A 57671-nucleotide genomic window follows, 5' to 3' on the forward strand; every position below is an offset into this window, starting at 1 on the left:
TATGCCCGCTATTGCACAGCCGATTATTCGTAAAGTGACGGGATCTAATGATATAGCTCTTGGCCATTTCTGTACAATCGGTTACTTATTTGAAGCAGGCGTTGCCTATGTGGTCGGTGAACGAGGTGAAAACAAACGTTCAATTGAAGAGATGAAATTGCCTAAATCATTTGAATTTTTGCAAGATACTTATTTGTCGGTCATGGTGGTAATGATACCACTTTATATTATTACCGTTCTTTTTGCTGGTGAAGAATATGCTTCAACATTGTCTGGTGGACAACATTATGTGATGTATGCCTTTACGCAAGCGATTATTTTTGTAGTAGGCATCTATGTGTTATTAGCTGGTGTTAGGTTATTGCTCGGAGAAATTGTGCCCGCATTTAGAGGCATTGCGATGAAGGTTGTTCCTAATGCCATACCAGCACTTGATTGTCCTGTGTTCTTCCCTTATAGCCCTAATGCGGTAATTTTAGGGTTTATTACCACGTCAATTGGTACGGTGATTGCGATGTTAACCTTGCCAGTTTTTGGATTAGCCATGATTTTACCAGGCATGCTAACTAACTTTTTTGCAGGCGGTACTGCTGGCATATTTGGTAATGCGGTAGGAGGTCGTCGTGGGGCTCTTATTGGTGGCATTGCGCATGGATTTTTTATTACTTTGTTACCAGCGTTGCTTGTGACTATCTTTAACCAAATGGGCTTTATTAATGCAACAGCCACCGATGTCGATACGGTTACGGCGGCATTGCTCTATGCATGGATTTTAAGTCCGTTATTAAAGAATTTTTAGTTTAGGAGATTGCTATGTTTAACTTTTTCAAAAAAAGTCACCCTAAAACAGAATCCAAACAGAAATCAGAAATAAAAGTCACTCTGACATCATCGCAAATAGAGCAAATTGAACAAGATATTAACCAGTTATTACAACAAATTGACCAAACTGATGATGCGGTAATTTTAGCCACATTATGCGAAAAAGCTGGACTGCTATATTGTCAATTAGATCGTGCCGATTTTGCAATTGAATATTTAGAAAAGAGTTTACAACATAAAAAATCAATTGGAGAGGGGTATAAAGCATTAATGAATTTGTACAACCATAAACGTGCCGATGCCGCACAAAATGGTTCAATAGACGATATTGATTTTTGGATGAATAAGATCGATTCCATGCGCAACATTGCCAAACAAGTTACAGTTCAACGAGATTAAAGGAAATTATTATGTATACCACACTAAAAGATGTCACATTATTAGCTCAAAAACTCAATTTCACCGTGGGTGCGTTCAACACGCATAATTTAGAAATGTTGCCCGATATGCTACGCGCAGCAAAAGAAGTTGGTGCGCCAATTATTATACAAACTAGTGTTGATACTGCACGTTATATTGGTTTTAAAGTGCTCGTTAATGCGGTAAAAGCCATCGCTGATGAAGAAATTGTTGATGCTGTGTTACATTTAGATCATGCTAAAAGTTTTGATGATATTAAAGAAGCGATCGATAGTGGCTTTACCTCGGTGATGTTTGATGGTTCTTCTTTACCATTTAAAGAAAATATTTTAAAAACCCGTGCGGTAGTTGAGTATGCACATGCGCGTGGCGTATCGGTCGAAGGTGAGTTGGGTACAATTGGGGGAACTGAAGAGGGCATTCATGTCGATCCTAATGATCGAATCTATACTAAACCAAATGATGCTTTAGAGTTTGTTAAAGCAACGGGTATTGATGCCTTGGCTGTTGCCATTGGTACTAATCATGGGCAGTTTAAATCAAAAACAGAGGTGAATATTCCTTTATTGAAAGAGATTCACGCTATGGTAGATATTCCACTGGTGATTCATGGCGGTACAGGCGTTAAAGAAGAAGATTATCCTGAGCTGATTAATAACGGTATTCGTAAATTTAATGTAGGCACTGAATTATTAGTAACTTGGACCCAAGTTGCCAAAGATAAGTTTGCTGATACTGAAGTGAATAAATCGTTACGACACAATATTATTCCAGCTAATCAATCGGTTAAGGAAATTGTTAAACACAAAATGAGTTTGTTTCTTAACGTTAATAACCGAATTAATTAAGGTACGTAAGTATGCAGAAATATTTAATTTTACTGGCAGGCTGTCCATGTACAGGAAAAACCTATCTAGTTAATCAATTGCAACAGCAATTTAAAGATAGCTTTGTTATAACTCCTGATGAAGCTAAAATTTTATATGCTGAATCAATCGGTTTTAACTGTAAGGCTGAAAAAGAAGCGTTAGAACACAAAGTTTGGCAGTTTTATTATGGTGTTTTACAACTGTATATGGATGCAGGTAAAAGAGTGATTATTTCTGAATACCCATTTAGTGATAAACAAAAAAAGCAACTGAGTGAATTTGCTGAACAATATCACTATCAAGTGATAACCATTCGCTTAGTTGCTGATTTTGATGTGATATGGCAACGTCGTTATCAGCGTGATCGTTCACCTGAGCGCCATTTATGCCATATTATGCAACATTATCATTATGGCGATAGGTTAGAAAATCGAAATCTTGCTGATGATTTAATTACTAAGGAGCAATTTTATCAAGTCTGCCAAACACGACAATATGATCAATTTGTTTTAGGTAAATTGCTCGAAGTTGATGTAACGGACTTTACTAAAGTGGATTACTCATTATTATTCAATGAGTTGAAGCAAATAATTAAGTTATAAATAGCACTATTATAAAAATGATAATGCCGGCTAAGTTTAGTCGGCATTATGCAGAGGGTTAATTGTTCGCTCACGCTACAATGTATTGGCTAAATAAGTAATTTATACTCGTGAGTACTGCCTAATATTTTATCTATGGGAAGCATTTATCATTGTTTGAAAATACATCTCTTATATATTTTTTCAATCCAAAAAATCGAGTAGTGACAGCACAATAAAATGGCTGGGTATATGATAAAATTAAGGGTAACGGCTGATGATATACACAGATCTGCAATAATTACGTCAATATCTAGAACTAATGTATTGTGATCTCCCATAATGAATGGGCGGACAATCCATGAGATAAAGTTTATTAAAACACCAATAACTATCCCACAAAAGACTAAACCTGACGGTCGTTTTATTTTATCTAGCATAAAGACGGAAATAAGAATAAAACAGAAATAACACAAGCAATACAATATTAAAAAATGAGATTCTGGTGTACTATGTTTTCGGATAAACTGATAACACCATTGGTAACTTAACAATCCTCCAACACAATTAAACAATAATATAATAATTAGCTTAATGATTTTCATTGACTAGCCTTTTTTTATCTTCAATTTCTTTAACTGCTTTATTTAAAACAGTATATGTACAATATAAACCATCAAAAGCAATTGTTCATTATTATTTTTAGTTGTAGCAGATTATTTAATAGGGATAAATTTAATACTTTAGTTTATGCAGTTATATTGCTTAATATGTAGGAACTACTCGCATTGTTTACAGTAATTTAAGAAACAACTGTAATAAATATACATAAAAAAACAAAACTAATGTCCTATCATAAGCAAGCGATATAACGCTGACACCATAAAGAAAAATAACCGTTACTAATTAGGTCAAACACTCTATGGTCATTCGCGAGAGCATTTATAATATGCTAAACAAGCCTGATGAAAGCTGTTTGTGCCTTTAACCAGTAAGAACCAATGTTATAAAACCATCAGCTAGGGTATTAAACGTTTATTTAAAATCGAAAAAGCCATTAAAAATAAATTAAGGCGGCAAGCTAAAGGCGATAACAAAACCTCTCTAAGCGAAATACGACAGGCTGATACCTAAAGTTTGCCGTTACTTAAAAATCAAACAAAGCAGCAAACTAGAAAATACCCTCTATTTTTATCTATTTGATTTTTAATGTTTTATACATAAACGTAGTACACCCCTGAAACTTTTTAACAAAAAACATACTATATTGATTTATTTATATAAAATGTGTAATAACCGGTATATCAAGCAAAAATCACCTGCCTATAAACTAATGGAAAAGCCGAAAGCGTGATACGAACTTTGAATTGAAATGCGGCATAAGCAGCCAATATTTAGCGATGCAAAAGAGTGAAAATAAACGCTTAAACGCTTTATTCATTTTTATCATACCGTTAAACCGCATAAAGCGATTTCAGGAAAAACGCCTTATGATTTTTAGCGGATTATTTTAATCATAAAGTGTAAATAACTTGGCGTTTACTTACACTTAATATGACCATTTTGATAGCTGTTGACTAATTTAATTTATAAGCTATGGTAATACCGTGTAGCCTAGTGAGTGAAAGCTTTCCTGTGAATTTTTGTCATTATTGATGTGTATTTTTAATCGGTAATTACAATAGATAGTTATAATAAGTCGTTACAGCCAACATTCTAAAATGCCGACGAAGTTAGTCGGCATTGTTATTTTTAGTGCTAATTTTTTATTAGGTCTATATTAATGCCTAATCCTTTGGCAATTCCTGAACCATAATCAGGATGCACTTTGTAGAAGTGTTTGAGCTGCCTGATTTGAATGTCTTGATTGACGTTTTTCATCGAGCCAACGATATTATCAATAAGCAGTTGTTTTTGATCAGGCTGCATTAAATTAAATAATGCGCGTGGTTGTGAGTAATAGTCGTCATCAACACGATGATCATGCCTGCCCATTGTGCCAGCTGGTACATGCATTGGCGGTTCGGCATATTGTGGTTGTTGTTTTGGTGCGCTATCGACGCTATTAGGCTCATAGTTAGGCGCGTTATCAGGAGTATAAAAACGCATTGCACCATCACGTTGATAATTATGCACAGGACATTTTGGCGCATTGATTGGTAATTGTTGATAATTAGTTCCTATACGATAACGATGTGCATCGGCATAAGCAAAAATTCGACCTTGAAGCATTTTATCAGGTGATAAGCCCGTACCAGGAACCACATTACTTGGTTCAAAGGCAGATTGTTCAACTTCGGCAAAATAGTTTTCAGGATTACGGTTTAGTTCCATTACACCGACTTCAATTAATGGATATTGTTTTTGTGACCAAACTTTAGTAACATCAAACGGGTTTTCAGGATGGTTATTAGCTTGCTCTTCAGTCATGACTTGCATATAAAGTCGCCACTTAGGATAGTCGCCACGTTCAATGGCTTTAAATAGATCTTCTTGTGCAGAATCTGGATTAGTTCCATCAATTTCAGTTGCTTTTTTAGGATGAATATTTTTGATACCTTGTTCGGTTCTAAAATGCCATTTTACCCAAGTGCGAACGCCATCTTTATTAATTAAGCTATAAGTATGGCTACCATAGCCGTGCATATGACGATAACCATCAGGAATACCACGATCAGAAAATAAAATAGTGACTTGGTGAAGTGATTCTGGCGATAAAGACCAAAAATCCCACATCATTTGTGGATCTTTTAAATTAGTTTTAGGGTCACGCTTTTGAGTGTGAATAAAATCAGGAAATTTGAGTGGATCACGAATAAAAAATACAGGGGTATTGTTGCCGACGATATCCCAGTTGCCTTGGTCTGTGTAAAATTTTACTGAAAATCCACGGGGATCACGCGCTGTATCTGACGAACCTCGTTCACCGCCTACTAACGAAAAACGAGCAAAAATTGGAGTTTGTTTGCCCACATTGGCAAATAAACTAGCGTAAGAATATTTTGTAATATCATTAGTGACAGTAAAGGTACCATGTGCACCAGAACCTTTAGCATGAACACGACGTTCTGGAATATTTTCACGGTTAAAATGAGCGAGTTTTTCGATAAGTTGAAAATCATCTATCAACACAGGACCACGGGGACCTGCTGTTCGGGAGTTTTGGTTATCGGCTATTGGTGCGCCGTTATTAGTGGTTAGTTCTTTTTTTTCTGACATTGCAACACTCCTTTATTTTATATTAAAAAAGCTTTTAAATATGAAAGACTCAATTACTTTTGAATGTTATGTATTAGAAATTAGAACGCTAGTGCATAGTAACAGTAATTCATAGTAACAAAGTTATATTCGATTCGAAAAATGTGTTTAACGTTAAGAATAAAATCAGTTTTATTACTAATAATATTAATCTAGATTATTTGTACGCTGCTACTTATTATAAAGTTTGGCTATTTTAACTTATTATTAATAAACTTAAGCGTAAATAATTTCGGGTAGTTTGATATCCCAAGGTTTGTTGTCAATATGTTGTACCTTTTGACAAGCAAAAGCAAGCCCAATAGGTAAGATTTTTTTTGTTTGGTAATTTGCAAGTAATCGGTCATAAAATCCACCGCCCATTCCCATTCGGTAGCCACGTTGATCAAAAGCAACTAGTGGCGTAAAAACAATGTCGAGTTGATGATAAGGAAGTACATTTAATACATTTAACTTTGGTTCAAATATGCCAAATTTATTTTTAATCAGTTGGGTTTGACTCGTGTATTTTAAAAAAAGTAAATGTGTCGAAGAAAAAGGGTGAATAATGGGCAAATAGACAGATTTATTTTGTTGCCATAAAAACTCTATAATAGGCCTAGTTTCGACTTCACCATCAAATGATAAAAATATGGCAATATTTTTTGCGGTTTTAATGGCTTGATGGTGAAAAATTTGTTGATATATCGTTAGTTGAGCAATATTGCGGTCTGCTAGGGATAGTTGTCGCCTTTTTTGACGAATTGTTTGCCTGATGTTCATGCCATTTTTACCTTTTAGAAAAAGGTTGAAAGGAAACTCCAAGATGTCGTTAGGGTCGTAACCCTTGAACCCGAGGTTCAAGGTGAACATTGTGTTTTAATTTTTAGGTTTCCTTACAAGTAAGGCATACTCACCAATTAAAAATCACTCCGTTCTTAAGATAAGATTATCGGCTCAGGGGACTAACCCATATCGCGAGCATCTCAGAGGTGATTATTATGATACAAAATTTATCAGATCATACAATACCATTTGTATTAAATTTACAATTTAAATATTAGTTGTTGGTATTTAGTGCAGAATCGAGTAATTGCTGTAGCATTTTTAATCGATCGCTAAATTCATTGCTTTTTTGTCTTTCTTTTGTGAGTTCGTAAGAAATATTCAGTGCCGCAGTAATAATAAGTTGATCACTATTAACCTGAGGGGATTTTTCTCGTAAATTTGTTAAGCGCTCATCTAAATCTTTTGCAGCACTATTAAGTGCTTCGACTTCATCAACAGGACAATTGAACTTTAGTGTTCGTCCAAAAATTTGAATAGTGACAGCTTGAGTTTCCATATTTAACCTATTGATTCATAAAATTATTAATTTTATCGATAATGTGTTTGTGATCTAGCCCTATTTCTTGTCTTATCTCACTTTGAGATCCTTGAGGAATAAACCTATCAGGGAGTCCAATATTTAAAACATCACATTTTATTTTTTTCGATAACAGATATTCACCGACGCCGCTACCAGCACCACCTTTAATACTGTTTTCTTCAATGGTGACAAGTATATTATGAGTTTGGCTTATGTGCAAAAGGACTTTTTCATCAAGTGGCTTAACAAAACGCATATCGATGACTGTAGCATCAATTTGCTCAGCAGCTTGTAAAGTTTCTGAAAGCAAAGCGCCAAAATTTAGTAAAGCGATATTTTTTCCTTGCCGACATAATTTAGATTGCCCTAATGGAATGGCAGTTAATGGCATAAGCTGTGCGCCACTGCCTTCACCACGAGGATAACGCACTGCAGCAGGTCCATGATGTAAATAGCCTGTGTAGAGCATTTGACGGCATTCGTTTTCATCGCTTGGGGTCATGATAACCATATTGGGTACGCAGCGTAAATAACTTAAGTCAAATGCGCCTTGGTGGGTTTCGCCGTCGGCGCCAACAATACCTGCACGATCGATGGCAAACAAGACAGGTAAGTTTTGAATAGCAATATCATGAATTACTTGATCATAAGCGCGTTGCAAAAAAGTTGAGTAAATAGCAACAACAGGTTTTAGCTCACTAATAGCAAACCCTGCGGCAAGGGTTACCGCATGTTGTTCGGCTATTGCAACATCAAAAAATTGGTCAGGATAACGATTAGCAAACTCAGTCATGCCCGATCCCTCACTCATTGCCGGCGTTATTGCCATTAAACGTTTATCATTTTGCGCTATTTCGCATAACCAATCCCCGAATACTTGCGAATATGTTGGGGCAACTTTTTGGGTAGTAGGTAATATGCCATCATTGGGATTAAATTTTGGAACACCATGCCATAACGTTGGGTCTTTTTCAGCAGGCGCATAGCCTTTGCCTTTTTGGGTAATAACATGTAGCAACTGTGGGCCTTTTAATTGTCGAACCCTTTGCAGGGTTGCAACTAAAGCATCAATATCGTGCCCATCAACAGGACCAATATAATTAAAACCAAGTTCTTCAAATAAAATAGCTGGGGTGACTAAGCCTTTTAGGTGCTCTTCTGTTTTTTTTATGAGTTCTTTTAATGGTGGAATATTTGCTAGCACACGCTTGCCACTTTCACGAAAAGAGGTATAAGCTTTACTTGCTAATATTTGAGCTAGATGTTGTTTAAGTGCACCAGTATTTGCTGAAATTGACATATCATTGTCATTTACAATCAATAGCATATCGGGTTTAACATGACCAGCATGATTCATTGCTTCAAATGCCATACCGGCAGTTAATGCACCATCACCAATAATGGCCGCCACTTTTTGCCCTGATCGTTTTTTTTGTTCGCTAATTGCAATCCCTAATGCAGCACTGATCGAAGTTGAAGAATGACCAGTGGTAAGCACGTCATATTCGCTCTCATTACGATGAGGAAACGGGTGCAAACCGCCTTTTTGGCGAATAGTGAGCATTTGATCTCGACGGCCTGTTAATATTTTGTGCGGATAAGCTTGGTGCCCTACATCCCAAATGATTTTATCAAACGGCGTGTGATAAACATAATGCAAGGCTGTTGTTAATTCAACCACACCTAATCCCGATGCTAAATGTCCACTTGATTGACTAACGCACACTAGTAAATATTGCCTAAGCTCTTGACAAATAGCCGATAACTGTGACTGAGGAAACTGCCTTAAGTCCTTGGGTGAGTTTATCTGTTTTAACAAAGGATAATTATCTAAATTCATTATGTAATGTTATTTTTTAATTAGCTGTTAGCTATTTCGATTAATAATAAAACCAGCCAGTTCTTGTAATGGCTGACTATTATAAGGGATTTGTTTTAGGCTATCGATAGCTTGCTGATAAAGTTGTTCGGTGAGTTTTATTGCGTTATCAAGTCCAATTAATGCTGGATATGTGCTCTTTTCATGGACAAGGTCTGACCCTTTTGGTTTGCCCATAATAGATTGCTCACCAATGATATCTAAAATATCGTCTTGAATTTGAAATGCTAGCCCAATTGCTTCGGCGTAATGATCAAGCATTAGGCAATAAGGTTTTGCGATTTCACCACATGCGAAAGCGCCTAAACGGATGGACGCTTTGATTAATGCTCCAGTTTTATAACAATGTATTTTTTGCAAATGTCCAATATCAATTTGTTGATGTGTCGCTTGTAAATCTAGTGATTGCCCAAGGCACATACCAGTAACACCACTAGCATGAGCAAGCTCGGTTATCATATTAATTTTAGCCTCTGCATCAATGAACTTACTTTTTGCCAACAACGAAAAGGCTAAACTTTGCAAAGCATCGCCAGCGAGTATTGCTTGCGCTTCACCAAATTGGATGTGGCAAGTTGGTTTGCCTCGGCGTAAATCGTCATTATCCATGGCAGGTAGGTCATCATGAATTAATGAGTAAGTATGAATAGATTCGATAGCTGCTGCGGCTTCGTCTAATTTAGAAAGTGGGCAATTAAACATTTGTCCTGTTAAATAGACTAAAATAGGTCGAATTCGTTTTCCACCAGCTAGCAAGCTGTACTCCATTGCTTGTTGAAGTTTGGATGCCTCAATTTGTGAAATGCAGGCAGTCAAAAACGAATCAATTCGTTGTTGTAATGGTTTTAAACTATTCATTATCATCAATTAAGAATTCTGACAGTTCGGCGTCACTATTTTCAGATAATAAGATCTGAATACGTTGCTCGGCTTGTTGTAACTGTTTTTGTCCTGTTTTTGCTAATTTAATTCCTTTTTCAAACTCACTTAGTGCTTCATCTAATGGAAGATCACCATTTTCTAGTTGAGCTACGATAGTTTCAAGTTGCTTAAGTGTCTCTTCGAAACTTGGTTCTTTGTCTTGTTTTTTGGCCATATTCAGTTCCTCTTTATATTCGATGAGTATACACTTATTTCAAATAATCGTGAATCAAGGCTTTTACTTATTTACTACAATATAATACCACAATGCAATTTGCTAATTGACTTATTGATTCTCATCTTTTTTGCTAGTTGACTCTTCCATTGAAAGTGCGGCGATATCTGGATTAATCGGTTTTTTAACTTCGATACCCATTTCACGGAATCGTTCAATTTGTCCAATAACGTTGCCTCGGCCTTTTGATAATTTATTCATGGAGTTTAGATAAGTTTGTTGTGCTTTGTCTAAACAACTGCCTAGGTTTTCCATATCCTCAACAAAGCCACGCATTTTGTCGTATAGTTTGCTTGCTCTATCAGCAATTAGTTCGGCATTACGATTTTGATACTCAAAGCGCCATAAATTGTGGATAGTTCGTAATGCAACTAACAAGGTGGTTGGGCTGACTATCATAATGTTATTTTTCAATGCATCGTTAATTAATGCGGGATCATTATCGATTGCACTTAAAAATGCTGGCTCGACAGGAATAAACATCAAAATATAATCTAATGAATTAATGCCAATAAGTTTATGATAATCTTTTTGACTAAGCTGTTTTAAATGAGTGCGGACCGCAGCTAAATGTTCAGTTATTGCTTTTGCTTTGACGATTTCGTCATCACTGTTAAAATATCGCTCATAGGCGACTAAGGTGACTTTGGAGTCAATAACCACATCACCACCTTGCGGTAAGTGAACAATGACATCAGGTTGCAACCGTTGATTACTTTCGTTAGTTAAATTGACTTGTGTTTCGTACTCATAACCTGACCGTAATCCAGAATTATCTAAAATTTGGCTTAAGATAAATTCGCCCCAGTTTCCTTGGGTTTTGTTATTGCCTTTTAATGCATTGGTTAGATTCGTTGCCTCTTTGCTCATTTGTGCATTAAGCTGTTGCAAATTGCGAATTTCATGGGTCAATGTGTGGCGCTCTTTAGCCTCTTGCCCAAAACTATCTTGAACTTGCTTTTTGAAGCCTTCTAACTGTTCTTTAAGTGGTGAAAGTAAAAAATCAAGGCTCTGTTTATTTTGTTGCTCAATCTTTTTACCACTGTGTTCAAAAATGCGATTAGCTAGGTTTTCAAATTGAGTGGTAAGTCGTTGTTCACTTTGTTCTAGTATAGTTTGACGTTCTTGTGTTGCACTTAATGTTTCTTCTAAGCGTGTTTTGAGTTCGCTAATTTTGACATTTTGCGCCAAATTTTGTTGTCGATACAGTGCTAACTCATGCTCTAACTGTTTTACTTGTGTTGTTAGAGCTTGGCTTTCTTCCTTTTTTTGCAACAATTGCAGATCAAACAGTTGGTGTAAATTATTAATCGTTAGTTGAGACTTTATAATTAACACCAATAAAATTAAGGCAATAATGCCAATAATAATGGCAAACCACCCACTTAGTCCTAAAGTGCTAAACATGATTAAGCCCTTTCAAAAGTAAATGAAATGACATCATCTAAGTTGTTGCTCTCTAGGGCGAGCATAATTAAACGATCTAATCCTACAGCAACGCCAGCACAATCTGGTAGTCCTGCTTCCATTGCGGCTAGTAACTCAATATCAATATTTTGTGTAGGTAGATTTTGGTTAGCACGATCTAAATTATTTTGTTCAAAACGCATACGTTGTTCTTGTGGATTAGTGAGTTCTTTAAAACCATTGGCAAGTTCAACACCTTTATAATAAAACTCAAAACGGCTAGCAACACGATGATCTTCTGAGCTGATAGCGGCTAATGCGGCTTGTGATGCTGGAAAGTTAAATACTGCCACAGGTTTATCTTTGCCTATATAAGGTTCAACGCCAAAAGTGAATAAACATTGGAGTAATCCATCTTTATCATAACTATCTGTATTAATCTCAATATCGAGTTGTTTTGCTGCATTGATTAAAGTTGCATGATCCGCTTCTAAAGGATCGATATTAAGGTGACGTTGAAATGCCTTTTGATAAGAAATTCGTTCAGCTGGTTCACAATCTAGAATGGTTTGTAATAAGTCATCTACCTCATTGATCATTTGCATCATATCAAATTGAATACGATACCATTCAAGCATAGTAAATTCGGGGTTATGATAACGGCTAGCTTCTTCATGATTGCGGAAGCATTTGCATATTTGATAAATAGGACCACTACCAGCAGCTAGTAAACGTTTCATATGGTATTCAGGGCTAGTAATTAATGACATTTTTTGCCCTTGTTGTTCGCCAAGTTCCCCAGGTTTTAAATATGTCGTGTGGAAAGAGCTTAAATATACGTCTGTTACAGCATATTGGCTTAAGGTCGGCGTTTCAACTTCTAATATACAGCGATCAGCAAAAAATTGCCGTACTTGAGAAGTAATTTTTGCGCGCTTAAGTAAATTATTAATAGATGCAGAAGGTTGCCAAGTCATAAAAAATATCCATGGAATTTGATTATTACTAAAAAAAGAAAATAGGGCAAAAGCCCTATTTTTTATTGTTGACGCTCATTTTGCCATAAAGTGAATAGATTGTCGTATTTTTCTTGCTGTTGCCAAATATGACGATGTAAAGTTGAAAGAATGATAGGATCTTCTAAAATCGCTAACTGCTTTTCTTTACTTATTTTTTCTAAATCTATTTGTTGATACTGAGCAATAAGCTCATTGCGTTTTTGTTGGTTTTTATCATTAACTCGATGCCGTGAAGTTGATAATGCACAAGCAAGCGCATTGTAGATAGGATCGACTAACGCCATCACAAAACCGTGTTCAACAAAAGATGCTTCAGTTTTTATTAAATATTCACCGGTAAGTGTGACAGCTTTTGCTGGATGAGTTTCTTCTGGTGTTAAAAATAACCCTAACTTTTGGGCTTTCAAACCAATACTTGAAAGTCCTGATACTCTAATCACTAAAGGGGAAATAGTTAAAGGTATTAATATGGCAATATACCAATAAGTAAATTGTGGATTTAACCAGATAATCACCCATAACCACACAATACCTAATAATGACAGTGGCCAACAAAAATAAAATGATTCACCCCATGTTAACGTATCGTCGCTTCGAGAGGGTGATTTCCATTGAATTTTGCTTCCCATCCATGCTTTAAGTACAAATTTACTATGAAAGATCATGCGTATCGGCGCTAAGATCATTGACCAAATCATTTCAATAAATATTGATAATGTTAATTTAAAAATGCCACCAACATCTTTTGCACCAGTTCGAGCGATAATAATACCGTAGCTGAAAAATTTAGGGGCAAACAGTAAAACCATTGTGGTTGATAATAACTCAATGGCTAATTGTTCATCCCACCTTGGCCAAGTTGGATAAAATTGGTTTGGTTGGAAAAAATATTGAGGCTCCGAAATATTAAATACCAATAATAATAGTGTTGAAAATATTAAAAAAACTAACCACAATAATGATGAAATATACGCCATACCACTGGTTGCAAACATGACTCGGTGTGTTAATTTTATGCCGCTTTTAAACATTAGTCTTAGATTGATTAAGTTACCCATACACCAGCGGTTATCGCGTTTTAGGTCTTCAATCATATTACCAGGTAGTTCTTCGTAACTACCATTGATGTTATAAGCAATCCAAACGCCATAACCAGCACGGCGCATTAGTGCGGCTTCAACCAGATCGTGCGATAAGATATGTATTGGACCTTTTCGTTTTTGCAGTGGTGATAATATGCAATGCTCAATAAAAGGTTTTAGGCGAATCATTGCATTGTGTCCCCAATATTGTGCTTCGCTTAGTTGCCAAAAGTGTGTGCCAGCGCAAAATATATCACTATAAATCTGGTTGGCAAATTGTTGAATACGGCTATAAAGTGTCGTCATTCTGACCGATTTTGGTGGTGATTGCAAAATGCCGGCTTTAGGATTCATTTCCATCATGGCGATCATTTTTAATATACAATCGCCCGTCATAATGCTGTCAGCATCAAGGATCATCATATATTCATATTGATGCCCCCAACGACGGCAAAAATCATCAATATTACCGCTTTTACGTTTTACTCGGCGTTTTCGATGACGATAAAAAATATTGCAACCATTTTGTTGTTTTGCCGCATTAAAATCGGCCCATGCTTTAAGTTCGTTAACATAAAGATCGGGATCATTTGTATCACTTAAAATATAAAAATCACAACAAGCTGCATGGCCTGTTTCGACCAAGGATTGATAAGTTGCTTGTAATCCCGCAAACACGCGAGCGACATCTTCATTGCAAATTGGCATAACAAGTGCGGTTCGATGTTTTGCGTCGATATGTGATGCTGGGTCCTTAGGAATAGCAATAGTGTAACGGTCTTTACCCATTACCGCTAATATTAGTCCCATAATGCTAGTCCAAAAGCCGATCGAAATCCAAGAAAATAAAATAGCAAATAAGACAATAATTGCAGCTTGTATGATGTAAGGTATTATACTGTAAATAGCTAATTCAGGATTGATATCCCAATTAGCCATAAAATTGATTTTTTGCCAACTCTGATAAGGTAATAAGGAAGCAAGATAAGTGGTTCCGTAATATGTTTGTACAGCAATAAGAGCAAACATAATAAAGCGACGAATAATGGCAAGAATATTAATGCCATGCTTTGACTTGGCTATATAGCGCTGATTCCAGATTTGTGGTTGAATTGAAACACGGTCAACTTCTGGGTAGCTTGGCTGCTGTCTTCGCTCATCGATAAAAGAAGATGTATCACCAATTTGATTTAGACGATATTTTAAAAAATCGACATCATCAGGCGATATTGCACTGTTTTCTGATTTCTGACGCCAAAGCTCAGCGTCAGAAAGATTGGCAAAGTAATCTTTTTTCATATTGTTATCATATCATTATAATGATTATTGTGTGGGATATTGCCCACTCCACGTTTCAGAAATGACTTTATTGCTTTCTTGCGAAGCGAGTTGTACGCGAATATCGGTTGCTTTTTTATTGTCTTGAACATTAAAGCGAACAATAACTCGCCAACCTTTAATTTCAGGGTTGTATTGAGCTTCAGAACTTAATATAGAGCCATTATTAATACTTGAAATCACTTTTACTGGTAATTTTTCTGATAGCTCAGGACCCGCAAAGTCGATTACATAGGCATTAGAACCATCAAGTTTACGAATCAAATTGGCTTGTTTGATATCACCAAGCGATAAACGCGTACTAACTGCTCTTGCAACATCGTTAGGGTAACGCTTATTTTCATTTAATGAATAATGTAAGCGATATTTAATATTGAGCACATCACCTGCTTTGTATTGTTTTTCAGGTACCCAAAACGCAACAATATTGTCGTTAGTTTCGTCAGCAGTAGGGATTTCTACTAATTCAACTCGGCCTTTTTCCCAATTTCCTAAAATTTCAGTCCAGACGCTTGGTCGTTTTTCATAGTGATCATCAAGATCTTGATAATCATCAAAGCCTTTATCTCGCTGAATTAAACCAAATGCTTTTGGATTTTCCAAACTATAAGATGAAAACGATAAACGTTTAGGATTATTTAATGGACGCCAGATCCACTCGTTATTATTAGCTAAAATTGACAGACCATTAGAGTCATGCATTGCAGGGCGATAATTTAATAATGGTGAAGGTTGATTCGGCCCAAATAAAAACATACTGGTTAATGGTGCAACACCTAATTTTTTTACTGAATTACGGAAAAAAATTTTCGCTTGCACTGTGACAGTTGTATCAACACTTGGAACCAGTATAATTTTATAAGCACCAGTGACACTAGGTGAGTCGAGCAAAGCATAAATAACTAAGTGTTTTTGATTGGCTTGAGGTCTTTCAATCCAATACTCTTTAAAACGCGGGAACTCTTCACCCGACATTTCGCCGGTATCAATGGCAAGTCCTCTAGCGGAAAGACCATAGTGTTGATCTTTACCTACAGCACGAAAATAGCTACCTCCAAGAGCTGAAAATATTTCATCATCAGTTTTTGTTGGATTATTGATTGGATAATGGATTTTAAAGCCAGCAAAGCCAAGATCTTTATTTTCAAGTTTATCAAGATTGATTTGGCTTAAATCAAAATAGCTAGGGTCATATTGGATTGGATTAACTTGATTATCAACAACTTCATTGATTTTTATTGGAACATCAAAGTACATGCCTTCATGATAAAATTCAAGCTTAAAACGGCTTTTTCTATCACCCCAATAAGCTTTTTGATGATTAAATAGAATTTTTTGATAATCCGCAAATTGTAAAGAGGCCAATTCATTGGGAATATTTTTAGATGGCTGAACGTAACTTTTTTTTGATAATTTTTCAGCTTTTTCAATCACATCATCAAACGAAAAAGCCCACGAAGAAAAGCTAATGCAAGAAACGCAAACCACACAAAGCGCCTTGTAAATTAGTTTTTTATTAAACGAATTATTGGGTAATAAATTGTACATAAAGACTCGCATTATTATCTAAAAATATTAGAGTAGTTGATAATATTATCTTTTGGGTTATTCAAGCATTCTTCAACATAATCAATTTTTATTTCTTGAAGGATGCTAGGGTTTTCTTCGATCAAAAATAGAGAATAGTTATCCTTGGTTATCTTTGTTTGTAAGGATAATATATCTTGAGCAGACATTTTAAATTTCGGTTGAAAATATTGGGTTATTTTATCTGTATCTTTTGTATAAATTGCAGCAATAAAATCAGCCGAAGATTGACAATAGTTTTTAATATTGCTTTCAGTTGCTTTTATTTTGCTTAACTCAATATCATGCTCGGCTTGATTTAATTCAACTGCTTTTTTAAGTTGCATATCATACTTTAACTTATGGTATTCGTTCAGATAAAAACTCAATACACAAGATGATTGGTTCTTATCACCTTGACAGTTTAAAATGCCACGTTTGGTAACATAGTTATCAAAGTTTTTACTACCAACAAATTGAATTAATTTATTTTTAGCATCAACAATGTAAGGGTTATTTACTTCTGTTTGTTGCCTTAATAAAGATATCTGATCTGCCTGTGAAATTGTTTCTTTATTTTTTGTTGAAGAAATTTTGTTTGCACAGCTTGCGACAAGAATAGAAACAATGGCACATATAAGGATATTACTTATTTTCATTTATCAAATTCCATGAGCATATTCTTGAATATAATTTTAAAGCAAATAATTTTATTGTTAATATCATTGCACTATTAGCAACAATAAAATAATATAGCTAACAATTATTGTTGCAAAAAATTATATACTCTTATTATTTCAAAAACACTAGCAGATTAAACTAAATTATAAAAAGCATATTATATATTAGGTACAATTGTTTTTTTAATGTTTACATATTTTTTTGTTATTTACCGTAAATTCAGATTCATGAGCAACAGAAGGTTTAAATTTACCTTTTGCTTTTAAAAAGGCGATAAGTTGCTCAGCATTCATGTCAGACTGAGAACAAGTATGAAACCTTGCATCTGCTCCAAACTTGTCGTTGATAGCATTAAGTAAGGAAGCTTCCGTGTAACTATTTCCGTCCATCATATGCAATACTTCATGTCCATGAATTGACATTATCGCCCCCCAAGTTGTTGTTGATTCAGATTTTAAAATTTATCATTTTGAGCCGTGAAAGATAGCAGATATTTTTAATAAAAAAAAGGGGGGGAAAGATTAAAAAATATTGTTGATTTTGGTTTGACTTGCCCCTGATTTCTATCGGGGCAAGTAGTGATGATAAAATCGGTAAAATTCGGGTAAAATAAGCTTATTTTTCATCCTCATTAGCGAATTTGGCAATGATTGATTGATTTTGGCTTTTAACTTGGCGAATAATAACAGTAACGATATCAGCAAGTTTATAGCACACCTCATCTTTAATTTTGATGGTGCCTTCATCTGGGCATGGTGCGATTTCTTCTTTGATTGAGTGAATCATTGAAAGTGGTACAAACACAAAAGCGCCTATATCGCATAAACGTACTCGTGCACCGCCACGATTAATATCGACAATTTCAGCAGAGTAAGGTTGATCAATTTTATCTGCTAAGTATTGAGCATAAAGATTTTCGGCCATATCACGTTCAGCAAGACGTAACATTTTACGCCTTTCATTCATGCTTTTTAGTTGTTCTTTATCAGGCGATATTAATTCTTGTGAGCGAATATAGGCTTTTATTAATCGATGGTTGACCATATCGCCATATTTGCGTATTGGTGATGTCCATGTTGCATAAGCATCAAACCCTAAGCCAAAATGAGGTTGTGGTTCAATTGAAAAATCCGCAGGACTTTGGAACTTACGAAGTTTGGTAGCTAAAAATGGTACATTGTCGATAATACGTCGCAATCTTACATAACCGTCAAAGGATAATAGTGATTCTTTATCAAATTCAGAAATTCCGTTGTCGTTTAAAAATTTTACAACTTGCTCAATATATTTATTATCAAAGCCTGAATGGATATTAAAAATCCCAAAACCAATATTTGTTTGTAATTGTAACGTTAAAGCCTGATTAGCTAGAACCATGACCTCTTCAACAATATGGTTAGCAATTCGGCGAGTTTGTTTAGTTATTGATTTAACTTGGCGATTCTCATCCAGTTCAAAACAATAATCACCATTATCTTTAAAAACCAATGCATGGTTTTCTCGCCATGTGATACGAATTTTTGCTAAGTCAACTAACCAATTAAGTTGCTGTTTAACTGTAAGATCGTTTGTTGTTAATTCGTCATTATTTTCTAAAAAATCAGAAACATTATTATAAGCTAGCTTAGCCTTTGATTCGATCCAAGCGGGCATAAAGATCGTATCATCGTTAATAATATTGCCCGTATTGTCAATTCGCATTTTACAGATCATAGCTAGCCGCTTTTCATTCGCCTTTAATGAACAGAGTTCATTGGCAAGCTCTTTGGGAAGCATAGGAATATTAAAATCAGGTAAATAAGTAGTAAAATTCCTAGCTTTGGCAATGTTATCAAGTTCGCTATTTTGTGCGATGTAAGCTGTAGGATCAGCAATAGCAACCATTAGTTGATAATAACCCTGTTCATCTTTAGAAACTGCGATGGCATCATCCATATCTTCGGTATTTTCACTATCGATGGTAAAAAAGTGAATATCGGTTAAATCTTGGCGATTATCAAGTTCTGCATCACTGATGGTTAAGGTATCAGCTTGAGGGGCATGGGTTTCTAAATCATAGCGAGCTAAAGTTTTTAGCCAAAGTTGATAAGGTGAATTGCTATCTACAATAAAACGAGTAACCTCGGCAAAAAACTGCTTACTTTCTTTTTGTAAAGGATGAGCAAATAATGTTGCAACAACCCAATCACCTTCTTTTAGTTTTTCACTAACTTGCTCGTTTATTTTGCAACGAATAGCAAACGAAGAGGGCATGTTTTCGGGGTAAACAACCATTGCACGATCTTGAAAGCCTATTTTGCCAATAAATTTTTGTAAGCTGCTTTCGATCAATAATTCAGGCTCAAAAAACTCTTTATCGTTATTACTGATAATTGATCCTGAAATTTTATCGCCATTACAAACCATTTTCATTTTAGCAACAGGGATAAAATAACTTTTTTTATTATCAGTATCTAAAAAACCAAATCCTTTTTCATGAGCCCGAACAATACCTTCAACGCGAGGAGTTTGTTCGTGGAGTTCTTGTTTTAATTGTGCAAGTAGAGGGTTATTTTGAAACATATGCTTAACACTAGTTAAAAAGTTGATATTAAATTCTATCATATTTATGCAAATTATGGTTATTGAATTAATCGGTGATGGTATTGAAAATAGACGTATAATAATGCTACTTAAATAATGAGCTGAATTAAAATATGAAATTAAACTATAAATTACAGGGCGATGGACAACCGATTGTGTTTTTGCACGGGGTTTTTGGTAGTTTAGATAATTTAAATATGCTAGCAAAAGATTTTACAAAGCATTATCAAACCGTGCTAGTTGATTTGCGTAATCATGGACATTCGCCTTGGTCTGATAAAATGGGCTATCAAATGATGGCTGAAGATGTAGCCGAACTTTGTCATGATTTAAAGTTAAAAGAGATAATTCTAATTGGTCATTCTATGGGCGGAAAGGTGGCTTTGCAATTATCACAACTGCTTTCTGATACTATTGAAAAAATAGTAGCAATTGATATTGCACCGATAAAATATCACAGTTCATCTAATGCAATTATTCTAAGAGTATTAACTTATTGCCTTACCAACCATATTACCGATAAAAAAGAGATTATGAATTTAATGAAACAAGCTGGTATTAATGATGCAATCATACTTTTTTTATTAAAGTCGTTTAAAAATGAGAGTTGGTTATTTAATATTCAAGCGATTAATGATCAGTATGAACATATTTGTGATTGGCAAACAATTTCGCCTTGGTTAAAACCCACATTGTTTATTCGGGGAGGCAACTCTTCTTATATTACAAATGAATCTTATCCAGCGATTTTTGCACAATTTCCTAATGCAAAAATTGAAGTGGTTGAAGGGGCTGGGCACAATGTTCATGCCGAAAAAACGCAACAGGTTTTACAACTTCTACATAACTGGTTAGGTGACTAAATGATGTTTAATCGGTAAACATCAATGTAAATCGCAAAAAAAACGTTGTTGTTTGATGATTTGTTTGTTAGGCGTGCTAACTGTTATTTCCACCATTTTACACTCGGTATTATAGATTTTACTGGTGATCTTATATTGCCAACCAGAAGGGATAATTTGATGGTTAGTATAGGGGTAACTGTCAAGTAGCTGAAACGCAATTTTATTGGCACGGAGGTTGTTGGCAAAGTAGCGATGTTTATTAAGTAATGCTTGTTGGTAATTAATAAAACCCAACATAATAATTGAAAATAGTAGTGTTGTTATCATGACTTCGATCAAGCTAAAGCCAGCAAAATGTTTATTATTCACAAAAAATAACCTTTTTTTCAGGGCAGTAGTCAAGCCAGTGGCCTTTTTCGACAATTAATCGATTATTATCAAAATGAGCAAGTGTATATAAAAAGAAATCTTCACCTTCGGCTGCGCCTCGAACTAATACATAATTATCAACTTTTAATAAAGACCGCTTTATGCAGGCTTTTAATTGGTATGTAGGCTCGGTCATACAATGCCAATTGGCTTTAGGCACTTGCCAATTTTGAGTTGTTGCCCAAGTTAACGATGAATTAGCTTGATTAAATTGCCGATAGTATTGGTTTTCCATTAAGATGGCTTTTTGCCATGAGTAAATAAGTAAATTCAAACCAATTAATAACACTAACCCCACAACCATCAAAATGATCACCATTATAATTGTGCTAAATCCAGATGAAGCCGAGGTTGAGTTAAAATCGATTTTCATTTTTGATAATTTCAGTGGTGTGATATTTAATTTGTTTATTTTTTCTTAGTTCTGCCGCAATTGATAACTCAATCGTATCGTGAAGTTGTTTTATTTGAAAGTAGGTAATTTTGATTTCATTTGAATCAAATACGTTTTCCCACTTGTTTCCTAAACAATTTAGCGATCCTGTTCTATAAGCTATGTTGTTTTCTTTATAGCGATAGGTAAAGACATCTGACTTTGTAGGATTGAACTCGTTCCACACCCAAGAATTGCGAATTTCACTGTCATATCGAAGGATAATACATTTCATCTTTTCATTAATTTCAATGGCTTTGGTTGTCATTTTTTTAGGGTCATTAGCAATAAAACCAGCTCGCTTAATATCCTTTTTCATGCCTGCTAACCCAAGGTCTATAGCCTGTTGTAAGCGTGTCTTTTGGTAATATTGCATGTTGTTGGTTTGTAGTTGAATGTAAAAAGATGTCATTCCCATAATAATAAGGCTAGATAATACGATGCTAATAAGCATTTCAAATAAGGAAAATCCAGCTGTTTTTAACATGGTGGTAAGGTAGTTATATAACTGTTTTCTGCACAAAAACGGATGCGCCCAAGCAAGGAAACAAAAACCCTACTGGTACCGATTTTATTTCTTAATTGAAAAGACATTGTTTGTGCTAAGTTACGACGTCCAAAAATCAAAGCATCTTTATTTCTTGATACTTCACTAATTTCAACAGAATTATTTGGTTTCATAAAATAAAGTACGCCCTTGCTGCACGATGAAGGTTTTTCATCACGAGTTATTGCAATGCACCATGGTGATGTAAATTGATGAATAATATAATTTTCGTTTTTGTTGGAGGCTTTTATTTCAACTTCATATATAAAATAAGCGAGTTGCTTAGTTGTCGATGCTAACTCGTTTTGGAGTTGTTGTTCTTTCCAATACTCAACACCAATAGCGGCTAAAATAGCACTAATACAGACAGTTATTAACAACTCCAGTAATGAAAATCCCAAATCTTGCATAATATTGTCTTTGTACATATCACGATACAAGTAGTGTATATTTGAATACAACAACAGCTTATTTGACATGCTAAATTTGTGAGGCATCATCCAAATAAAATATGTTTTTTTCGAAAATAGTTTATTTTTTATTTCAATAAAAGTAATTAGCTGTAGGAACTACTTATATTCATTATTGATTTTTTAGTTTTTTTACTTAAACACTATGCTTTCCTGAAACTTTTTGACAAGAATTGAGTTGTTTGTCTTTGTTTAAATAAAATGAGTGACAACTATCATATCAATCAAAAATTTACCAAGCCTCTGTCCATAAACAAATAGAAAAACAGAAAGTATAATAAGTATGTCAATGGAAAGCGATGTTAGATAAAATGCTTTATGGGTTTTTAGAGGATTATTTAAATCATGAAGTGCAAATAACCCAGTTTTACAAAAAATTAGTTAAGAATTGCATTATGATTGTTCTTTTATTATTGATTTTTATTTGTTTTTTTGTTTTAGTGTTGCTTTGCCATTATTTGCATTTCATCTACCAAAATTTTGATTGTTTTCGATTGGTTTTATATTGTTCTTGACTATCTGATTAAAGCACTTAAAAAGCAGGAAAGATTATATTATACTGTTTACTCATTTATTATTTATTTGCCAACGGACTTATAAGTTAAAGGAAACTTGAGATGCAACAATTACAAACTATTATTGAAGCAGCATTTGAACGACGTGCTGAAATTACACCATCAAATGTCGATACCGTAACTCGTGATGCAATCAATCAATGTATCGCTTTATTAGACAGCGGTAAGATGCGTGTCGCTGAAAAAATGAATGGTGATTGGGTAACTCATCAATGGTTAAAAAAAGCTGTTTTGCTCTCTTTCCGTATTAACGAAAACCAATTAATTAATGGCGGTCCAACTAATTATTATGACAAAGTGCCATTAAAATTTGCGGAATATGACGAATCAAGATTCCAACAAGAAGGCTTCCGTGTTGTGCCATCTGCTATTGCACGTAAAGGGGCTTATGTTGCTCGTAATACCGTATTAATGCCATCTTATGTCAATATTGGCGCTTATGTTGATGAAGGTACTATGGTTGATACATGGGTAACTGTCGGTTCTTGTGCACAAATCGGTAAAAATGTTCACCTGTCAGGTGGTGTTGGAATTGGTGGTGTTTTAGAGCCGTTACAAGCTAACCCAACAATTATTGAAGATAACTGTTTTATTGGTGCACGCAGTGAAATTGTTGAAGGTGTCATTGTTGAAGAAGGCAGCGTAATTTCAATGGGTGTGTTTATTGGTCAAAGTACTAAAATTTACGATCGTGCAACGGGCGAAGTTCATTATGGACGTGTACCAGCAGGTTCTGTGGTCGTTTCTGGTAACTTACCTACCAAAGATGGTAAATATAGCCTTTATTGCGCAGTTATTGTGAAAAAAGTGGATGCTAAAACATTAGGTAAAGTAGGTATCAACGAATTACTGCGTACGATTGATTAATTTTACATTTGCTTTTAAAACCGCCTAACTTTTAGGCGGTCATAATTTTATTTTATAACTATTAAGTTTATAACCATTAGAAGAGGAAAATTTATGCCTTCTTTTGATATCGTTTCTGAAATCCAAATGCCAGAAGTTAAAAATGGCGTTGAAAACGCTACTCGAGAGCTCACCAGCCGTTGGGATTTTAAAAATGTTGAAGCATCGTTTGAGTTAAATGAAAAAAATGAAACGATTAAAGCAACAAGCCAATCTGATTTCCAAGTACAACAATTACTTGACATTTTGCGAGATAAACTTGCTAAACGTGGTATTGATGGTGGTGCACTTGAAATCCCTGAAGAAATGGAGCACAGCGGTAAGCTTTATAGCATTACGGTTAAACTTAAGCAGGGTATCGATAAAGAGTTAGCTAAAAAAATTGTAAAAGCAATCAAAGATAGCAAAATTAAAGTACAAGCTCAAGTGCAAGGAGAACAAGTTCGCGTTACAGGTAAATCACGTGATGATCTACAAGCGACGATGGTGTTAGTTAGAAATGGCGAATTTGGCCAACCATTCCAGTTTACTAATTTTAGAGACTAATTCTTTATTTGAGTAATATGCCGATATTTGTCGGCAATATTATCTTTTCCAAATAGTTATTTACCTTCGTTTTGTAAAGAACTTTAAATAAAATCAAAAGATTAAGAAAGGCCTCATTTGCACCTTATTGCCTATAAAATAAAACTATAGTGCTTTAAAACTTAAACATAAGTAACCTAAAAAACAAGATTTTTTTTGATGAATACGTTATGCTATTTACTTATCTATCCTCTTAATTATAACAATATTCATTATGATGATAAAAAAATTAGCATTATTTTTATTTTTTCTTGTCTTTTCAGGGCTTTTATTGGCGCAGGAATCAAATGGTGATGCAAGCGTAGAAAAGAAAGTCTTTATTGATAATCTATTATCGAAAATGACACTCCAAGAAAAAGTAGGGCAACTGCGTTTAGTGAGCGTTGGTGGTGATCTAACACTACATAAAGTGCTCGATCAAATCCAAGCAGGTGAAATTGGTGGTATTTTTAATACTGTTGTTGAGCCAGATCTTTTTCAAATGCAAGAACGCGCGTTAAAATCTCCTAGTAAGATTCCGCTTTATTTTGGGTTTGATATTATTCATGGTCACCGAACTGTGTTTCCAATTAATTTAGGTATTGCATCAACGTGGGATCGTAGTGCGATAGCTAAAGTTGCTGAAGTATCGGCCAATGAAGCAACCACAGATGGGTTAAATATTACTTGGGCACCGATGGTTGATATTACACGCGATCCAAGGTGGGGGCGTGTGTCAGAAGGATTTGGAGAAGATCCCTATTTGACATCCGAGGCAGGACGAATTTTTGTTGAAAAAATGCAAAAACAATCACTTGCAGATAAAAAGTCTCTAGTTACTACTGTAAAACATTTTGCGCTTTATGGTGCAGTTGAAGGAGGGCGTGAATATAACAGCACGGATATGAGTGAACGTAAAATGTTCCAAGAGTATCTAGTGCCTTATAAAGCCGCAATTGATGCAGGTAGCCGTGCGGTGATGGTTTCGCTTGTGAGTGTTAATGGGATTCCTGCAACGGCAAATCATTGGTTATTAACTGAGGTATTACGTAATCAATGGCATTTTGATGGCGTTGTAGTAAGTGATCATGGGGCGATACGTGAACTCATTAATCATGGTGTAGCTAGCGATCCGAAAGATGCTGTACGTGTTGCGATTAAAGCTGGTATTGAAATGAGTATGAATGATGAATATTTTTTGCAATTTGTACCTGAATTGGTTAAAGAAGGGGCAATTAGCGAAGATGAAATTAACCAAGCTTGTCGTCATGTACTTGAACTTAAATATGATATGGGATTATTTAGTGATCCTAAACGTAATTTAGATCCGACATTAGATATCGACACAATGTTTGCTGATAATCGATTACATCGTGCAGAAGCTCGTGATGTGGCTCGCCGTAGTATTGTGCTATTAAAAAATGAGAATGAGATATTACCGCTAGCTAAAAATAAGAAAATTGCGGTGATTGGTCCATTAGCTGATTCAAAACGTGATATTTTGGGAAGTTGGTCGGGAGCTGGGCGTGCTAATTTAGCGGTAACTCCATTAGAAGGTATTAAAAATGCAGTTAAAAATCCTGAATCAATTAGCTATGCATTTGGTGCCAATCTTTCTGATGATGAAAATTTATATCGATTTCTAAATTTATACGGAGAAACAACTAAATTTGATAATCGACCAGCCGACAAAATGATTGCAGAAGCGGTGAAAATAGCTAAAAAAGCTGATATTGTTATTGCCTTTGTTGGTGAAGCAGAAGGTATGGCTCATGAGTCATCAAGTCGAACAGATCTCTCTTTACCAGCCACTCAAAAACAGTTGCTTAATGCATTGAAAAAAACCGGTAAACCGTTGGTGATTGTTTTAATGAATGGTCGTCCATTAACGTTATCTGAAGAATATGCCCAAGCTGATGCGATGCTTGAAACGTGGTTTTTAGGAACTGAAGGAGGTAATGCTATTGCTGATGTATTATTTGGTGATTATAACCCATCAGGTAAGTTGCCGATCTCTTTCCCTGATAATGTTGGACAAATTCCTGTCTATTACAGCCATTTAAATACAGGGCGACCACGTGGCACTGAAAATATGGGTAAATATACGACGTCGTATTTTGATAGTCCAAATGAGCCGTTATTTCCATTCGGTTTTGGTTTAAGTTATACCAACTTTGCAATGGACTTTTCATTATCAAGTTCTGAAATGAACAAAAATGGCGAAATTATTGTTAAAGTCAATGTTGAAAATATCGGCAATAAAGAAGGCATGCAAACAGTACAACTCTATTTGCAAGATGTAACCGCATCAGTGAGTCGCCCAGTTAAAGAGTTAATTGGTTTTGAAAATATTAGTTTAAAGCCACACGAAAAAGGCGAAGTAGAATTTGTTATTAAATATGACATGTTAAAATTCTGGAATGATAAAATGCAATATGTAGCCGAACCAGGAAAATTTAATGTGTTTATTGGCAGTGATTCAACGACGCAAAATAAGCAAACCTTTACCTTACTTGATTAATAGTTATTAAGTAGTTTGGTTAATTTTAACATAGGATAATGCTGTGCAAAATGATATTACTTTTTATCAACGGTTTAAGTCTGATATTTTATCTGGTTTAAAAGTCATTACCATTCGAGATAGAAGCGAATCACATTTTAAAGTAGGTGATAAACTTCGGGTTGGAACTTTTGAAACTGATGAGTATTTTTGTACTATAAAAATAATTAGTGTTACACCAATAACCCTTGAGCAATTAACAGAAGAACATGCAAAACAAGAGAATATGACTTTGAGTGATTTGAAAAAAGTAATTTCCGATATATATCCTAATGAAATTCATTTTTTTGTAATTCATTTTTCGCTCTTATAAAAAACAAGGCGTATTGTTGATGCGTCTTTTTTATTTTTATAACGTGCAGGAAAACACCAATTGAACTAAACGCTTTATAATCAGTAGCTCAGCCATATATAATGTGCTAAAAAGCCCGATTGAAGTTTTTTCCTTTTAACCTATAAAAACGAACGTTATAACCCCATCAGTTAGGGTATTAAACATCTCGTTAAAATCTAAAAATCCATTGAAGATAAATTAAAACAACAAGCTAAAGGCGATAACAAAACCTATCTGTACCAAATGCTGCATGTTAACAGCAAAGGTTTACCTTTACTTGAAAATCAAACAAAACAGCAAGTTAGAGAATATTTGATTTTGATTATTTATATGATTTTTTATCTTTTTTACATAAACAGGGTGCACTCCTGAAACTTCTTGACAAAAATACTTAAACCTTTGTTTCTTTAAAATAAATATCTATTTAGATAAACTGTGTGATAATCGGTATATTAAGCAAAAACTCACAAGCAAACCAACCAATAGGAAAGCCCAAAGCATGATATGAACTTTGCATTGAGGTATGGCATAATCAGCAATTATTTAGTGATAAAAAAGGTAGAACATACCGGAAGCGTCTGTAAAGTGAACGATGCAGTAATGTCACCAGCAGCCAAAACCTGCCGAAGCAAGTTAGCCATAAACTAACCGCAGTAGCAATCCCCGTCCTTTAGGGCGGGGAAGGATGTCAAAAATATTACTTCATGGATTGATAGATCGCTTCGGCATCCATTGAGGCGGAATCCATAATAAATGAAATACCCGATAAAATATTACCAATCTGAGGATCGCTAACATTTTGTTGTACTGAGTTTAAAATCTCTTGTGCCCAATTAATTTTCCTAAGCACGGCTTCTACGTTATCTTTTGAAGGATTATCCATATCGTTTTCCCCCTTATTTTTGTTAGGATGTAAAGTAAACCGGTAATCAAAAAAAAGATTATCAGATAATAAAAAAATTCTTAAGAAAATGGAGTTAAAAATTAAAGCACATATTTTAAACACTAAAAATAAAAAACTAAAATAACTGTAATTTAAAAAAATAACAAAGATATATAAAGCAATTGAAAATAAAAAGATAACGTAATTTTACTTAAACAATAATTCTTATTGTTATAACCTATTGCTGCAATAACGAATTATTTTGCACGATGAAGATTGATAATGTTAGACTTATCAGCCATAAATTGAGTTAATTTTGCTTAAAATAATCAAAATTAAAAAATAAGTAAGGATTTAAACATGAAAACCAAACATGCACGCCTATTAATACTTGGTTCTGGTCCGGCAGGTTATACTGCTGCTGTTTATGCTGCTCGAGCTAATCTTTCGCCCGTATTAATTACAGGAATGCAACAAGGCGGGCAACTCACTACCACCACCGACCTTGAAAATTGGCCTGCAGGCGCCCCAGATCTAACAGGGCCTGAATTAATGGCTAAAATGCAAGAACATGCCGAAAGATTCAATACTGAAATTATTTTAGATCAAATTGATCGTGTCGATTTTAGCACTAAACCTTATAAGCTTTTTGGTAGTGAAACCGAATATAGCTGTGATGCTCTCATTATTGCAACCGGTGCTTCGGCGCAATATCTTGGTCTACCGTCTGAAGAAGCCTTCAAAAGTAAAGGGGTGTCGGCGTGTGCTACCTGTGATGGATTTTTCTATCGCAATCAAAAAGTTGCTGTCGTGGGCGGTGGTAATACAGCCGTTGAAGAAACACTTTACTTAGCCAATATTGCCAGTGAAGTACACTTAATTCACCGTCGAGACAGCTTTAGAGCTGAAAAAATATTAATGGATCGCTTGGCTGAAAAAGTCAAAGAAGGCAAAGTGATCTTACATACTCATCGTGTTGTTGACGAAGTATTAGGTGATGATATGGGCGTAACTGGCGTTAGGATCCGTAGCACACAAGACCCTAACATAACCGAAGACATCTCGGTTTTAGGTGTATTTATCGCCATTGGCCACAAACCTAATACCACGATCTTTGAAGGTCAACTTGAACTCAATGGCGGTTATATCAAAGTACAATCAGGCACTCAAGGTAATGCAACTCAAACCAGTGCCGAGGGTATTTTTGCTGCTGGTGATGTGATGGATCATGTTTATCGACAAGCTATTACATCAGCAGGAACGGGTTGTATGGCAGCTTTAGATGCGGAACATTATTTAGACAATTTAAAATAAAAAGTAACAATTTACATGTCATTAGATAAAAAACGCCAAACATACCTTTTAGGCTGGCTAAAACAGCAGGCAAAAAAACATAAAAGTGATTTGCGTGCATCAACGTTAACGGGTTTTATGTTAACAATCTTGGTTATAATCCAAGCGGCATTACTAGCCATTATTTTACAAAAACTTATTATTGAGCAGCACCCTTTTGTGGACATTTTACCCTTTTTTGGTGCGCTAATGGCAGTGCTACTAATCCGAGCGGGTTTTGTTTATCTACGCGAAAAAATCAACTTTGCTATAGGTAAAAAAATTCGCCAACAAATTCGGCACCAATTAATTAATCAACTTGAACTATATGGCCCTGCTTATTTAAATCAAACTACCACCGGTGCATCGAGCATCTTGCTGATTGAGCAAGTCGACAAATTACATGACTTTTTCGCCCGTTATTTGCCTCAAATGCGGTTAGCAAGTATGACGCCCATTTTAATCAGTATTGCAATATTGCCATTTAATTGGGCTGCTGCAACCATTTTACTTTGTACTGCGCCACTTATTCCTATCTTTATGATATTAGTCGGTATGGGGGCTGCTGACATTAACCGCCGTCATTTTAAAGCACTGGCTTATTTAAGTGGCCACTTTTTAGATCGCCTAAAAGGTTTAAGTACCATTCGCCTATTTAACCAAGGTGACAGACAAGCTAACGAAATTACAAAAGCCTCGGAAGATTTTCGTATTAAAACCATGCAAGTATTAAAAATGGCGTTCTTATCATCAGCGGTATTAGAATTCTTTACTTCAATTTCAATCGCTGTTGTTGCCGTTTATTTTGGTTTTTCATATTTAGGCGAATTTAATTTTGGTACTTATAATGGAACAGTTACCCTATTTGCGGGCTTTTTTGCGTTGATCTTAGCGCCCGAGTTTTTTCAACCCTTACGGGATCTAGGAACTTATTATCACGCCAAAGCCGAAGCTATTGCCGCTGCTGATAATATCGAAGCATTCTTAACCCCAAAATCTCCTCAACAACACGCTAACGTAGCATTATCAAATATCCCATTTGCTCAATCCTTACAAACCATTGAGGCCGATAACTTAGTTGTAATATCAAACGAAGGACAACCTATTGTTGGACCGTTATCATTTTCGTTATGTGCGCCTTTTAAATTGGCTCTCATTGGAACAAGTGGTGAAGGTAAAACCTCGTTAATGCAGGTTTTATTAGGATTTTTACCTTATCAAGGATCACTCAAAATTAATGGTATTGAATTTAACCAGTTAGATATCAAAACGTGGCAACAACAAATTAGTTGGATCGGCCAAAATCCGTATTTAATTAACGGCTCAGTGCGTGACAATATTTTACTTGGCAAACCAAATGCATCAGAACAAGAAATTGAAGCAGTGATTTGCAAATCGCAATTAACCGAAGTCATTGCCAAATTACCTGCAGGTTTAGAGACACAAGTCGGAGAAGAAGCGGTTAGATTATCCGTTGGGCAAGCACAGCGTGTGGCATTAGCCCGAGCCATGTTAAAACCCTGCCAACTATTGATCCTTGATGAACCAACAGCCAGTTTAGATAAACAAACTGTACAAAACTTAGATCAGCAAAATATCGCCACCAATAGCATCACCATCACCCATCAAAATGACGATATGCAACATTTTGATCAAATATGGCAATTATCACAAGGAAAACTGCATTATCATAACAAGGAGAGTACATGCTAACCACTCTGCGTCCCTATATTGCACTTTACAAACACTATTTTTGGCAGATTTTATTGGGATTATCGCTGTCTATTTTAACCCTATTTGCTAGCGTATTTTTGTTATCATTATCGGGATGGTTTTTAGCTTCTACCGCAGTTGTTGGCGTGGCGGGGTTATATTCTTTTAACTATATGTTACCAGCCGCAGGCGTGCGTGCAGCTGCAATAACGCGAACCGCTGCACGTTATATGGAGCGTTTAGTTGATCACAACACGACGTTTAAACTTCTTTCTTATTTAAGAACCTTGGCGTTTAAAAAAATACTACCACTTAGCACCAACCAACTGGCCCAATACCAAAAAGCCGACTTGCTTAATCGCTTTATTGTCGATATTGATGCGCTTGATCACTTATATCTAAAGCTGTTTTCGCCTATTGTCACTGCTCTTGTAACTATTGGAGTGTTATTTATTGGGTTAGCAAGTATCAACTTACCGATTGCATTAATCATAAGCATTATTCTAACCACTACCTTATTGGTGGTGCCTGTTATCTTTTATCAAGCAGGTAAGCAATTAGGAACAACACTGGCAAAGCAACAAAGTGAGTATCGACTACTATTAGTTAACTACCTACAAGGACAAGCCGAACTTACTTTATTTAATGCACAATCACGCTATCGCGCAAAACTCGATGAACTTGAATCGAGTTGGCTTTACAACCAACAACGCCAATCAACACTAATGGCGCTATCAAGTGCGCTTGTCTTATTAATTGCAGGATTTTTAACCTTATTAGTACTATGGCTAATCACACAATACACCTTATCACCTTTAGTGGCATTATTTGTCTTTGTCAGCCTTGCTAGTGCTGAAATACTCATGCCCATTCCTGGCGCTTTTATCTTTTTAGGGCAAGTACTCACATCGGCTACTCGCACTACCGCTATTTTCAATCAAAAACCTGATGTCCAATTTACAACGCAAGGACAACCAATTGATCTGAAATCGGCTAAATTACAGTTAAACAACATCAACTTTAGCTATCCAAATCAACCTTTTGCGGTATTAACTGATTTTTCCTTAACAGTCAAAGCAGGCGAACATATTGGCTTAATTGGCAAAACGGGTTGCGGCAAATCGACTTTATTAAGTTTAATCACACGTAATTGGGAACCCAATTCAGGAACGATTTTTATTAATGACATACCAATAAATCAACTTGACGACCCCACTCTTCGCCAAACTATTGCTGTTGTTCCGCAAATAATTACTATTTTTAGTGATAGCCTACGGCACAATTTATTAATCGGAAACCAACAAGCAACTGATGAACAACTCATAACGGTATTGCATCAAGTCGAACTCGACAAACTGCTCACCACAGAACAAGGGCTAAACTTACCGCTTGGACAAGGAGGTCGCTCACTATCAGGAGGCGAAATCCGCCGTATTGGCCTTGCAAGAGCATTGCTACATAATTCGCCATTAATTTTAATGGACGAACCCACTGAAAGCCTAGATCAACAGACAGAACAGCAAATGATTCAATTAATAAAACAAACTTGTCACGGTAAAACGTTGCTAATGGTGACACATCGATTGACCGATAATCCGTTGTTTGATCGGGTGATTTCGATGGGATAGTTTATTGTATAATAAAGATGCTAGAGGCTAGCACTATCTAATATCTCGGCTAGGATCAATATAAGATCCAACATTTATCTAACAAATTGAATTTTTGTTTTATCTCAAAAATAAAATACTAAAATTTTTATTCTGCTATTTACTTCTTGTAAAAAGATAATTATGATACGCGCCATTATTAACTGCAAAGGAGAATTGATTATGATTTATTTAACTCATCTTTGCAGGCTTATCGCAAAATAATTAAGTAATTACTCTTCATAAATTTTTGCTTCAATTTATTCTGCCGATTCTAGCCTGCCAATTAAAATTATACCCAATGTTTAAAGACAACTTTATATTAAATAAAGTAGCTACTGTTTTAGACAAACAATCAATTTATTGTGTTCTAATCACTATTAAATAGAGTTAGATGTTAAGTAAGCTTTCATTTTCAACATCACTTTCTTACATGTGATTTTTTCAAAACAATAGTCTTTATACGTCTTCAGGGTACAACAAAAACAATAATATTTATTAAATGGATTGATATATGGACAATTCTATACAAGTGCTATCTGACAAAGCGTCATATATAGCATCAAAAAATACTTGGATTGAAGGGTTAGCTATTGAACAATTACTGACAACTGCAAATTTACCGAATATGATTAAAGTAGTCGGTATGCCAGATCTTCATCCAGGAAAAGGCTACCCTATTGGAGCTGCTTATTTAAGTTGTGAAACCATTTACCCAGCCTTAATTGGTAGTGATATTGGTTGTGGTATGGGTTTTTGGCAAACAGAAATCAATATAGCTAAATTAAGCATTGATAAACTAGAACGGCAGATCGGTAATATTGATCAACCAGATATACGGCACAAATATAATTTAGGTACAATCGGCGGTGGTAACCATTTTGCTGAATTACAAAAGGTTAGTAAAATTTTTGATGAACAGTTATTTAATCATTATCAACTTAATGCTAAAAAATTATTTTTATTGGTGCATAGTGGATCAAGAGGATTAGGACATCAAATTTTACAAAACCAGTTATCACGTTTTGGCTATCAAGGTTTACCTGATAATAGCCCTGAGGCATTAAACTATCTAGCTAAACATGATAATGCCGTAGCATTTGCAAAATTAAATCGTCAAGTAGTTGCTGAAAGATTAATGACGAACCTTAATACTCAAGGTAATGAAGTGCTAAATGTCTGCCATAATTTTTTAGAAAAAGTAACATTAGCCCAAAAAGATTATTGGTTACACCGTAAAGGTGCCTCTTCAGCGATAGATGAACTAGTGATTGTACCAGGATCACGCGGGGATTATAGCTATTTAGTCCAACCAATAAAGTGTGAAAATTTATTAATGTCACTGGCTCATGGTGCTGGGCGTAAATGGCGGCGAGCTGACTGTAAGGGAAAATTAGATAAGCGGTATTCTATGCAAGAATTGAAGCGAACTAAACTGGGTAGTCGCGTAATTTGTGAAGATAGTAGCTTAATTTTTGAGGAAGCACCACAAGCTTATAAAGCAATCGATAGTGTGATTGAATCGATGCAACAGGTTAATATTGTTAAAGTGATCGCACAGCTTACTCCAATATTAAATTATAAAACACAAGGAGGTCATTAATGGCATTACTCTTTTTTTCATCTGCCCGAGGACCTGCTGAGTGTAGTTTAGCGGTTACCAAAGCGGTAACTCAATTTTTAAGTGAAGCAAGTAAATTATCAGTAACCACTGAAATAGTTGAAAGCGTATTGGGCGAAAAGCCCAATACTTTTCGATCTGTGCTTATTTCGGTTGACGGTTTACAAAGTGAACAGTTAATTCAACGTTGGCTTGGAACCATACAATGGATCTGCCAAAGTCCGTATCGACAAACGCATAAACGTAAGAATTGGTTTATCGGTGTTACTTGTCTAGAAAACCCTTTGCAAATAATAGATAGTAACATTGAATTTACGACTACGAAGTCATCAGGTGCAGGTGGTCAACATGTCAATAAAACCGAATCGGCAGTAAGAGCAACCCATATAGCAACAGGTATTAGTGTTAAAGTGCAAACAGAACGAAGCCAACATGCCAATAAGCGGTTAGCTAAATTGTTACTAGCACATAAGCTTGCCCAATACGAAGCAAATACACACCAACAACATAAAGCCGAACGCCAACAATTTCATTATTCTGTACCAAGAGGTAACAGTAGTTTAATTTTTTATGGTGAAGGATTTTATGAAAAAAAATAATAATTATTCGATTTATATAGATAATATTTTTTATTATCTATATAAATATCCCTCCCATTTTAATATAGTTATATTGGCTAAGCATAATTCATATGGAATATTGATACCTTATAATTCCAACTCTATAAATATTCGATTTTTATTATTATAAAATATTCTCTAAAGCTTATTTTATTTGACTAATAATAAGCGGACGAATAATAAACCATCTGTTATAATTTTAACCATATTTTAACTTATATATTTTATCAACATATCACATTGATTATTAAAGGAAATAATACAACAATGTTACTTAATGACAATCAAAAATTAGGTCTATTTTGTCTGGCGCTGTTTTCCGTTAGTTTCATTATTTTAATGCACGTGCATTTAATGCCGGCAGTGATAGCGGGGTTGTTGACCTATACGTTAACACAAAAATTAGATGATTTTTTATCGCGAAAAATGGCACGGTTTAGCCATCAGTCAAAATTAATTTCGGTATTAGTGCTAACGACTGTGATTATGGGTATTTTTATCGGTGGCTTTTGGTATTTGTTTGCTTGGTTTGTTGATATGGCCAAGCATCCAACCGAAACGTTAACCAATATAAGGTTAGTTGTAAACAATGTAATAAACAGTTTACCGTCAAATGTTACCGATTATTTACCTGATAATATTGATGAAATTGAATCAACTATCATGGTTTATCTTAAAGAGCATGTTTTTTATTTACAATCGATTATCAAAAAAGTATTTCATGATTTAGTCATATTAATTGTGGGAATGATTATTGGATTAATTTTAGGTTATAAACAAAACCAACGTAATGCGGTTCATAATCCAGTGACACAAAGGCCATTAACTAAAGCGTTAAAGGCTAGTTTAAACCGGTTAGTAGTGGTATTTCAATATGTTGCGATGTCTCAAGTTGTGATTGCATTATTTAATACGATAATGACTGCCATTTTGCTATTTATTATTTTGCCTATGTTTGGTATTCATTTACCATTTAGTAAAAGTTTAGTGCTAGCCACATTTGTTTTTGGACTTATTCCAATTATTGGAAACTTGATTGTTAATGTATTAATCTTTTTTGTTGCATTTACCGTATCGTTTACTGTTGCAATGGTAATTATTGTGTATTTAATTTTAATTCATAAAATGGAATATGTGCTTAATGCAAAAATAGTTGGGACAAAAATTCATGCAGGTATCTGTGAATTGTTAATCACAATGCTCTTTTTAGAAACGCTTTTTGGCGTGATTGGTTTAATTTTTGCACCTATTTTTTATGCGTTTATAAAATTATCATTAAAAGAACTAAGAATTATTTAAGTCTATTGAAATTAAGATTTGTATAAATTGATATTTAGCTGATTTTTATAAAATAAATTACCATAACAAAATAAATTATCTAATTCATTTTATGGGCATTATCTAGTTTGTTATGAAACTAGATAATGTTACCATCTGGTCGTTTACCTCTACTTTCCAATACAAAAAGAACTAAATATACGGCCTAACAAATCATCAGAAGTAAATTGCCCTGTAATTTCACTTAAAGCTTCTTGCGCTAGTCTTAATTCTTCGGCAAGTAATTCACCAGCATGGAATGTGATAAGTTGGTGCTTACCATTGTTTAAATGTCCTGCTGCCTTTTCAAGTGCTTGCAGATGGCGACGTCGGGCTAAGAATCCACCTTCAGTACTGCTAGTAAAGCCCATGGCCTGTTTTAGGTGTTCACGTAATAAGGTAATCCCTTCGCCTGTTCGTGCCGAAAGTTGAATGAGTGAGTAGCCGTTTACTTCGTTATATCCTAGTGCTTCACTCGTTAAATCGGCTTTATTACGAATGACAGTTACTGGCATATTTTTAGGTAAGCGTTCAATAAATTCTGGCCATAGCTTTTCGGGGTTGGTTTCTGTTGTGGTTGTGCTGTCTACCATGAACAGCACCCTGTCGGCTTGTTCAATTTCTTGCCAAGCACGTTCAATACCAATTCGTTCCACTTCATCACTCGCCTCGCGTAGTCCTGCGGTATCAATAATATGTAGTGGCATGCCATCGATGTGGATATGTTCACGCAGTACATCGCGCGTGGTGCCGGCGATGTCGGTAACAATGGCTGCCTCACGACCGGCTAGGGCATTAAGTAAGCTTGATTTACCTGCATTTGGTCGACCTGCGATGACAACTTTCATACCTTCACGAAGTAGCGATCCTTGTTTAGCTTCTTGCCTAACTTCGTTTAAGTGTGCAATCACTTCATTAAGCTGAGCTTCAATTTTGCCGTCAGATAAAAAGTCGATTTCTTCTTCAGGAAAGTCAATCGCCGCTTCGGTAAAAATTCTTAGATGAATCAACGATTCAACAAGTGCATCTATTTTCTTTGAAAAGACGCCTTGTAGCGATGAAATAGCCGATTTTGCCGCTTGCTCAGAACTGGCATCAATTAAATCAGCAATTGCTTCAGCTTGAGCAAGATCTAATTTATCATTTAAAAATGCGCGCTCTGAAAACTCCCCCGGTCGAGCAATGCGGACACTTGGGATTTCAAGAATGCGTTTTAAAAGTAAGTCTAAAATAATCGGCCCACCATGACCTTGTAATTCAAGCACATCTTCGCCCGTAAATGAGTGAGGATTAGGAAAGAATAAGGCAATGCCTTCATCTAACGTGCTACCATCTGATGCTAAAAAAGGTAAATAATTGGCATAACGAGGTTTAGGCAATTTGCCCAATACCGCTTGAGCAACAGTTTGAGCCTGAGGCCCTGAAACACGCAAAATACCAACCCCTCCACGCCCTGGAGGGGTTGCTTGTGCAACAATCGTATCTAAGTTCATTCTTTTCATTTTTAAATTAAACAGCAATGTTGCCATGATATCATGGACAATAAGTAAAAACAGCTGTTGCTTATGGTGATGCCGCTATTAGCTGATTGAATTAAAAAAATCGTAAAAAATTTGATTTAATCACAAGCATTAGCTTTTTTTAGCTTTAGGATGATCAAATACCCAAGAATTTGCTAATGCAAGTGGTTCTCTTATCATTGCAATATATTTATCAAAATTAGTCCAACTCAATGGTGCCGATAATCCTGATACTTTATTAAATCCCGAGCGTTTAGCTAACATAATTGAGCGTAATAGATGAAAATCATTCGTTACAATAACCGTGTTTCCTAATGGTAATACGTCATTTGCATATATAAATTGTTGAGCAGTTCGGGTTGATTTATCTTCAATATAAATTCTTGATGATTCAATGCCTTTTTTGATTAAGTAATCAGCCATTACACTAGCTTCGCTTGCTGACTCATCTTTGCCTTGCCCGCCACAAACAATGACTTTTGTATTGGGATTATTTTGCAAATAGTTAATCGCAACATCTAAACGAGCTTGTAATGTTGGAGGTGCCTGCGCAGGTGTTCCCACTACTTGTGAACCTAAAATCACCATGGTGTCAGCATTGTCTTGTGGTTTTTGCTCGGCATAACTAAGAATAATCACATTACAGACAATAAAATAACTTAATAGGGCGATAATGGCATATTTTACTAGTTGTATCATTTTCATTAACTTAAATTCCTTTTTTAAAGCAATCTTCAAAGTGATCATTGACTAACCCCATAGATTGCATAAATGCATAACAATGGTGTAGCCAATGTCAGTTATTCCTATACATTACAAATAAACCACATGCTTGCCTTTTTCTGGTTGGAACGTTGCTTTGCCAAATTCATCTAAGAAATAGGCAATATGATCGGCTTTATCCCCCACTAGGCGCCCTTTGACTTTATTCCATGTCATCAGGACTATCATGGCATCAGGTTCACAACTAATTAGCATGGGTTGTTCAAACTCCTCGTTCCAATAAAACTCGCCACCGTACAATTTATGCGCAGTGAGTAATAAGTAACATCCGTATTCTTGCGATATCATGTTGAGCTGTTCTTCTGATATGCTGAAGTTTTTTTCAGCCAGTTCACTGATGATCATTTCAACAACAGTGATGCTTTTTTCTGAATAGTCGAGCTGGTTAATGCTCCATGTTGGGCTGTTTAAAATGGCATTTTGCGCCCATGCTTCGATTTCTTGATACAGTTCGTTTTTTTGTTCAGTCATGTTGAGTTACTTCGCTATTAGGGTTAATTTGTTCTAGTTGTTTAACACTTTGCCACGCGGCTTCCATTTCTTCAAGTGTTGCTTGAGTTAAAGTAATATTTTTTTGTTGAAGGATCGATTCGACTTGTTTAAAGCGCCGCGTGAATTTTTGATTCGCTTGCTGCAAGCAGAGTTCTGATTTGATTTTTAAGTGCCTAGCTAAATTGACAGTTGCAAAAAGCAGGTCGCCAAGTTCTTCTTCTATTTTTTTTGGTTCACCATTGTTTTTGTTAAACTCTTGTTCAACTTCGTTGAGTTCTTCTTTGACTTTGTCTAAAACTGGTTGTAATTCTTGCCAGTCAAACCCTACTGATGCGCAGCGTTTTTGTATTTTGTCGGCTTTTATTAAGGCAGGAAGCGCATTTGGTATGTCGTCTAATAGTGAGTATTGTGCGCGGTTATTACGTTCGGTCTGTTTTAGTTGTTCCCAGTTTGGTTTTTCGGTGTTGTTATTGCCAATAGTGTTGTTACTGCCAAATATATGCGGGTGGCGATGCGTTAATTTATCCGCCACGGTTTGACAAATATCATCAAAATCAAATGCATTTTGTTCTTTTGCTAAATCAGCATAAAAAATAATGTGAAACAGTAGATCGCCAAGTTCATTTTTAAGTTCATGCATATCTTGCCGATCTATGGCGTCTAGCACTTCGTAGGTTTCTTCTAATGTATAGGATTTTAAAGATTTAAAAGTTTGCACGCGATCCCATTCGCACCCTTTTATCGGGTCGCGCAGTTGTTGAATAATGGCTTGCAGGCGTTGTAATTGGTTCAAGGTATTTTCCGTCGGTTTTTAATAATTAGTTGTGTTATTGTAAAACTTTCATTACAAAAGCGTTATTGATTTTAATATCAATCCCCATATATTTTGCTTTTGTTGGTAAATTGTTTGTTAAAACAACGTTAATATTTTAAAAAATATAGTTATTTACGGAACTTCTAGCTGATAAATGTAAATTGAGTATATAATACGTAGCTTTGAAATTAACTTTATAAAAAAATATGAATAATTTACGAGAACTTACGTTAAGAGGAACCATTCTTGGTGCCCTCATTACCGTTATTTTTACAGCGTCAAATGTCTATCTTGGTTTAAAAGTAGGATTGACATTTTCCTCAGCAATTCCTGCTGCAGTGATTTCGATGGCTGTACTGCGTTTATTTTCAGGCGCAACGATTTTAGAAAATAATATGGTGCAAACGCAAGCTTCAGCGGCTGGAACGCTTTCATCCATTATTTTTGTTCTTCCTGGCCTGTTAATGATCGGTTATTGGCAAGGGTTTCCGTTTTGGTTAACGTTTGCTGTGTGTGCCGGTGGCGGAATGCTTGGGGTTTTATTTTCTATCCCTTTGCGTCATGTGATGGTTGTTAAAAGTGATTTGCCTTATCCTGAAGGCGTGGCTGCGGCTGAAATTTTAAAAGCAGGCTCTAAAACTGATAATAACGAAGCAAATGATGGGCTTAAGGATATTTTATTTGGTGGTACAATCGCTTCTGTTGTTAGTTTATTTACCAATGGCTTTCGCGTGTTATCTGATAGTGCGGCTTATTGGTTTAGTGCAGGTAAGTCTATTTTTCAATTACCTATGGGGTTTTCTTTAGCATTACTTAGTGCCGGTTATTTAGTTGGCATTATGTCTGGCATTGCTATTTTGATTGGTACAATTATTGGTTGGGGATTTGGTATTCCAATTTTAAGTCTTATCACTGATTATGATTCGAGTGAGCCTTTAGCTAAAGTTGCGATGAGCTTTTGGGCAAAAGATATCCGCTTTATTGGGGCTGGTACAATTGCGATTGCCGCTATTTGGACGTTACTGACTTTAGTTAAACCAATGATTGAAGGATTAAAGCTCTCTTTTAAAAGTATGCGTTCAGATGTGTCAGCCAATGATATTGCACCAACCGAGCGTGATTTATCACCTAAAGCTATCTTCTTAATTATGGCTGGTATGCTAGTTATTTTGCTAGTGACTTTTTATAGCTTTATTGCAGATAGTGGTTTGTCGGCAGGAGTTGCTTGGTCATTAGTACTTTGTGCTACCTTGTTTGCGTTTATTATGGGCTTTTTAGTGGCTGCCGCTTGTGGTTATATGGCAGGGCTTGTTGGCTCATCAGCTAGCCCAATATCAGGGATTGCTATTGTTGCCGTGATTGTTATTTCGTTAGTTTTATTAGGTTTGGGTGAAGCCAATGGTATGTTAGCCTCTATCGAGGGTTCTAATTTTGCCACAGCGCTTGCGCTGTTTACTACTAGTGCGGTGTTATCAATCGCTTGTATCTCAAACGATAATTTGCAAGATCTAAAAACAGGTTATTTAGTACATGCAACACCATGGAAACAACAAGTTGCGTTATTAATTGGCTGTGTGGTTGGTGCGATTGTTATTGCCCCTATTTTAGAAATTTTATATAACGCTTACGGCTTTACAGGAGCTTTACCTCGTGCTGATATGGATCCTAAACAAGTGTTAGCTGCACCACAAGCAACATTAATGACAACAATTGCTAAAGGTATTTTTTCGCATCAACTTGATTGGACAATGATCTTAATTGGGCTTGCTTTAGGTACAATTGTTATCATTATTGACTTAATTCTAGCTCAAAATAAATCTAAGTTTCGTATACCAGCTCTTGCTATTGGTTTAGGTATTTATTTACCTCCAAGTATTACAACACCAATTATTATTGGTACTTTTTTATCATGGATAATTAAACGTTATTCTTATAAAAAAGCACAAGCACAAAATTTAGATCCAGAAGCGCAATTTAAGAAAGTGGATCGTAAAGCCGCATTAATTGCGTCAGGACTAATTGTTGGCGAGAGCTTGGTCGGCGTGTTATTAGCTGTTGTGATTGTTATTAGTATTACAAGTGGCGGGAATGATGCACCGCTTGCTATTTCGGCCGATTTAGGTGTGTTACCTGAGTTTTTAGGCCTTTTCGTTTTTGTTAGCGTCTGTCTGTTTTTTATTCGCCGTGCTTTGACGGCAGTAAAGAAATAGTTTAGTTAAAACGCCGTTAAATTTAAGCCCTTTATTCGTTGTAACAAAGGGCTTTTTTATTTACATTGATTGTTTTTATGTCATGCTTTATTGTAAGGCACTAAAATAGTATTTTATTAACATATTTTATTTTGAATAATAGATAATAATATCATGATAGTATTTGACTCCATCCAAGTTCGCCGCGGTATTAATTTACTTTTAGATAATGCTTCTGCTACGATTAATCCAAAACAAAAAGTTGGGTTAGTGGGTAAAAATGGTTGTGGAAAATCCACCCTGTTTTCGCTAATTAAAGGTGAAATTCAAGCTGATGCAGGCTCGTTAAGTATTCCTACTCAGTGGCAACTTGCTTGGGTGAATCAAGAAACGCCAGCATTAGATATCCCTGCTATTGAATACGCCATTGATGGTGATCGTGAGTATCGGCAATTAGAAAAGCAGTTAGATAGTGCTAATGAGCAAAATAATGGAGAACAAATTGCGCTTGTACATGAAAAGCTTGATACAATCGATGCCTGGACTATTCGAGCACGAGCTGCAACGCTTTTGCACGGTTTAGGGTTTTCTAACGAGCAATTGCAATTCCCCGTTAAATCCTATTCTGGTGGTTGGCGAATGCGATTGAATTTGGCGCAAGCGTTAATGTGTCGTTCCGATTTATTACTACTTGATGAACCCACCAATCACCTTGATTTAGATGCGGTCATTTGGCTTGAAAAATGGCTAAGTAACTATTCAGGTACATTAATTTTAATTTCTCATGATCGGGATTTTTTAGATCCTTTAGTCAATAAAATTATTCATATTGAACAAAAAAGTTTATTTGAATACACCGGTAACTACTCGTCATTTGAGATCCAACGTTCAACTAAACTTGCTCAACAACAATCACTTTATGAAAGCCAACAGCTTAAGGTGGCTCATCTGCAAAGTTATATTGATCGTTTTAGAGCTAAAGCAACCAAAGCCAAGCAAGCTCAAAGTCGAATTAAAATGTTAGAACGAATGGAGCTAATTGCGCCTGCTCATGTGGATAATCCATTTCATTTTAGCTTTAAACCATCAGAATTTTTGCCTAGTCCACTATTAATGATGGACAAAGTTGTGGCTGGCTATGACGATAAAATTATATTAGAAAAGATTAAACTCAACTTAGTTCCTGGTTCACGCATTGGGTTATTAGGACGTAATGGCGCAGGGAAATCAACGCTCATTAAGCTACTAGCAGGTGAAATCCAACCCAAAGCAGGAAATATTAATTTAGCAAAAGGTGTGCAATTAGGTTATTTTGCTCAACACCAATTGGAATACTTGCGCGCTGATGAATCCCCTCTTTGGCATTTAATGCAACTTGCTGAACCCAAAAATACGGAACAAGAGCTGCGTAATTATTTAGGTGGCTTTGATTTTCAAGGCGATAAAGTGACCGAGCCTGTTAAGACTTTTTCAGGTGGTGAAAAGGCACGTCTTGTTTTAGCTTTAATTGTGTGGCAAAAACCAAATCTACTTTTATTAGACGAACCAACTAACCATTTAGATTTAGATATGCGACAAGCATTAACTGAGGCGTTAATTGATTTTGACGGTGCATTAGTGGTGGTGTCACATGATCGCCATTTGCTGCGTTCAACTACCGATGAATTCTATTTAGTCCATGATCATAAAGTTGAGCCATTTGATGGTGATCTTGAGGATTATCAAAAATGGTTAGCTGAAGTGCAAAAAACAGAAAATCCATCAAATGATGAAAATCAGTCAATAAAAAAAGAAAATACCACTAATATTTCGGCTCAGGATCGTAAAGAACAAAAACGTAAACAAGCCGAATTACGTGCACAAATGCAACCGATTAAGAAACAGTTACAAAAAGAAGAGCAGTTACTTGATAAATTAACCAATCAACTAAAACAAATTGAAGAACAATTGTCAGATCCTGTAATCTATGACGCGAGCAAAAAAGCTGAACTTACCACTTTATTACTAGAGCAAAGTCAGCTTAAAAATCAATTAGAAGAGACGGAGTTACAGTGGCTAGATTTGCAACAACAACTAGAAGCCTTTAATTTGGATTAATAACAATTAATTTTGTTAAAAAGTTTCAGGAAATACGACGTTTTAGTATAAAAACACCAGCAATCTAACTGTAGCTAGAATTTCCATTAAAGAGCTTTACTGCCAATATGGTATGACTAACTCCACCTTTTATAAATGGCGGAAAAAATACGATAGTATGGAAAGTTCAGATATCAAACCTTTAAAAGAACTTAAGGCGGAATATCGTAAACTCAAACAAAGCTAAGTCTATAAATCTCTGTGATTTTTTAAAGGATTATTTTAACCATGAAGTGTAAACAACTTGGTGTTTTTCTACAATTAACGTGTTAAAAAAGTTTATTAAACAAGCTTAAAACGGTTAAATTATAATATTTGAAGTTGATCACAGAATTAATATTTTCATAGTAAATAACGCATTGTTGGCTTTCTTTTTTTACTTTTTCATAATATTGTTACGCGTAACTGTTATGCATAACAATATTTGGAATAAAAGGAGAAAATCATGCAATCTTTATTTGAACTAAAAGGAAAACGCGCTTTAATTACAGGTTCAGCGCAAGGCATTGGTAATTTGCTTGCTACAGGTTTAGGGCGATATGGGGCAAGTATTGTTATTAATGATATTACCCAAGAACGTGCTGAAAATGCAGCAAGCCAACTTAAATCACAAGGCATTGATGCCGTTGGCGTCGGTTTTGATGTAACCAATTATGACTCGGTCAAACAAGCCATTGATCGTATCGAAAAAGAGATCGGGCCTATTGATATATTAATCAATAACGCTGGCATTCAACGTCGTCACCCATTTACTGAATTTCCTGAAGCAGATTGGGATGCTGTTATTAATGTTAATCAAAAAGCCGTTTTTTTAGTTTCACAGCAAGTCGCTAAATACATGATCACTCGTAAGCAAGGAAAGATCATTCATATTTGCTCAATGCAAAGCGAACTCGGTCGCGACACCATTACCCCCTATGCCGCATCAAAAGGCGCAGTGAAAATGCTTGTAAAAGGCATGTGCGTTGAACTTGCACGCTACAACATTCAAGTCAATGGTATTGGTCCTGGCTATTTTGATACTGAAATGTGCAAAGCTTTGGTTGAAAACAAAGAATTTACTCAGTGGTTATGTCAAAGAACGCCTGCTGCCCGCTGGGGTAAACCTGAAGAACTTATTGGTTCTGCTGTATTTTTATCGTCTGCGGCATCAAATTTTGTCAATGGACATATTCTTTATGTTGATGGCGGAATGTTAGCTGCAGTTTAAAACTATATTGCGGTAATTATATTTTTACGAACTTAATTCAAGGAAGGTTAAAGCAATATACAAATAAAAATTAATAAAAGCATGGATGAAAATTGTCGCAAAATCACTTTATTATTAATTGAAAGCGAGAATGAACATGAATATAACAAATAAAGCCCCTATAAATAAACTAGCGCCATCTCGTTGGTGGCGATTAATGCCAATTATTTTTATTACTTATAGTTTAGCTTATTTAGATCGTGCCAATTATGGTTTTGCCGCAGCAGCGGGAATTAATAAAGATTTAGACATAAGTCCAAGCACATCGTCATTAATTGGCGCTCTTTTTTTCCTTGGCTATTTCTTTTTCCAAGTACCGGGATCGGTTTATGCAGTTAGGCGAAGTGTTCGTAAGCTAATTTTTGTATGTTTAATACTGTGGGGATTGTGTGCCGCATTGACAGGGATGGTCAGTAATATCCCAACACTTATGGCGATCCGTTTTATACTTGGTATTGTTGAAGCAGCGGTTATGCCATCAATGTTAATTTATATCAGTACATGGTTTACTAAAGCCGAACGTTCAAAAGCCAATACATTTTTAGTTTTAGGGAACCCTGTAACCGTATTGTGGATGTCAATTGTATCAGCGCACTTGATCGACCTTTATGGTTGGCGCGAAATGTTCATAATTGAAGGCTTACCGGCTGTATTATGGGCAGTGGTTTGGTGGTTGCTTGTACGTGACAAACCATCCGAAGTTAAATGGCTTACCAACGCCGAAAAAGCTGATTTTAAAGCTGTCATGGATAAAGAACAACAAAATATCAAACTAATGCGTAACTATGGCGAAGCGTTCCGTTCTGCCAGTGTTATTAAACTTTGTGCAGTGCACGCATTATGGAGTATTGGTGTATATGGTTTTATGATGTGGATGCCGTCAATCATCAAATCGGCAGGCAATGTTGATATTATATCGGTTGGGTGGTTTGCAGCTATTCCTTATTTTGTTGCGATTGCTATGATGTTAATGGTTTCTTTTTATTCTGACAAACTACAAAATCGTAAACTTTTTGTTTGGCCATTATTACTTGTTGCAACCATTGCATTTTTTACTGCTTATTTGCTTGGGGCTGAACATTTTTGGATCTGTTTTGTGCTTTTATCACTTGCTGCTGGCTGTATGTACGCACCTTATGGACCTTTCTTTGCTTTAATTCCTGAATTATTACCAAGCAATTTATCTGGCGTGTCTATTGGCTTAATTAATAGTTTTGGAGCACTTGGGGCATTTATTGGTGCTTGGCTAGTGGGTGTTATCAATGCAGCAACGGGCAGTGCTGGAGCGTCATATATCTTTATGGGCGTATCTTTAGTTTTATCCGTTATTTTGATGGCTAGCGTTAAAGCGCCTAAAAAATAACTAATAATGTCAAAAAAATAAGAAGGCAATGGATACTGCCTTCTTAATTTATTCTAACAAATATTATTTATTTTCTTGTTTTTACTGGTAAAATGCCACACATTCAACCAGCATCCCTCCTAAAATAACAGGTTATGAAAGATAAGCGTATTAGTTTACAAGATATTGCCAATTTAACTGGCGTGACTAAAATGACCATTAGTCGCTATCTAAAAAACCCTAAACAAGTCTCTGAAAAAAACCAAGAAAAAATAGCAAAAGTCTTAAAAGAGATCCAATATATTCCCAATCTTGCGCCACAAATAATGCTAGGTTCGCGCAGTCATTGTATTGGCATTGTTATACCGTCTTTTAAAAACCAAATATTTACAGAAGTGCTTGCTGGTATTGAATCGGTCGCATCAGCTCACAATTACCAAACAATCATTACTAACTATAATTATGATAAACAGTTAGAAGAAGAAAAAATTATTAACCTGCTGTCATACAACGTCGACGCTCTTGTCTTGATGGAAAAGGAGCACACTCAAACCACTCTACAATATTTAAAAACCGCTAATATTCCTGTTGTTGAACTTATGGATATCACCAAAACATTTTTTGATATCCAAGTTGGTTTTGATAATGAACAAGCTGCCTATGATATGACTTTGCAAATGATTGAATCTGGCAAAAAAAATATCATCTATTTTAATTCCATTGCAAGTGCACGAGATAGCCAACGTTACAAAGGTTATCAATGTGTTATGAAACAATCAGGATTAACACCACGTCAGATTATCCCCAATGCAATATCATCAATAGATTTAGGCAAAAGTTTATTTCACCAAGCAATTCAAAAATACCCTGATATGGATGGCATTTTATGTACTAACGACGATATGGCAATAGGTGTATTACTTGAGTGCCAAAATTATCAGATCCCTGTTCCTGAACAAATTGCTATTGCAGGCTTTCATGGTTTAGAGATTGGTCGAGCAAACAACCAAAAAATTGCAACTGTCATCACCCCACGATTTGAGATTGGTAAAGTTTCAATCGAATTATTATTGCAAAAATTAAATGGTGAGCGAGTGAAAAGTAGTGTTAATTTAGATTATAAGATTGATAAAGGGCAGACAATTTAGTTAATTTTTCGTTAAAAAACGGTCAGTAAAGATATTGATTTTATTGAAGTTTTTTTGAAAGTGAAAATCAGGCATAAATATGCCTGATTGATAGCTTAAAAAAATCTAGCGGGATTGTTAATCATCGCTATAGCCTAAACTTCTTAATGCCCGCTCATCATCGGCCCAGCCCGCTTTGACTTTGACCCAAAGTTCTAGATGGACTTTGTTGTCAAAAAATGATTGCATGTCTTTACGCGCTTCAATACCAATTTTTTTGATTTTTTCGCCTTTGTTGCCAATGACCATTTTCTTTTGTCCGTCACGCTCAACTAAGATTAGTCCGTTAATGCGGTACATTCCATTACGTTCGTCAACTTTAAATTGTTCAATTTCAACCGTTACTGAATAAGGTAATTCATCACCTAAAAAACGCATAAGTTTTTCACGGATAATTTCTGATGCCATAAAGCGTTGCGAGCGGTCGGTAATGTAATCTTCAGGGAAATGATGTTCCCCTTCTGGTAAGTGTTTTTTGACGATATCTTTTATGATATCAACGCCTTCACCTTTTTCGGCACTGATTGGCACCACATCAAGGAAGTTAACTTTTTGGCTGATTGCTTGAATGTGAGGTAATAGTTGTGTTTTGTCAGTGACGTTATCGATTTTATTAATGACTAATAATACTGGGCATTTGCAGTTTTTGAGTTTGTTGGCAACCATTTCATCGTCGTCATTCCAATGAGTCCCTTCAACAACAAAAATCACAAGTTCAACATCCCCAATTGAGCTACTTGCCGCTCGGTTCATTAGGCGATTGATGGCTCTTTTTTCTTCAATGTGCAGCCCCGGCGTGTCAATATAGATAATTTGGTCGTTATTCTGCGTGTCAATACCGACAATGCGGTGCCTTGTAGTTTGCGCTTTGCGCGAGGTAATCGAGATCTTTTGACCAAGCAATTGGTTTAATAGCGTTGATTTACCTACATTTGGTCGCCCCACAATGGCGACAAATCCACAATGTTGTGTTGTTTCTGTCATTTTATACCTAATTGGTTGAGTGCTTCTTGTGCTGCTATTTGTTCTGCTTTTCGGCGACTTAAACCGCGACCTAAATATTGGCGGTCGTCATTATCGATTTTGCACTGAATTAAGAATTCTTGTTCATGATTATCACCTGTGACTTCAACAATAAGATAACATGGGCGTGGACGATGAGTCCCTTGCAAATATTCTTGTAATTTTGTTTTGGCATCTTTTTGTTTTATGCCTGGTTGAATTTGGTTTAAACGAGTTTGATACCACGATAAGATTAACTGACGAATTGTGTCGATGTTGCTATCTAAGTAAATGGCGCCAATTATGGCTTCAACCGTATCAGAAATAATTGATTCGCGACGAAATCCGCCGCTTTTTAGCTCGCCTTGTCCCAAAATAAGGTGATCGCCTAATTTAAAATCTTTACCCATTTCGGCAAGCATTTGACCGCAAACAAGTGTTGCTCGCATTTGGCTCAGATCGCCTTCGTCTTGTTTGACAAAGCGGTGATATAGCTCATCAGCAATGACAAAACTTAAGATTGAATCCCCTAGGAACTCTAAACGTTCGTTATGCATTTTATTAGCACTTCGGTGAGTGAGCGCTAATTCAAGTAGTGATAGATCTTGAAACTGATAGCCGATCGATTGTTGAATTTGAGTAAATTTTTTCATAATGATAATTTTTAATGTATTCCACCAATACGACTAAAGCGAATTCCTGTTGGCCACTCATCTGGTTGTTTTTCAAAGCTGATCCAAATTGCGGTTGCTTTACCCACAAAGTTACCTTCAGGCACAAAGCCAAAGTATCGACTGTCACCGCTGTTGTCACGGTTGTCACCCATCATAAAGTAGTGACCTTGTGGTACAACCCAAGTGGCTATTGGTTGATCTTTTTGGTGGTAATAATAATTTGGATCTTCTTGCGATCCTTGTGTAATTAAAATGTCGTGCGGTTTGTCGCCTAGTGTTTCTTGCTGAATGTCCATATTTAATGTTACAACACTACTCGTGTCGGTAATACCTTTATCAGCATATTGCTGTAAGGTGTAAAAGCTTGGAGAAGTTTTAAATTGCTCATGAACCTCTTTCCAGTTGCTTGGTTTTGGTTCGCTGTAATGCAAGTCAAGTGGCTTTGATTGCTGGCCTTTACAATCAGTATCCGTTGTTTGGCACGCTGGATAAATTACAATTTTCTTTTCTTTAACCAGATAGACGACTTTGTCACCAGGTAAACCAACCACACGTTTAATCAGATCCATTTGCGGAACATTTGGATGTTTAAATACCGCTACATCACCACGTTTAGGGTGCCCTGTTGGGATGATGACGGTGTTAGTAATAGGATCACGCAAGCCATAAGCGTATTTTTCAACCGCAATAAAGTCACCAATTAGTAACGTTTGCATCATTGATCCTGATGGGATTTGAAACGGTTCATATAAAAATGAGCGGATAAAAAATACAACAAATAAAACTGGGAAAAACGAAGCCAAGTTTTCAACCCAAACTTTGGGTTTTCCTATTTCGGCAAGGAGCTTTCCGTCAGCCTCGCCATTGCTTTGAGTGCGAATTTCTTCTACTTTACGCTGTCTTGCTGGTTTCCATTTGAATTTTTCTAAAAACCAAAAGATCCCAGTAATGAAAGTTGCGGTTGCTAATATGATGGCAAATATTCCAGCCATTTTTTTTCCTCTTTAAATGAATTTTTTTATCAATTCGTTCTAATTAGTTAATCTTTTCCTACATGCAAAATTGCTAAAAATGCTTCTTGTGGTAATTCAACATTACCAACTTGTTTCATGCGTTTTTTACCTTCTTTTTGCTTTTGTAAAAGTTTCTTTTTACGACTCACATCGCCACCATAACATTTGGCCAATACGTTTTTGCGTAGTTGTTTTACAGTTGATCGTGCTATAACATGATTGCCGATAGCCGCTTGTATAGCAATATCAAACAGTTGACGAGGAATAAGATCTTTCATCTTTTCAACTAATTCCCGCCCACGATATGGTGCGTTGTCTTTGTGGGTAATCAAGGCTAACGCATCGACACGTTCACCATTTATTAATACATCCAATCTTACCATGTCGGCAGCTTGGAATCGTTTAAAGCTGTAGTCTAATGAGGCATACCCGCGCGAAGTTGATTTTAGTTTGTCAAAAAAGTCTAATACGACTTCGGTCATTGGTATTTCGTATGTTAAGGCTACTTGGTTTCCATGATAAACCATGTTGGTTTGCACACCACGTTTTTCAACACAGAGTGTGATGACGTTGCCTAAATAAGTTTGCGGAACTAATATGTTACATTCTGCTATTGGTTCGCGTAATTCTTGAATGTTATTTACTGCTGGTAACTTAGCAGGGCTATCAACGTAGATAATGTCATTGGATGTGGTTAGCACTTCATAAACAACCGTTGGTGCAGTAGTTATAAGATCGAGGTTGTATTCACGCTCTAAACGCTCTTGGATAATTTCCATATGCAGTAAACCAAGAAAACCACAACGGAATCCAAATCCTAATGCCCCTGAATTTTCTGGCTCATAAAACAATGAGGCATCATTCAAGCTTAATTTACCAAGCGCATCACGAAAAGCTTCATAATCGTCAGAGCTGGTTGGGAATAATCCTGCATAAACTTGTGGTTTGACCTTTTTAAAGCCAGGTAATGGTTCTTGTGCCGGTGCTTTTGCTAAAGTTAAAGTATCCCCTACTGGCGCACCTAAGATATCTTTGATAGCACAAACAACCCAACCCACTTCACCACAATGCAGGCATTGTTTATCAACTTGTTTAGGCGTAAATATACCAAGTCGATCAACGTTGTATGTCATGCCTGTACTCATAACTTTAATTTTGTCACCTTTGTTTAATTCACCATTTTTTATGCGAATTAATGAGACAACACCTAAGTAATTATCAAACCATGAATCAATAATAAGTGCTTGTAATGGTGCGCTTGAGTCGCCTTCTGGTGGTGGAATGTCGTTGACAAGTTGTTCAAGAACATCAGTCACGCCAACGCCTGTTTTAGCTGAACAGCGAACAGCATTACTTGCATCGATGCCGACAATGTCTTCGATTTCGGCCGCAACGCGCTCTGGTTCAGCTGCGGGTAAATCAATTTTGTTTAGAACTGGTACAACTTCAAGATCCATGTCTAAAGCGGTATAGCAGTTTGCTAGTGTTTGTGCTTCAACGCCTTGCCCTGCATCGACAACTAATAATGCACCTTCACAAGCGGCAAGCGAGCGTGAGACTTCATACGAAAAGTCAACATGACCTGGAGTATCGATAAAATTGAGCTGATAGGTTTCGCCATTTTTAGCATGATAATCAAGCGTAACACTTTGTGCTTTGATGGTGATACCTCGCTCACGCTCAAGATCCATTGAGTCGAGCACTTGGGCTTCCATTTCACGATCTGAAAGTCCACCACAAATTTGAATTATGCGGTCTGAAAGCGTTGATTTACCATGGTCAATATGGGCAATAATTGAAAAATTGCGGATATTTTTATTCATATTAATAATATTATAATGAGTATCTTGGTTATTAATGGTTAACTATCTAAAATGCCTTTGGTTATTACCAACATTGCTAATAAGTACATAGTCATAAAGGAAACATTTTACACATTTATCACTGCTAAGCATAGCGTTATCGAGAAGTTTGCACTTATTTCTGGATAATATTTTGTGCTATACGTTCAAGCGTGGTATGCGGTAAATTACCAATGATGATAATATTTTTGTGTCCCAAGTTAGTTGAATAAATAGTGCGTCCACCTTGTTGAATAATTTGATGTGATTGTTTAGCTTGTTCAGAAGAAATATTAACTGTAAATGAAAACACACCATCTGAAAACAATTTAGTTGCAATATCAGAGTTGTAAAAATTCAAATTATAAGCAGCTATTTCCTTAAACCCTTTAGGTAACCACGCTAATCGCCATTGTTCAAACGCACTATCTTGTTTTTCGATCGATAATAAAACAGGATAGGTTCGATTGTTGATATAATCTAGCTGTTTTTTCTTATCAAAATTTTCATCTAGCTGGATCACTTTTATCTGATTAATAATGTTGTTATTTTGATCTAATAAATCAACTCTGATCGGCAAATAGGTTTGATCATCAATCCAGATCAGGTAGCTATAACGATCCTTTTCTTTGGCGATGATTTTTACCTGTTGTGCACTACGATTTGCCGTTCTTGCTTTGCCTAATAGAATAAAATCGTAAAACTCGCTTAGATCATTAAAATTATTATAAATCACATCAGGAAAAGCCTCGATGATGCGTGGGCTTGTGATCGAAAACGAGGGGCTATCAGGTTGAAAGTAACTCGTTACACCATTATGCAAGATGATCTCTTTATTTGGACCTTCAAGATAGCGTAGGCAGGCATTAATGTCATTTTTGTTTGCTGCGCCTAAATGGCTATATTCAAATGTAGTTGCATATTGATCTTTATCTTCAAATAAAAAGTGAATATGGTAATTTTGTGTTTGAGCTGCATGATGCATTTTATTTAATAGCGTTAAGGCATCATCAGTATCATTAGCGTAAATGGATGCTGAAAAAAACACAAAAAACAGAGTGAAAATAAAATTTCTACTCTGTTTTATAAAATGTGGTACAAAATAATAAGGTAATTTCATTTCCAATTAGTGAGCATTTAGTCTTTTTTGTAATTCATAATCTTGTACAAGCAATCTGATTTTGTCGTATTGTCGCTCTTCAAGCTGTTGCTGATCATTTTGCTGATGAATTCCACCTACTGGCGCAATATTAACACCGACAGGAACAGTGTTTAATGTAGGGATGCCATTTGTATTATCCGTTTGGCTTTGCTGATATTGAACACCGGCAATAATGCCAAGCGTGACACATGCAGCAAGCCCAACTTGGCTGGCTTTAGCAAAAAAGTCTTTAACGTGAATCCAAATTAAGTTTTCAGCTTTTGGTTGTGTGGTTGTTTTGATATTTGGTTGATCTGTTAGATTATTGTATAAATCTTCACTTGCAATAGCTTGAGCAATTTGCTTAGAGATATCTAACTTTAATGCGCTACTATGCAACTCACCTCGCATTGCTTCTCTTACAATATGATAGCGGTGCCAGCATGCTTGTAAACTTTCATTATGCGATACTTCATCAATAATATGATCGTTTGTGAATTCGCCATCCATAAATAATGAAAGTTGCTCTTTTTGTTCAATTTGCATAGTAGATACCTTAAATTTATGACTACTTTTTATCAATTTGTTTGTAGCCATTAACCGAGTAATGGTTTTAGTTTTTCATCTATTGCTTCACGCGCTCTAAAGATACGTGATCGCACTGTTCCAACGGGTGTATCCATAATGTCAGCGATCTCTTCGTAGCTTAAGCCATCAATTTCACGCAATGTAATTGCCGTTTTTAAATCATCTGGCAGAGCTTCAATCGTTGCAAATACGGTCTTTTTTACTTCGTCTGAAAGTGCTAAATTTTCAGGATTATCAAGATCCCTTAATGAATCGGCACCTTCATAACTTTCTGCTTCGCTAGCGTCAATGTCTGATGCTGGCGGCCTTCGTCCTTGAGAGGTTAAGTAATTTTTAGCCGTATTAACTGCAATACGATACAACCACGTGTAAAAAACACTTTCACCTTTAAAAAGACTTAATGAACGATATGCCTTAATAAAAGTTTCTTGCACAACATCAGGAACTTCAGACGCTAATACATAACGAGAAACTAAATGAGCTAATTTATTTTGATAACGAACCACAAGTAAATTAAATGCGTTTTTGTCACCATTGACAACGCGATCAACTAATACTTGGTCTGTTACTTGCTCCCCCATTAAAGGCCATTCCTTATTATGTTAATAACTGTCAATAGGCCCAAATTTGTGCACACAAACAGTTAGATTCTTAAATTACAAAAAAGTTCCCATTATTTTAATAGAAATTTAATTATTTTACTTATTAATTGTAAATTTTTATCTTTTTTATACTAAAACACATGCTTTCCTGAAAGTTTTTGACATAATTCTATTTAAATAAGATCATTTTGATCGTTTAATTGACGGGTATGATCTTGCGTTCACCTGAGTCATTATATGTGATTTGATAAAATTGAGGTAGATTAAAATTAACAGCACTGCCCGTTGTAAAAGTAAAACGATCGTCAGATAAAACATAAAAATCGTTGATATCTTTTACCATATTTTCTTTTGAACCGTTACAATTACGGTAAATTTCAACCTGATTATGTTCATTTAAGATGTAAAGATCAAAACCCGATTCGGTATCTTCAAAAATGAACTGGATGATCCCTCTATAAGCAATGCTGTCGATTTCTTTGGGTAGTTCATTGGTTTCGTCTAAAATATTTAACGGTCTACCTTGTATTTTGTTGTTTGATACGGCACCATAAAAATCGATCGCATTTTCAAATTGATGGCTAGAAACACCTAATCGTTCAAAAAATAGATACCAAGAAGATCCCCCCACCCTTAATGGTTTGACTTGTGTTGAATTGTTTTCAGTCGTGGTTAAGCGCAAATCAACACATTCATCCATAAGTTTTTTTATTTGTTGTTTGATTTCGCAACTTAAGTGTTCACTATAACAAAAAATTTCAATTGAATTAGGAAGATCAGCATTTTTGTGCATGCGATTTAATAATGCTTTAATCGCTTCAAGCACGGACAGTGATCCGCTAAAATGAAGCATACGAATTTCATTCCATGAATTTCTATAAAGAAGATCAATTGTTCCAACTAAGCTAAGTTCATCTTTACCGTAATTAAGTACGCTATTAGCCACTTCATTATCTATCTTTATGTTGGCAGTGGGATCATCTTCCAGATTTAAAATGATCGCTAAATGGCGAATTTCACATGGCCCATATAACTGTTCTTCAGTTGCAGCAGGAACATCGATGGGAAAGTAATTTTTTAAATCGGCGATCAATTTATTGATTTTTGAGTTATTACGATTTTCACCATTCCGATAATAAAATTGGGTAGTATCAGCAATTAAACCATTAAAATAACACCAACCAACCAGTTTTACTAAATATTTGCTATATTCAAGATATTGATGACCAATAATTGATTGCAACATGGGTTTTTGGTTATAAACATACCATCCTGCTCGATTGATGCGATCTTCTGCCACATGAATAAACGTCAAGGCATCTTCTTGCAAATTGTCGGATATATTAAGTTTTAATGTTGTTATTTTGCCTGGTAATACTTCAAAAGCAGCATAGAGTTTACGCGTTAAGATCGCCAGATCTTGAGGACTAATTAATGAGTCTAAATTATTACGACGACCAAAATTGAGCAGGTTCCGATAGCCTGTCATCATGGTGTGTAATAAAATTTCATGCATTTCTCGAACTTGTTCTATTTTCCAAGTTTGGCAGGCATCTAATTTGGCAATTTGTTGCTCACTCCAGCCCCAATTTTTAACTAAATCACTCAAAATAGTACGACGCCAAGATGGTGATTGTATAGGGATTGATAGTTTTTCATTTACTTTTAAATAAAAACAGTTGCGAATTAGCTCAAGCCGTTCATAGTCATTAATTTCTACAAGATAGTTACTGATTCTGTCTAACAGCATGTAGTATGAATCTAGATTTATTCCTTGATGTTTTTTACCTTTTTGAATAAATTCCTTCATCTGGTAAGCAATCGGCTTATTTTCGGGATAGATCCATGAATACGCTTCTAATAATAGAGTTTTAAGTACCGCTTTAAAGGGAGAATCGATACTTTTATAAAGCTGCCATAAACTTGCACCAAAATACTCTTGTGCAGATAAGCCAGTTAGTGGCCCAAAATCAATCCAGTCATTTCTCTCAATTAAATTAAGATCAACCATAGCGTTAACGCACTGTTCATAAGTGGGATAAGTGACATTATTTACGGTATAGTTATAAGGCACAGCAAACCATAACAAAAATTTTCCTGCTAATAAATTAGCGGAACGGTAAAATTCTTCAAGCAATAAAATATGTTGTGCAGAGCCACAGTTTTCACCCATTAAACATTCGTGATGTTGATTGATAAAACGATCGGCATCGACCACAAATAACGTTAATTTGACTTGCAAATTTGCTGCCCATTTTTCGATTAATCGACATTTTTGTTGTAACGCTTCTTTT

General features: G+C 35.7%; 51 protein-coding genes, 1 other RNA gene and 1 pseudogene (2 of these 53 cut by a window edge). 21 read left to right on the forward strand and 32 right to left on the reverse strand.

The window, feature by feature from the left end:
• The 4 genes in view from GQ590_RS00295 to GQ590_RS00310 are tightly spaced (at most 14 nt apart) and all read left to right on the forward strand, a layout consistent with a single transcriptional unit that may run on beyond the window.
• A protein-coding gene (locus GQ590_RS00295) for a PTS sugar transporter subunit IIC (RefSeq protein ID WP_160405841.1) crosses the window boundary here: on the forward strand, positions 1-799 show its 3' portion. Its footprint begins 491 nt before the window's first position; the window shows 799 of its 1290 coding nt (coding positions 492-1290); its start codon lies off the left edge, out of view; the stop codon is at positions 797-799.
• A 14-nt stretch (positions 800-813) separates the two neighbouring features.
• Positions 814-1221 (forward strand): tetratricopeptide repeat protein, encoded by a 408-nt coding sequence (locus tag GQ590_RS00300; protein ID WP_160405842.1) that lies wholly within the window; start codon positions 814-816, stop codon positions 1219-1221.
• An 11-nt stretch (positions 1222-1232) separates the two neighbouring features.
• Complete coding sequence (locus tag GQ590_RS00305; protein WP_160405843.1) at positions 1233-2090, forward strand: class II fructose-bisphosphate aldolase; 858 nt, start codon at positions 1233-1235, stop codon at positions 2088-2090.
• An 11-nt stretch (positions 2091-2101) separates the two neighbouring features.
• The gene (locus GQ590_RS00310; protein WP_160405844.1) at positions 2102-2713 is read left to right on the forward strand and encodes an AAA family ATPase; all 612 of its coding nucleotides are present in this window, start codon (positions 2102-2104) and stop codon (positions 2711-2713) included.
• A gap of 1737 nt (positions 2714-4450) precedes the next feature.
• On the opposite strand, the gene GQ590_RS00315 is transcribed toward GQ590_RS00310, so the two are convergent.
• From GQ590_RS00315 to GQ590_RS00380, 14 genes are all read right to left on the reverse strand, one after another.
• Positions 4451-5911, reverse strand: coding sequence for a catalase (locus GQ590_RS00315; protein ID WP_160405845.1), 1461 nt, complete (start codon positions 5909-5911; stop codon positions 4451-4453).
• Positions 5912-6166: 255 nt separating this feature from the next.
• The gene (locus GQ590_RS00320) at positions 6167-6712 is read right to left on the reverse strand and encodes a 5-formyltetrahydrofolate cyclo-ligase (RefSeq protein ID WP_160405846.1); all 546 of its coding nucleotides are present in this window, start codon (positions 6710-6712) and stop codon (positions 6167-6169) included.
• Between the two features lie 31 nt (positions 6713-6743).
• Positions 6744-6925, reverse strand: a non-coding RNA gene (gene ssrS / locus GQ590_RS00325) — 6S RNA.
• A gap of 64 nt (positions 6926-6989) precedes the next feature.
• A complete protein-coding gene (zapA, locus tag GQ590_RS00330) occupies positions 6990-7274 on the reverse strand; it encodes a cell division protein ZapA (RefSeq protein WP_160405847.1) in 285 nt (94 codons plus the stop codon).
• A gap of 7 nt (positions 7275-7281) precedes the next feature.
• A complete protein-coding gene (gene dxs, locus GQ590_RS00335; RefSeq protein WP_160405848.1) occupies positions 7282-9138 on the reverse strand; it encodes a 1-deoxy-D-xylulose-5-phosphate synthase in 1857 nt (618 codons plus the stop codon).
• Between the two features lie 27 nt (positions 9139-9165).
• Complete coding sequence (gene ispA, locus GQ590_RS00340; protein ID WP_202112814.1) at positions 9166-10035, reverse strand: (2E,6E)-farnesyl diphosphate synthase; 870 nt, start codon at positions 10033-10035, stop codon at positions 9166-9168.
• The gene (xseB, locus tag GQ590_RS00345) at positions 10028-10273 is read right to left on the reverse strand and encodes an exodeoxyribonuclease VII small subunit (protein ID WP_160405850.1); all 246 of its coding nucleotides are present in this window, start codon (positions 10271-10273) and stop codon (positions 10028-10030) included. Before xseB ends, ispA begins: the two co-directional genes overlap by 8 nt.
• 111 nt (positions 10274-10384) lie before the next feature.
• On the reverse strand, positions 10385-11740 hold the full coding sequence (gene rmuC / locus GQ590_RS00350) for a DNA recombination protein RmuC (RefSeq protein ID WP_160405851.1): 1356 nt from the start codon (positions 11738-11740) through the stop codon (positions 10385-10387).
• Positions 11741-11742: 2 nt separating this feature from the next.
• Positions 11743-12717 carry an elongation factor P--(R)-beta-lysine ligase gene (epmA, locus tag GQ590_RS00355; protein WP_160405852.1) on the reverse strand — a complete coding sequence of 325 codons (975 nt, stop codon included), beginning with the start codon at positions 12715-12717 and terminating at the stop codon, positions 11743-11745.
• A 62-nt stretch (positions 12718-12779) separates the two neighbouring features.
• Complete coding sequence (gene mdoH, locus GQ590_RS00360; protein WP_160405853.1) at positions 12780-15140, reverse strand: glucans biosynthesis glucosyltransferase MdoH; 2361 nt, start codon at positions 15138-15140, stop codon at positions 12780-12782.
• Positions 15141-15164: 24 nt separating this feature from the next.
• Positions 15165-16727 carry a glucan biosynthesis protein G gene (locus GQ590_RS00365; protein ID WP_160405854.1) on the reverse strand — a complete coding sequence of 521 codons (1563 nt, stop codon included), beginning with the start codon at positions 16725-16727 and terminating at the stop codon, positions 15165-15167.
• 14 nt (positions 16728-16741) lie between these two features.
• Positions 16742-17404, reverse strand: a complete 663-nt coding sequence (locus tag GQ590_RS00370; RefSeq protein ID WP_160405855.1) for a hypothetical protein — start codon at positions 17402-17404, stop codon at positions 16742-16744.
• 204 nt (positions 17405-17608) lie between these two features.
• Complete coding sequence (locus tag GQ590_RS00375; RefSeq protein ID WP_160405933.1) at positions 17609-17851, reverse strand: YecH family metal-binding protein; 243 nt, start codon at positions 17849-17851, stop codon at positions 17609-17611.
• Positions 17852-18041: 190 nt separating this feature from the next.
• Positions 18042-20030 (reverse strand): exoribonuclease II, encoded by a 1989-nt coding sequence (locus tag GQ590_RS00380; RefSeq protein WP_160422521.1) that lies wholly within the window; start codon positions 20028-20030, stop codon positions 18042-18044.
• Between the two features lie 92 nt (positions 20031-20122).
• Between GQ590_RS00380 and GQ590_RS00385 the strand changes: the two genes are divergently transcribed.
• On the forward strand, positions 20123-20872 hold the full coding sequence (locus tag GQ590_RS00385; RefSeq protein ID WP_160405857.1) for an alpha/beta fold hydrolase: 750 nt from the start codon (positions 20123-20125) through the stop codon (positions 20870-20872).
• 21 nt (positions 20873-20893) lie between these two features.
• On the opposite strand, the gene GQ590_RS00390 is transcribed toward GQ590_RS00385, so the two are convergent.
• The 4 genes from GQ590_RS00390 to GQ590_RS00405 are packed head-to-tail and all read right to left on the reverse strand — an operon-like array spanning position 20894 to position 22691.
• Complete coding sequence (locus GQ590_RS00390; protein WP_160405858.1) at positions 20894-21223, reverse strand: prepilin-type N-terminal cleavage/methylation domain-containing protein; 330 nt, start codon at positions 21221-21223, stop codon at positions 20894-20896.
• On the reverse strand, positions 21216-21656 hold the full coding sequence (locus tag GQ590_RS00395; RefSeq protein WP_160405859.1) for a DUF2509 family protein: 441 nt from the start codon (positions 21654-21656) through the stop codon (positions 21216-21218). Before GQ590_RS00395 ends, GQ590_RS00390 begins: the two co-directional genes overlap by 8 nt.
• A complete protein-coding gene (locus GQ590_RS00400; RefSeq protein ID WP_160405860.1) occupies positions 21640-22203 on the reverse strand; it encodes a prepilin peptidase-dependent protein in 564 nt (187 codons plus the stop codon). The genes GQ590_RS00395 and GQ590_RS00400 overlap by 17 nt, the downstream gene beginning before the upstream one ends.
• Positions 22197-22691, reverse strand: a complete 495-nt coding sequence (locus GQ590_RS00405; protein WP_160405861.1) for a prepilin-type N-terminal cleavage/methylation domain-containing protein — start codon at positions 22689-22691, stop codon at positions 22197-22199. Before GQ590_RS00405 ends, GQ590_RS00400 begins: the two co-directional genes overlap by 7 nt.
• A 659-nt stretch (positions 22692-23350) precedes the next feature.
• Between GQ590_RS00405 and dapD the strand changes: the two genes are divergently transcribed.
• The 4 genes from dapD (at position 23351) to yqfB (ending at position 27651) form a co-directional block, all read left to right on the forward strand.
• Positions 23351-24175: a 2,3,4,5-tetrahydropyridine-2,6-dicarboxylate N-succinyltransferase gene (gene dapD, locus GQ590_RS00410; protein WP_160405862.1), complete on the forward strand. Its 825-nt coding sequence runs from the start codon at positions 23351-23353 to the stop codon at positions 24173-24175.
• Between the two features lie 93 nt (positions 24176-24268).
• Complete coding sequence (locus GQ590_RS00415) at positions 24269-24760, forward strand: YajQ family cyclic di-GMP-binding protein (protein WP_160405863.1); 492 nt, start codon at positions 24269-24271, stop codon at positions 24758-24760.
• A 256-nt stretch (positions 24761-25016) separates the two neighbouring features.
• Positions 25017-27299, forward strand: a complete 2283-nt coding sequence (gene bglX / locus GQ590_RS00420) for a beta-glucosidase BglX (protein ID WP_160405934.1) — start codon at positions 25017-25019, stop codon at positions 27297-27299.
• Positions 27300-27342: 43 nt separating this feature from the next.
• Complete coding sequence (gene yqfB / locus GQ590_RS00425; RefSeq protein WP_160405864.1) at positions 27343-27651, forward strand: N(4)-acetylcytidine aminohydrolase; 309 nt, start codon at positions 27343-27345, stop codon at positions 27649-27651.
• Positions 27652-28369: 718 nt separating this feature from the next.
• Here yqfB and GQ590_RS00430 read toward each other — a convergent pair.
• Entirely contained in the window at positions 28370-28555 is a 186-nt protein-coding gene (locus GQ590_RS00430) for a hypothetical protein (protein WP_160405865.1), read from the reverse strand.
• Positions 28556-28915: 360 nt separating this feature from the next.
• Between GQ590_RS00430 and trxB the strand changes: the two genes are divergently transcribed.
• The 6 genes from trxB to GQ590_RS00460 all read left to right on the forward strand — a co-directional run bounded on the left by trxB (position 28916) and on the right by GQ590_RS00460 (position 36786).
• Positions 28916-29869 (forward strand): thioredoxin-disulfide reductase, encoded by a 954-nt coding sequence (gene trxB, locus GQ590_RS00435; RefSeq protein WP_160405866.1) that lies wholly within the window; start codon positions 28916-28918, stop codon positions 29867-29869.
• Between the two features lie 15 nt (positions 29870-29884).
• Positions 29885-31600, forward strand: coding sequence for a cysteine/glutathione ABC transporter permease/ATP-binding protein CydD (gene cydD / locus GQ590_RS00440; RefSeq protein ID WP_160405867.1), 1716 nt, complete (start codon positions 29885-29887; stop codon positions 31598-31600).
• Positions 31594-33228 carry a cysteine/glutathione ABC transporter ATP-binding protein/permease CydC gene (gene cydC, locus GQ590_RS00445; protein ID WP_160405868.1) on the forward strand — a complete coding sequence of 545 codons (1635 nt, stop codon included), beginning with the start codon at positions 31594-31596 and terminating at the stop codon, positions 33226-33228. The genes cydD and cydC overlap by 7 nt, the downstream gene beginning before the upstream one ends.
• A 532-nt stretch (positions 33229-33760) precedes the next feature.
• Positions 33761-34849, forward strand: coding sequence for an RNA ligase RtcB family protein (locus GQ590_RS00450; protein ID WP_160405869.1), 1089 nt, complete (start codon positions 33761-33763; stop codon positions 34847-34849).
• Positions 34849-35466: a peptide chain release factor H gene (gene prfH, locus GQ590_RS00455; RefSeq protein ID WP_160405870.1), complete on the forward strand. Its 618-nt coding sequence runs from the start codon at positions 34849-34851 to the stop codon at positions 35464-35466. The genes GQ590_RS00450 and prfH overlap by 1 nt, the downstream gene beginning before the upstream one ends.
• 288 nt (positions 35467-35754) lie before the next feature.
• Positions 35755-36786, forward strand: a complete 1032-nt coding sequence (locus GQ590_RS00460; protein ID WP_160405871.1) for an AI-2E family transporter — start codon at positions 35755-35757, stop codon at positions 36784-36786.
• Between the two features lie 149 nt (positions 36787-36935).
• Here the strand turns inward: GQ590_RS00460 and mnmE are convergent, their stop codons facing one another.
• From mnmE to mazG, 5 genes and pseudogenes are all read right to left on the reverse strand, one after another.
• Positions 36936-38297: a tRNA uridine-5-carboxymethylaminomethyl(34) synthesis GTPase MnmE gene (gene mnmE / locus GQ590_RS00465; RefSeq protein WP_160405935.1), complete on the reverse strand. Its 1362-nt coding sequence runs from the start codon at positions 38295-38297 to the stop codon at positions 36936-36938.
• A 138-nt stretch (positions 38298-38435) separates the two neighbouring features.
• Positions 38436-39029 (reverse strand): YdcF family protein, encoded by a 594-nt coding sequence (locus GQ590_RS00470; protein ID WP_160405872.1) that lies wholly within the window; start codon positions 39027-39029, stop codon positions 38436-38438.
• Between the two features lie 4 nt (positions 39030-39033).
• Positions 39034-39105: pseudogene (locus GQ590_RS12800) on the reverse strand (DNA-3-methyladenine glycosylase I); the annotation flags it as partial.
• 32 nt (positions 39106-39137) lie between these two features.
• Entirely contained in the window at positions 39138-39578 is a 441-nt protein-coding gene (locus GQ590_RS00480) for a hypothetical protein (RefSeq protein WP_160405873.1), read from the reverse strand.
• Positions 39571-40392: a nucleoside triphosphate pyrophosphohydrolase gene (gene mazG / locus GQ590_RS00485; protein WP_160405874.1), complete on the reverse strand. Its 822-nt coding sequence runs from the start codon at positions 40390-40392 to the stop codon at positions 39571-39573. The genes GQ590_RS00480 and mazG overlap by 8 nt, the downstream gene beginning before the upstream one ends.
• A 227-nt stretch (positions 40393-40619) precedes the next feature.
• Here mazG and GQ590_RS00490 point away from each other — a divergent pair, with 227 nt between their 5' ends.
• From GQ590_RS00490 to GQ590_RS00515, 6 genes are all read left to right on the forward strand, one after another.
• Positions 40620-42623: an OPT family oligopeptide transporter gene (locus tag GQ590_RS00490; RefSeq protein ID WP_160405875.1), complete on the forward strand. Its 2004-nt coding sequence runs from the start codon at positions 40620-40622 to the stop codon at positions 42621-42623.
• Positions 42624-42776: 153 nt separating this feature from the next.
• A complete protein-coding gene (locus GQ590_RS00495) occupies positions 42777-44699 on the forward strand; it encodes an ABC transporter ATP-binding protein (RefSeq protein WP_160405876.1) in 1923 nt (640 codons plus the stop codon).
• An 85-nt stretch (positions 44700-44784) separates the two neighbouring features.
• Positions 44785-44925, forward strand: coding sequence for a transposase (locus GQ590_RS12805; RefSeq protein ID WP_368669141.1), 141 nt, complete (start codon positions 44785-44787; stop codon positions 44923-44925).
• Between the two features lie 258 nt (positions 44926-45183).
• Positions 45184-45948, forward strand: a complete 765-nt coding sequence (idnO, locus tag GQ590_RS00505) for a gluconate 5-dehydrogenase (RefSeq protein WP_160405878.1) — start codon at positions 45184-45186, stop codon at positions 45946-45948.
• A gap of 136 nt (positions 45949-46084) precedes the next feature.
• Positions 46085-47350 (forward strand): MFS transporter, encoded by a 1266-nt coding sequence (locus GQ590_RS00510; protein ID WP_160405879.1) that lies wholly within the window; start codon positions 46085-46087, stop codon positions 47348-47350.
• 134 nt (positions 47351-47484) lie between these two features.
• Entirely contained in the window at positions 47485-48477 is a 993-nt protein-coding gene (locus GQ590_RS00515; protein ID WP_160405880.1) for a substrate-binding domain-containing protein, read from the forward strand.
• Between the two features lie 117 nt (positions 48478-48594).
• Here the strand turns inward: GQ590_RS00515 and era are convergent, their stop codons facing one another.
• The 8 genes from era to GQ590_RS00555 all read right to left on the reverse strand — a co-directional run.
• Positions 48595-49500: a GTPase Era gene (gene era / locus GQ590_RS00520; RefSeq protein ID WP_160405881.1), complete on the reverse strand. Its 906-nt coding sequence runs from the start codon at positions 49498-49500 to the stop codon at positions 48595-48597.
• Complete coding sequence (rnc, locus tag GQ590_RS00525) at positions 49497-50171, reverse strand: ribonuclease III (protein ID WP_160405882.1); 675 nt, start codon at positions 50169-50171, stop codon at positions 49497-49499. The genes era and rnc overlap by 4 nt, the downstream gene beginning before the upstream one ends.
• An 11-nt stretch (positions 50172-50182) precedes the next feature.
• Complete coding sequence (lepB, locus tag GQ590_RS00530) at positions 50183-51184, reverse strand: signal peptidase I (protein ID WP_160405883.1); 1002 nt, start codon at positions 51182-51184, stop codon at positions 50183-50185.
• A gap of 47 nt (positions 51185-51231) precedes the next feature.
• Positions 51232-53028, reverse strand: a complete 1797-nt coding sequence (gene lepA / locus GQ590_RS00535) for a translation elongation factor 4 (RefSeq protein WP_160405884.1) — start codon at positions 53026-53028, stop codon at positions 51232-51234.
• 154 nt (positions 53029-53182) lie between these two features.
• Positions 53183-54094 carry a MucB/RseB C-terminal domain-containing protein gene (locus GQ590_RS00540; RefSeq protein WP_160422523.1) on the reverse strand — a complete coding sequence of 304 codons (912 nt, stop codon included), beginning with the start codon at positions 54092-54094 and terminating at the stop codon, positions 53183-53185.
• Positions 54095-54172: 78 nt separating this feature from the next.
• Complete coding sequence (locus GQ590_RS00545) at positions 54173-54733, reverse strand: RseA family anti-sigma factor (protein WP_160405886.1); 561 nt, start codon at positions 54731-54733, stop codon at positions 54173-54175.
• A gap of 50 nt (positions 54734-54783) precedes the next feature.
• Complete coding sequence (rpoE, locus tag GQ590_RS00550) at positions 54784-55356, reverse strand: RNA polymerase sigma factor RpoE (protein WP_065637128.1); 573 nt, start codon at positions 55354-55356, stop codon at positions 54784-54786.
• A gap of 217 nt (positions 55357-55573) precedes the next feature.
• Positions 55574-57671, reverse strand: partial view of a class I adenylate cyclase gene (locus tag GQ590_RS00555; RefSeq protein ID WP_160405887.1) — the 3' portion only. Its footprint extends 410 nt past the window's final position; the window shows 2098 of its 2508 coding nt (coding positions 411-2508); the start codon falls outside the window, past its right edge; its stop codon occupies positions 55574-55576.

Origin of the sequence: Gilliamella sp. Lep-s35, assembly GCF_009795845.1 — a bacterium.
In the GTDB taxonomy this organism is placed as follows: Bacteria; Pseudomonadota; Gammaproteobacteria; order Enterobacterales; family Orbaceae; genus Gilliamella.

What these genes read in the sequence shown, in the direction of transcription:
- GQ590_RS00300 (WP_160405842.1), top strand. Translation starts at nt 814, where the DNA reads ATGTTTAACTTTTTCAAAAAAAGTCACCCTAAAACAGAATCCAAACAG.
- GQ590_RS00305 (WP_160405843.1), top strand. Translation starts at nt 1,233, where the DNA reads ATGTATACCACACTAAAAGATGTCACATTATTAGCTCAAAAACTCAAT.
- GQ590_RS00310 (WP_160405844.1), top strand. Translation starts at nt 2,102, where the DNA reads ATGCAGAAATATTTAATTTTACTGGCAGGCTGTCCATGTACAGGAAAA.
- GQ590_RS00315 (WP_160405845.1), bottom strand. Translation starts at nt 5,911, where the DNA reads ATGTCAGAAAAAAAAGAACTAACCACTAATAACGGCGCACCAATAGCC.
- GQ590_RS00320 (WP_160405846.1), bottom strand. Translation starts at nt 6,712, where the DNA reads ATGAACATCAGGCAAACAATTCGTCAAAAAAGGCGACAACTATCCCTA.
- zapA (WP_160405847.1), bottom strand. Translation starts at nt 7,274, where the DNA reads ATGGAAACTCAAGCTGTCACTATTCAAATTTTTGGACGAACACTAAAG.
- dxs (WP_160405848.1), bottom strand. Translation starts at nt 9,138, where the DNA reads ATGAATTTAGATAATTATCCTTTGTTAAAACAGATAAACTCACCCAAG.
- ispA (WP_202112814.1), bottom strand. Translation starts at nt 10,035, where the DNA reads ATGAATAGTTTAAAACCATTACAACAACGAATTGATTCGTTTTTGACT.
- xseB (WP_160405850.1), bottom strand. Translation starts at nt 10,273, where the DNA reads ATGGCCAAAAAACAAGACAAAGAACCAAGTTTCGAAGAGACACTTAAG.
- rmuC (WP_160405851.1), bottom strand. Translation starts at nt 11,740, where the DNA reads ATGTTTAGCACTTTAGGACTAAGTGGGTGGTTTGCCATTATTATTGGC.
- epmA (WP_160405852.1), bottom strand. Translation starts at nt 12,717, where the DNA reads ATGACTTGGCAACCTTCTGCATCTATTAATAATTTACTTAAGCGCGCA.
- mdoH (WP_160405853.1), bottom strand. Translation starts at nt 15,140, where the DNA reads ATGAAAAAAGATTACTTTGCCAATCTTTCTGACGCTGAGCTTTGGCGT.
- GQ590_RS00365 (WP_160405854.1), bottom strand. Translation starts at nt 16,727, where the DNA reads ATGTACAATTTATTACCCAATAATTCGTTTAATAAAAAACTAATTTAC.
- GQ590_RS00370 (WP_160405855.1), bottom strand. Translation starts at nt 17,404, where the DNA reads ATGAAAATAAGTAATATCCTTATATGTGCCATTGTTTCTATTCTTGTC.
- GQ590_RS00380 (WP_160422521.1), bottom strand. Translation starts at nt 20,030, where the DNA reads ATGATAGAATTTAATATCAACTTTTTAACTAGTGTTAAGCATATGTTT.
- GQ590_RS00385 (WP_160405857.1), top strand. Translation starts at nt 20,123, where the DNA reads ATGAAATTAAACTATAAATTACAGGGCGATGGACAACCGATTGTGTTT.
- GQ590_RS00395 (WP_160405859.1), bottom strand. Translation starts at nt 21,656, where the DNA reads ATGAAAATCGATTTTAACTCAACCTCGGCTTCATCTGGATTTAGCACA.
- GQ590_RS00400 (WP_160405860.1), bottom strand. Translation starts at nt 22,203, where the DNA reads ATGTTAAAAACAGCTGGATTTTCCTTATTTGAAATGCTTATTAGCATC.
- GQ590_RS00405 (WP_160405861.1), bottom strand. Translation starts at nt 22,691, where the DNA reads ATGTACAAAGACAATATTATGCAAGATTTGGGATTTTCATTACTGGAG.
- dapD (WP_160405862.1), top strand. Translation starts at nt 23,351, where the DNA reads ATGCAACAATTACAAACTATTATTGAAGCAGCATTTGAACGACGTGCT.
- GQ590_RS00415 (WP_160405863.1), top strand. Translation starts at nt 24,269, where the DNA reads ATGCCTTCTTTTGATATCGTTTCTGAAATCCAAATGCCAGAAGTTAAA.
- bglX (WP_160405934.1), top strand. Translation starts at nt 25,017, where the DNA reads ATGATAAAAAAATTAGCATTATTTTTATTTTTTCTTGTCTTTTCAGGG.
- GQ590_RS00430 (WP_160405865.1), bottom strand. Translation starts at nt 28,555, where the DNA reads ATGGATAATCCTTCAAAAGATAACGTAGAAGCCGTGCTTAGGAAAATT.
- trxB (WP_160405866.1), top strand. Translation starts at nt 28,916, where the DNA reads ATGAAAACCAAACATGCACGCCTATTAATACTTGGTTCTGGTCCGGCA.
- cydD (WP_160405867.1), top strand. Translation starts at nt 29,885, where the DNA reads ATGTCATTAGATAAAAAACGCCAAACATACCTTTTAGGCTGGCTAAAA.
- cydC (WP_160405868.1), top strand. Translation starts at nt 31,594, where the DNA reads ATGCTAACCACTCTGCGTCCCTATATTGCACTTTACAAACACTATTTT.
- GQ590_RS00450 (WP_160405869.1), top strand. Translation starts at nt 33,761, where the DNA reads ATGGACAATTCTATACAAGTGCTATCTGACAAAGCGTCATATATAGCA.
- prfH (WP_160405870.1), top strand. Translation starts at nt 34,849, where the DNA reads ATGGCATTACTCTTTTTTTCATCTGCCCGAGGACCTGCTGAGTGTAGT.
- GQ590_RS00460 (WP_160405871.1), top strand. Translation starts at nt 35,755, where the DNA reads ATGTTACTTAATGACAATCAAAAATTAGGTCTATTTTGTCTGGCGCTG.
- mnmE (WP_160405935.1), bottom strand. Translation starts at nt 38,297, where the DNA reads ATGAACTTAGATACGATTGTTGCACAAGCAACCCCTCCAGGGCGTGGA.
- GQ590_RS00470 (WP_160405872.1), bottom strand. Translation starts at nt 39,029, where the DNA reads ATGAAAATGATACAACTAGTAAAATATGCCATTATCGCCCTATTAAGT.
- GQ590_RS00480 (WP_160405873.1), bottom strand. Translation starts at nt 39,578, where the DNA reads ATGACTGAACAAAAAAACGAACTGTATCAAGAAATCGAAGCATGGGCG.
- GQ590_RS00490 (WP_160405875.1), top strand. Translation starts at nt 40,620, where the DNA reads ATGAATAATTTACGAGAACTTACGTTAAGAGGAACCATTCTTGGTGCC.
- GQ590_RS00495 (WP_160405876.1), top strand. Translation starts at nt 42,777, where the DNA reads ATGATAGTATTTGACTCCATCCAAGTTCGCCGCGGTATTAATTTACTT.
- idnO (WP_160405878.1), top strand. Translation starts at nt 45,184, where the DNA reads ATGCAATCTTTATTTGAACTAAAAGGAAAACGCGCTTTAATTACAGGT.
- GQ590_RS00510 (WP_160405879.1), top strand. Translation starts at nt 46,085, where the DNA reads ATGAATATAACAAATAAAGCCCCTATAAATAAACTAGCGCCATCTCGT.
- GQ590_RS00515 (WP_160405880.1), top strand. Translation starts at nt 47,485, where the DNA reads ATGAAAGATAAGCGTATTAGTTTACAAGATATTGCCAATTTAACTGGC.
- era (WP_160405881.1), bottom strand. Translation starts at nt 49,500, where the DNA reads ATGACAGAAACAACACAACATTGTGGATTTGTCGCCATTGTGGGGCGA.
- rnc (WP_160405882.1), bottom strand. Translation starts at nt 50,171, where the DNA reads ATGAAAAAATTTACTCAAATTCAACAATCGATCGGCTATCAGTTTCAA.
- lepB (WP_160405883.1), bottom strand. Translation starts at nt 51,184, where the DNA reads ATGGCTGGAATATTTGCCATCATATTAGCAACCGCAACTTTCATTACT.
- lepA (WP_160405884.1), bottom strand. Translation starts at nt 53,028, where the DNA reads ATGAATAAAAATATCCGCAATTTTTCAATTATTGCCCATATTGACCAT.
- GQ590_RS00545 (WP_160405886.1), bottom strand. Translation starts at nt 54,733, where the DNA reads ATGCAAATTGAACAAAAAGAGCAACTTTCATTATTTATGGATGGCGAA.
- rpoE (WP_065637128.1), bottom strand. Translation starts at nt 55,356, where the DNA reads ATGGGGGAGCAAGTAACAGACCAAGTATTAGTTGATCGCGTTGTCAAT.